53 protein-coding genes and 2 riboswitches (2 of these 55 cut by a window edge) are annotated in these 57,671 nt (G+C 63.0%); of the genes, 15 read left to right on the top strand and 38 right to left on the bottom strand.

Features of this window, described 5'->3' with window-relative positions:
• The 11 genes from atpD to upp form a co-directional block, all read right to left on the bottom strand.
• Positions 1-1,121, bottom strand: partial view of a F0F1 ATP synthase subunit beta gene (atpD, locus tag PQG80_RS17375; RefSeq protein ID WP_271752692.1) — the 5' portion only. The gene continues 286 nt to the left of window position 1, outside the view; the window shows 1,121 of its 1,407 coding nt (coding positions 1-1,121); it begins with the start codon at positions 1,119-1,121; its stop codon lies beyond the left edge, outside the window.
• A gap of 77 nt (positions 1,122-1,198) precedes the next feature.
• On the bottom strand, positions 1,199-2,074 hold the full coding sequence (gene atpG / locus PQG80_RS17370) for an ATP synthase F1 subunit gamma (RefSeq protein ID WP_271752691.1): 876 nt from the start codon (positions 2,072-2,074) through the stop codon (positions 1,199-1,201).
• Between the two features lie 84 nt (positions 2,075-2,158).
• Positions 2,159-3,673 (bottom strand): F0F1 ATP synthase subunit alpha, encoded by a 1,515-nt coding sequence (atpA, locus tag PQG80_RS17365; protein ID WP_271752730.1) that lies wholly within the window; start codon positions 3,671-3,673, stop codon positions 2,159-2,161.
• A 42-nt stretch (positions 3,674-3,715) separates the two neighbouring features.
• Positions 3,716-4,261 carry a F0F1 ATP synthase subunit delta gene (locus PQG80_RS17360; protein WP_271752690.1) on the bottom strand — a complete coding sequence of 182 codons (546 nt, stop codon included), beginning with the start codon at positions 4,259-4,261 and terminating at the stop codon, positions 3,716-3,718.
• Positions 4,258-4,743 (bottom strand): F0F1 ATP synthase subunit B, encoded by a 486-nt coding sequence (atpF, locus tag PQG80_RS17355; protein WP_271752689.1) that lies wholly within the window; start codon positions 4,741-4,743, stop codon positions 4,258-4,260. Before atpF ends, PQG80_RS17360 begins: the two co-directional genes overlap by 4 nt.
• Positions 4,744-4,857: 114 nt before the next feature.
• Entirely contained in the window at positions 4,858-5,079 is a 222-nt protein-coding gene (gene atpE / locus PQG80_RS17350) for a F0F1 ATP synthase subunit C (protein WP_217593072.1), read from the bottom strand.
• A gap of 35 nt (positions 5,080-5,114) precedes the next feature.
• Positions 5,115-5,873, bottom strand: a complete 759-nt coding sequence (gene atpB, locus PQG80_RS17345) for a F0F1 ATP synthase subunit A (RefSeq protein WP_271752688.1) — start codon at positions 5,871-5,873, stop codon at positions 5,115-5,117.
• A 1-nt stretch (position 5,874) separates the two neighbouring features.
• A complete protein-coding gene (locus PQG80_RS17340) occupies positions 5,875-6,261 on the bottom strand; it encodes an ATP synthase subunit I (protein WP_271752729.1) in 387 nt (128 codons plus the stop codon).
• Positions 6,262-6,281: 20 nt separating this feature from the next.
• Positions 6,282-6,533, bottom strand: coding sequence for an AtpZ/AtpI family protein (locus tag PQG80_RS17335; protein ID WP_271752687.1), 252 nt, complete (start codon positions 6,531-6,533; stop codon positions 6,282-6,284).
• A 360-nt stretch (positions 6,534-6,893) separates the two neighbouring features.
• Positions 6,894-8,033, bottom strand: coding sequence for a non-hydrolyzing UDP-N-acetylglucosamine 2-epimerase (gene wecB / locus PQG80_RS17330; protein WP_271752686.1), 1,140 nt, complete (start codon positions 8,031-8,033; stop codon positions 6,894-6,896).
• Positions 8,034-8,065: 32 nt separating this feature from the next.
• A complete protein-coding gene (gene upp / locus PQG80_RS17325) occupies positions 8,066-8,695 on the bottom strand; it encodes a uracil phosphoribosyltransferase (protein WP_271752685.1) in 630 nt (209 codons plus the stop codon).
• 174 nt (positions 8,696-8,869) lie between these two features.
• On the opposite strand from upp, the gene PQG80_RS17320 reads away from it, so the two are divergent.
• The 4 genes from PQG80_RS17320 (at position 8,870) to PQG80_RS17305 (ending at position 12,790) form a co-directional block, all read left to right on the top strand.
• A complete protein-coding gene (locus PQG80_RS17320; RefSeq protein ID WP_271752684.1) occupies positions 8,870-9,553 on the top strand; it encodes an S-layer homology domain-containing protein in 684 nt (227 codons plus the stop codon).
• 110 nt (positions 9,554-9,663) lie between these two features.
• Positions 9,664-9,972, top strand: coding sequence for an LSm family protein (locus PQG80_RS17315; protein WP_271752683.1), 309 nt, complete (start codon positions 9,664-9,666; stop codon positions 9,970-9,972).
• A gap of 132 nt (positions 9,973-10,104) precedes the next feature.
• Complete coding sequence (locus PQG80_RS17310) at positions 10,105-11,436, top strand: MFS transporter (protein ID WP_271752681.1); 1,332 nt, start codon at positions 10,105-10,107, stop codon at positions 11,434-11,436.
• A 319-nt stretch (positions 11,437-11,755) separates the two neighbouring features.
• Positions 11,756-12,790, top strand: a complete 1,035-nt coding sequence (locus PQG80_RS17305) for an oxidoreductase (RefSeq protein ID WP_271752680.1) — start codon at positions 11,756-11,758, stop codon at positions 12,788-12,790.
• A gap of 724 nt (positions 12,791-13,514) precedes the next feature.
• Here the strand turns inward: PQG80_RS17305 and PQG80_RS17300 are convergent.
• The 11 genes from PQG80_RS17300 to rpiB form a co-directional block, all read right to left on the bottom strand.
• Entirely contained in the window at positions 13,515-14,234 is a 720-nt protein-coding gene (locus PQG80_RS17300; RefSeq protein ID WP_271752679.1) for an HTH domain-containing protein, read from the bottom strand.
• Positions 14,235-14,567: 333 nt separating this feature from the next.
• A complete protein-coding gene (locus tag PQG80_RS17295; protein WP_271752678.1) occupies positions 14,568-15,710 on the bottom strand; it encodes a HupE/UreJ family protein in 1,143 nt (380 codons plus the stop codon).
• Positions 15,711-15,833: 123 nt separating this feature from the next.
• A complete protein-coding gene (locus tag PQG80_RS17290; protein ID WP_271752677.1) occupies positions 15,834-22,406 on the bottom strand; it encodes a lamin tail domain-containing protein in 6,573 nt (2,190 codons plus the stop codon).
• A 209-nt stretch (positions 22,407-22,615) separates the two neighbouring features.
• Entirely contained in the window at positions 22,616-23,395 is a 780-nt protein-coding gene (locus PQG80_RS17285) for a DUF4247 domain-containing protein (protein ID WP_271752676.1), read from the bottom strand.
• Entirely contained in the window at positions 23,392-23,907 is a 516-nt protein-coding gene (locus PQG80_RS17280) for a DUF4178 domain-containing protein (protein WP_271752675.1), read from the bottom strand. The genes PQG80_RS17285 and PQG80_RS17280 overlap by 4 nt, the downstream gene beginning before the upstream one ends.
• A 24-nt stretch (positions 23,908-23,931) precedes the next feature.
• Positions 23,932-24,336, bottom strand: a complete 405-nt coding sequence (locus tag PQG80_RS17275; RefSeq protein ID WP_271752674.1) for a DUF350 domain-containing protein — start codon at positions 24,334-24,336, stop codon at positions 23,932-23,934.
• 129 nt (positions 24,337-24,465) lie between these two features.
• Positions 24,466-25,134 (bottom strand): PspA/IM30 family protein, encoded by a 669-nt coding sequence (locus PQG80_RS17270; RefSeq protein WP_271752673.1) that lies wholly within the window; start codon positions 25,132-25,134, stop codon positions 24,466-24,468.
• 172 nt (positions 25,135-25,306) lie between these two features.
• Complete coding sequence (locus PQG80_RS17265; protein WP_432432766.1) at positions 25,307-26,380, bottom strand: KamA family radical SAM protein; 1,074 nt, start codon at positions 26,378-26,380, stop codon at positions 25,307-25,309.
• A gap of 163 nt (positions 26,381-26,543) precedes the next feature.
• Positions 26,544-26,685, bottom strand: a riboswitch (cyclic di-AMP (ydaO/yuaA leader).
• Positions 26,686-26,792: 107 nt separating this feature from the next.
• Positions 26,793-28,043, bottom strand: a complete 1,251-nt coding sequence (glyA, locus tag PQG80_RS17260; protein WP_271752671.1) for a serine hydroxymethyltransferase — start codon at positions 28,041-28,043, stop codon at positions 26,793-26,795.
• A 93-nt stretch (positions 28,044-28,136) separates the two neighbouring features.
• The gene (locus PQG80_RS17255; RefSeq protein WP_271752670.1) at positions 28,137-28,730 is read right to left on the bottom strand and encodes a TIGR01440 family protein; all 594 of its coding nucleotides are present in this window, start codon (positions 28,728-28,730) and stop codon (positions 28,137-28,139) included.
• 25 nt (positions 28,731-28,755) lie between these two features.
• A complete protein-coding gene (rpiB, locus tag PQG80_RS17250; RefSeq protein ID WP_271752669.1) occupies positions 28,756-29,214 on the bottom strand; it encodes a ribose 5-phosphate isomerase B in 459 nt (152 codons plus the stop codon).
• Positions 29,215-29,302: 88 nt separating this feature from the next.
• Positions 29,303-29,384, bottom strand: a riboswitch (ZMP/ZTP riboswitch).
• Between the two features lie 93 nt (positions 29,385-29,477).
• Between rpiB and PQG80_RS17245 the strand changes: the two genes are divergently transcribed.
• Positions 29,478-30,092, top strand: a complete 615-nt coding sequence (locus tag PQG80_RS17245; RefSeq protein ID WP_271752668.1) for an SLOG family protein — start codon at positions 29,478-29,480, stop codon at positions 30,090-30,092.
• A gap of 126 nt (positions 30,093-30,218) precedes the next feature.
• Here PQG80_RS17245 and PQG80_RS17240 read toward each other — a convergent pair whose 3' ends face one another.
• From PQG80_RS17240 to PQG80_RS17215, 6 genes are all read right to left on the bottom strand, one after another.
• Positions 30,219-30,800, bottom strand: coding sequence for a low molecular weight protein arginine phosphatase (locus tag PQG80_RS17240; protein WP_271752667.1), 582 nt, complete (start codon positions 30,798-30,800; stop codon positions 30,219-30,221).
• Positions 30,801-30,859: 59 nt separating this feature from the next.
• Positions 30,860-31,417, bottom strand: coding sequence for a manganese efflux pump MntP (locus PQG80_RS17235; RefSeq protein ID WP_271752666.1), 558 nt, complete (start codon positions 31,415-31,417; stop codon positions 30,860-30,862).
• Positions 31,418-32,404: 987 nt separating this feature from the next.
• On the bottom strand, positions 32,405-33,616 hold the full coding sequence (locus tag PQG80_RS17230; protein ID WP_271752665.1) for an L-threonylcarbamoyladenylate synthase: 1,212 nt from the start codon (positions 33,614-33,616) through the stop codon (positions 32,405-32,407).
• Positions 33,617-33,666: 50 nt separating this feature from the next.
• A complete protein-coding gene (spoIIR, locus tag PQG80_RS17225) occupies positions 33,667-34,473 on the bottom strand; it encodes a stage II sporulation protein R (RefSeq protein WP_271752664.1) in 807 nt (268 codons plus the stop codon).
• Between the two features lie 99 nt (positions 34,474-34,572).
• The gene (gene prmC, locus PQG80_RS17220) at positions 34,573-35,565 is read right to left on the bottom strand and encodes a peptide chain release factor N(5)-glutamine methyltransferase (RefSeq protein ID WP_271752663.1); all 993 of its coding nucleotides are present in this window, start codon (positions 35,563-35,565) and stop codon (positions 34,573-34,575) included.
• Positions 35,566-35,646: 81 nt separating this feature from the next.
• Complete coding sequence (locus tag PQG80_RS17215; protein ID WP_271752662.1) at positions 35,647-37,065, bottom strand: MFS transporter; 1,419 nt, start codon at positions 37,063-37,065, stop codon at positions 35,647-35,649.
• Between the two features lie 141 nt (positions 37,066-37,206).
• Between PQG80_RS17215 and PQG80_RS17210 the strand changes: the two genes are divergently transcribed.
• Entirely contained in the window at positions 37,207-38,070 is an 864-nt protein-coding gene (locus tag PQG80_RS17210; RefSeq protein ID WP_432432764.1) for a helix-turn-helix transcriptional regulator, read from the top strand.
• A 58-nt stretch (positions 38,071-38,128) separates the two neighbouring features.
• Here the strand turns inward: PQG80_RS17210 and prfA are convergent, their stop codons facing one another.
• Both prfA and PQG80_RS17200 read right to left on the bottom strand, forming a co-directional pair.
• Positions 38,129-39,202, bottom strand: a complete 1,074-nt coding sequence (gene prfA / locus PQG80_RS17205) for a peptide chain release factor 1 (protein WP_271752661.1) — start codon at positions 39,200-39,202, stop codon at positions 38,129-38,131.
• Between the two features lie 106 nt (positions 39,203-39,308).
• Positions 39,309-40,190, bottom strand: coding sequence for a DMT family transporter (locus tag PQG80_RS17200; RefSeq protein ID WP_271752660.1), 882 nt, complete (start codon positions 40,188-40,190; stop codon positions 39,309-39,311).
• A 137-nt stretch (positions 40,191-40,327) separates the two neighbouring features.
• Between PQG80_RS17200 and PQG80_RS17195 the strand changes: the two genes are divergently transcribed.
• The 3 genes from PQG80_RS17195 to PQG80_RS17185 all read left to right on the top strand — a co-directional run bounded on the left by PQG80_RS17195 (position 40,328) and on the right by PQG80_RS17185 (position 42,900).
• The gene (locus PQG80_RS17195) at positions 40,328-41,326 is read left to right on the top strand and encodes a LysR family transcriptional regulator (RefSeq protein ID WP_271752659.1); all 999 of its coding nucleotides are present in this window, start codon (positions 40,328-40,330) and stop codon (positions 41,324-41,326) included.
• Entirely contained in the window at positions 41,323-42,303 is a 981-nt protein-coding gene (locus tag PQG80_RS17190) for a helix-turn-helix transcriptional regulator (RefSeq protein ID WP_271752658.1), read from the top strand. The genes PQG80_RS17195 and PQG80_RS17190 overlap by 4 nt, the downstream gene beginning before the upstream one ends.
• Before the next feature lie 93 nt (positions 42,304-42,396).
• Positions 42,397-42,900, top strand: coding sequence for a DinB family protein (locus PQG80_RS17185; protein WP_271752657.1), 504 nt, complete (start codon positions 42,397-42,399; stop codon positions 42,898-42,900).
• 142 nt (positions 42,901-43,042) lie between these two features.
• On the opposite strand, the gene PQG80_RS17180 is transcribed toward PQG80_RS17185, so the two are convergent.
• The 4 genes from PQG80_RS17180 to PQG80_RS17165 form a co-directional block, all read right to left on the bottom strand.
• Positions 43,043-44,848 carry an ABC transporter ATP-binding protein gene (locus PQG80_RS17180; RefSeq protein WP_271752656.1) on the bottom strand — a complete coding sequence of 602 codons (1,806 nt, stop codon included), beginning with the start codon at positions 44,846-44,848 and terminating at the stop codon, positions 43,043-43,045.
• 184 nt (positions 44,849-45,032) lie between these two features.
• Positions 45,033-45,872: a stalk domain-containing protein gene (locus PQG80_RS17175; protein ID WP_271752655.1), complete on the bottom strand. Its 840-nt coding sequence runs from the start codon at positions 45,870-45,872 to the stop codon at positions 45,033-45,035.
• A gap of 174 nt (positions 45,873-46,046) precedes the next feature.
• A complete protein-coding gene (locus PQG80_RS17170) occupies positions 46,047-47,291 on the bottom strand; it encodes an MFS transporter (RefSeq protein WP_271752654.1) in 1,245 nt (414 codons plus the stop codon).
• Between the two features lie 55 nt (positions 47,292-47,346).
• On the bottom strand, positions 47,347-47,802 hold the full coding sequence (locus PQG80_RS17165) for a CBS domain-containing protein (RefSeq protein WP_271752652.1): 456 nt from the start codon (positions 47,800-47,802) through the stop codon (positions 47,347-47,349).
• Between the two features lie 156 nt (positions 47,803-47,958).
• Between PQG80_RS17165 and PQG80_RS17160 the strand changes: the two genes are divergently transcribed.
• Positions 47,959-48,381, top strand: coding sequence for a MarR family winged helix-turn-helix transcriptional regulator (locus tag PQG80_RS17160; protein ID WP_334219828.1), 423 nt, complete (start codon positions 47,959-47,961; stop codon positions 48,379-48,381).
• Positions 48,382-48,982: 601 nt separating this feature from the next.
• Here the strand turns inward: PQG80_RS17160 and ychF are convergent.
• Together ychF and PQG80_RS17150 are read right to left on the bottom strand one after the other, a co-directional pair.
• Complete coding sequence (ychF, locus tag PQG80_RS17155) at positions 48,983-50,083, bottom strand: redox-regulated ATPase YchF (protein WP_271752651.1); 1,101 nt, start codon at positions 50,081-50,083, stop codon at positions 48,983-48,985.
• A 133-nt stretch (positions 50,084-50,216) separates the two neighbouring features.
• On the bottom strand, positions 50,217-51,191 hold the full coding sequence (locus PQG80_RS17150) for a DUF6612 family protein (protein WP_271752650.1): 975 nt from the start codon (positions 51,189-51,191) through the stop codon (positions 50,217-50,219).
• A 109-nt stretch (positions 51,192-51,300) separates the two neighbouring features.
• Here PQG80_RS17150 and PQG80_RS17145 point away from each other — a divergent pair, with 109 nt between their 5' ends.
• From PQG80_RS17145 to PQG80_RS17130, 4 genes are all read left to right on the top strand, one after another.
• Positions 51,301-51,444, top strand: a complete 144-nt coding sequence (locus PQG80_RS17145; protein WP_271752649.1) for a hypothetical protein — start codon at positions 51,301-51,303, stop codon at positions 51,442-51,444.
• A gap of 358 nt (positions 51,445-51,802) precedes the next feature.
• Positions 51,803-52,372 (top strand): RNA polymerase sigma factor, encoded by a 570-nt coding sequence (locus PQG80_RS17140; RefSeq protein WP_334219827.1) that lies wholly within the window; start codon positions 51,803-51,805, stop codon positions 52,370-52,372.
• A complete protein-coding gene (locus PQG80_RS17135; protein ID WP_271752648.1) occupies positions 52,369-53,928 on the top strand; it encodes an ABC transporter substrate-binding protein in 1,560 nt (519 codons plus the stop codon). The genes PQG80_RS17140 and PQG80_RS17135 overlap by 4 nt, the downstream gene beginning before the upstream one ends.
• Positions 53,925-55,319 (top strand): extracellular solute-binding protein, encoded by a 1,395-nt coding sequence (locus tag PQG80_RS17130; RefSeq protein WP_271752647.1) that lies wholly within the window; start codon positions 53,925-53,927, stop codon positions 55,317-55,319. Before PQG80_RS17135 ends, PQG80_RS17130 begins: the two co-directional genes overlap by 4 nt.
• 38 nt (positions 55,320-55,357) lie before the next feature.
• Here the strand turns inward: PQG80_RS17130 and PQG80_RS17125 are convergent, their stop codons facing one another.
• Positions 55,358-56,641 carry a molybdopterin-dependent oxidoreductase gene (locus PQG80_RS17125; protein WP_271752646.1) on the bottom strand — a complete coding sequence of 428 codons (1,284 nt, stop codon included), beginning with the start codon at positions 56,639-56,641 and terminating at the stop codon, positions 55,358-55,360.
• Between the two features lie 132 nt (positions 56,642-56,773).
• On the opposite strand from PQG80_RS17125, the gene PQG80_RS17120 reads away from it, so the two are divergent.
• Complete coding sequence (locus PQG80_RS17120) at positions 56,774-57,496, top strand: hypothetical protein (RefSeq protein ID WP_271752645.1); 723 nt, start codon at positions 56,774-56,776, stop codon at positions 57,494-57,496.
• 79 nt (positions 57,497-57,575) lie between these two features.
• Here the strand turns inward: PQG80_RS17120 and trxA are convergent, their stop codons facing one another.
• Positions 57,576-57,671: the 3' portion of a thioredoxin gene (gene trxA / locus PQG80_RS17115; RefSeq protein ID WP_271752644.1), read on the bottom strand. Its footprint extends 216 nt past the window's final position; 96 of the gene's 312 nt are visible here — the last part of the coding sequence; its start codon lies off the right edge, out of view; the stop codon is at positions 57,576-57,578.

Below are 57,671 nucleotides of genomic sequence, written 5' to 3'. Positions count from 1 at the left end.
TCCTTGTAGCGCTGGAGCAGCTTCTTGACGCCTTGCGCGACGGCGTAGTGCTCTTCGCCGACGACTTCCGGCGCCAGGACGCGGGAGGACGATGCCAGCGGGTCGACGGCAGGGAAGATACCCATCGCCGCGATGTTCCGCTCGAGGTTCGTCGTCGAGTCCAAGTGGGCGAACGCCGTTGCCGGAGCCGGGTCGGTGTAATCGTCGGCCGGTACGTAGATCGCTTGGATCGAGGTGACGGAGCCCTTCTTGGTCGAAGTGATCCGCTCCTGCAGTTGACCCATCTCGGTAGCCAGCGTCGGCTGGTAACCTACCGCGGACGGCATCCGGCCGAGGAGGGCGGATACTTCGGAGCCGGCTTGCGTGAAGCGGAAGATGTTATCGACGAACAACAGAACGTCGCGTCCTTCTTCGTCGCGGAAGTACTCGGCCATCGTGAGGCCCGTCAGCGCGACGCGCAGACGCGCGCCAGGAGGCTCGTTCATCTGGCCGAACACCATCGCGGTCTTCGCGATAACGCCGGAGTCGCTCATTTCATGGTACAAGTCGTTGCCTTCGCGCGTACGCTCGCCTACGCCGGCGAATACGGAGATACCGCCGTGCTCCTGGGCGATGTTGTGGATCAGCTCTTGCATCGTGACGGTCTTGCCTACGCCGGCGCCGCCGAAGAGGCCGACCTTACCGCCCTTGGCGTAAGGCGCCATCAGGTCGATGACCTTGATGCCGGTTTCCAGGATCTCCTGCGAAGTCGAGAGCTCGTCGAAAGGAGGTGCCTGGCGGTGAATCGGATTCGCGACGGAACGGTCGACCGCTCCGTTGTTGTCGATCGGATCGCCCAGCACGTTAAATACGCGGCCGAGCGTAGCCGGACCGACAGGCACCGTGATCGGCGCGCCGGTATCGACGGCTTCGGTGCCGCGGATGAGGCCGTCCGTCGAGGACATGGCGACCGTGCGGACCATGTTGTCGCCCAGATGCTGCGCGACTTCGACCGTCAGCTTGACTTCGCGTTCGCCGGTCTGATGAATCTGGATTGCGTTGAGGATGTCCGGCAGATGGCCGTTATCGAACTCGATGTCGACGACCGGACCCGTGACCTGGACAATGCGCCCCTTGCTCATTCGTGTCCCTCCTGTAACTTCAGTCTATATCCGTATCCTTCGCTTCGCGCGGCGGACGGACCGCCGCGGGCGAAAGCTTAGCTCAGTGCGTTCGCGCCGCCGACGATCTCGGCGATCTCCTGCGTAATGGCCGCTTGACGCGCGCGGTTGTACGTCAGGGTCAGCTCGTTGATCCGTTTGGTGGCGTTCTTGGTCGCGTTGCTCATCGCGGTCATCCGCGAACCGAACTCGCTCGCCTTGTTCTCCAGCAGCGCGCTGTACACCAAGGTCTCCGCGTACTTCGGGAGCAGGACGTTCAGCACCGCTTCCGGAGACGGCTCGTACTCGTAGCCGGCGCTAGGTCCCGCTTGCTTGGTCGCGCCGATCGCCGCAGCGTCGAGCGGCAGCAATTGCTTGACCGTCGGCAGCTGCGTGAGCGCGTTGATGAACCGGTTGTAGACGAGATAGACCTCGTCGTACGTCCCCTGCTCGAACCCGCCTACGGCCGCCGAAGCGATCGCTTTGACGTCGGCGAACTTCGGAGAATCCGGTACGCCGATGACGTCCTGGACGACCGCATAATCGCGGCGTTTCAGATAGTCGCGGCCCTTGCGTCCGATCACGAACAGATCGTACTCCGCCTTGGACTTGTGCTTGCTCTTCAGCGTGTCCACGAACTTCTTCAGCAGACCGCTGTTGAGACCGCCCGCCAGACCGCGGTCGGAAGTAAAGACGATATAAGCCGTCTTTTTCACCTCGCGGGATTGGAGCATCGGGTGCTTGACGCTGCCTCCGCCGCCGGCGATGCTCGAGACGACTTCCTTGAGCTTGTCGGCATACGGCCTGCCCGCGAGCGCCGCGTTCTGCGCGCGCTTGAGGTTCGCCGCAGCGACGAGCTCCATCGCCTTGGTGATCTGCTTCATGTTCTGCGTGCTCTTGATCTGACGCTTAATCTCGCGCATCCCTTTAGCCATTCATGTCACCACCTTATTGTCCGCGCCGGGCGACCTCGCGGTCGCGCGACGGCGCGGAAGCTTCTATGGCCGAAGCCTTCGCTCTTAAGCGGTCGTAGCGAAGCTCTTCTTGAAGGCGCCGATCGCTTCGACGAGCGCCTTGTCGTTGTCGGGCAAAATGTCCTTCGTATCGCGGATGGACGCCAGGATCTCGGGGCGCTGCGCATCCAGATAGCTCAGGAACTCGGATTCGAAGCGGCGGATGTCCTGCACCGGCACGGTGTCGGCGTGGCCCTTGGTGACCAGGTAAAGGGAAACGACCTGGCGCTCCAGCGGCATCGGTACGTTGATGCCTTGCTTCAGAATCTCGAGGGTACGGATACCGCGGTCGAGACGGGCTTGCGTAACCTTGTCGAGGTCGGAGCCGAACGCTGCGAACGCAGCCAGCTCGCGGTATTGGGCGAGGTCGGTCTTGAGCGTGCCCGCGACCTTCTTCATCGCCTTGGTCTGCGCGGACGAGCCTACGCGGGATACCGAGTTACCGACGTTGACCGCCGGACGCTGACCGGAGTAGAACAGGTCCGCCTCGAGGAAGATCTGGCCGTCGGTGATCGAGATGACGTTCGTCGGGATGTAAGCCGAGATGTCGCCGGCTTGGGTCTCGATGAACGGCAGCGCGGTGAGGGAACCGCCGCCGAGCTCGTCGTTCAGCTTGGCCGCGCGCTCCAGCAGACGGGAGTGCAGATAGAATACGTCGCCCGGATAGGCTTCGCGGCCCGGAGGACGGCGGAGCAACAGGGACAACTCGCGATATGCTGCGGCTTGCTTGGTCAAGTCATCATAGATGATCAGGACGTGCTTGCCGTTGTACATGAATTCTTCGCCCATAGCGCAGCCGGTGTACGGCGCGATGTAGAGCAGCGGGGACGGCTCGGACGCGCTCGCCGTGACGACGATCGTATAGTCCAGCGCGCCTTGGCGGCGGAGGGACTCGACGACGGTACGGACGGTCGATTGCTTCTGGCCGATGGCGACGTAGATACAGATGACGCCATTGCCCTTTTGGTTGACGATCGTGTCGATCGCGATCGTCGTCTTGCCGGTCTGGCGGTCGCCGATGATGAGTTCCCGCTGGCCGCGGCCGATCGGGATCATGGCGTCGATCGCCTTGATGCCGGTCTGCATCGGCTCGAATACGGACTTACGGGCCATGACGCCCGGAGCCGGGGATTCGATCGGACGGAACTTCGTCGTGGCGATCGGACCGTTGCCGTCGACCGGCTGGCCCAGCGCGTTAACGACGCGGCCGAGCATGGCTTCGCCGACCGGCACTTCCATGATGCGGCCCGTGCGCTTGACTTGGTCGCCTTCGCGGATGCCGGTGTACGGGCCCAAGATGACGACGCCGACGTTGTCTTCTTCGAGGTTGAGGGCCATGCCCACGACGCCGTTCGAGAATTCAAGCAGCTCGCCGGCCATCGCTTTTTCCAATCCGTGGACGCGAGCTACGCCGTCGCCGACCGTGATGACGGTACCGACGTCAACGACTTGGATATCGGATTGATAGTTCTGAATCTGCTGCTTGATCAGCGTGCTGATTTCTTCAGGACGGATACTCAATTCGTTCACCCCTGTCTCCTACTTACGTGATACATGCGTATATTACAGACTGGCTTGAAGTTCTTTGGACAGACGGCTCAGCTTGCCGCGCAGGCTGCCGTCGTAGAGCGTGTCGCCGATGCGGACGGTAATGCCGCCGAGCAGCGACTCGTCGACTTCGCCGATGACGCGCACGTTTTTGCCGATGACCGCGGCGAAGCGCGTCGCGATCTCTTCGGATTGCTCGGGCGTGAGCGGCTTGGCCGAGGTGACCACGGCGTCGGCGCGTCCGAGGACGCCGCCGGCGACGGACATATAAGCGTCCAGCACCGCTGGAATCTCGGTCTCGCGGCCGCGCTCGATCAGCAGGCAGACCGTGTTCAGCACGATCTGCGACACCTTGTCGCCGAACGTGCCGCGCAGCAGCGCGATTTTCTTGTCCAGCGTGATGTTAGGGGCCGACAGGAAGGCGCGCAAGTCAGCGTTCGCTTCGATCGCGTCCGCGACCAGCTTCAGCTCGTTCTCCGTGTTGGCTACGGCGTCTTGCTCGCGCGCCAGATCGAAGAGCGCCCTGGCGTATCGTTTGGCTACGACCGTGCCGCGGCTCATGACGACTTACCTACGTCTTTGAGATACTGATCGACCAGTTCGCCTTGAGCGCTTGCGTCGACTTGTTTCTCGAGGATCTTGCTGGCGATCTGTACGGACAGGCCGCCGACTTCGGATTTGAGCGACGCGATCGCCTTGTTCTTCTCGGCTTCGATGTCGCGTACGGCCTCTTCCTTCAGGCGGCTGGATTCGCCGCGAGCCGCGGAGATGATATCGTCCGCCTGCTTGGAGCCGGTCGACTTCGCTTGCTCGATAATATCATAGGCTTCCTTGCGCGCTTGCTGCAGCGATTGCTTCTGCTCTTCGAGGAAACGCTCGCTCTCGGTGCGGTTGCGCTCGGCCGTGTCGATCTGTTCCTTGACGAGCTGACGGCGCTTCTCCATGATGCCGAACAGCGGACCGAAGGCGTACTTCGACAGCAGCAGGTACAGAATGCCGAATGCGATGACTTGAATAAAAAAGTTGGTCCATGTGATGGTCAACGATAGCCACTCCTTTCACTCAAAAACTGTCGATCGAATGCGTGTTGGCCCTCTTGCATAAGGAAGGCGTGGAGGCAAGTGGCTCTCCGCGCCTAAACTTATCAATGAAATTGCTTATTGAGCCATGAAGATGAACGCGAGGACGAGGGAGATGATCGGCAGTGCTTCTACCAGACCTACGCCGATGAACGCCGTGGTTTGCAGGGCGCCGCGCAGTTCAGGTTGACGCGAGATGCCTTCGACCGTCTTGGAGAAGATCAGACCGTTACCGATACCTGCGCCGAGCGCGCCAAGGCCGAACACGATTGCAGCTGCCAACAGACCGTAAATTTCCATTTGTGAATATCCTCCTCGAATTGGGTACTTTGGGATTAATGATCTTCTTCGTGAATGCTAGCCTGACCGATATAAACCATGGTCAGCATCGTAAATACGAACGCCTGGATGGCGCCTACGAATATACTGAAGCCCTGCCAGACGAGCAGCGCCGGAATACCGACCCAGCCCATGCCAAGGATAACGCCGATCATGACTTCGCCGGCGTAGATGTTGCCGAATAGCCGGAGACCCAGCGTCAGCGGCTTGGCCACCGTCTCGATCAGGTTGATCGGAAGGAAGAACGGCCACGGCTCGAAGTAATGCTTGAGGTAATGCTTGCGGTTGTGGCGGAATCCCTGGATGTGCGAGATCGCGATGACGGTAAGGGCGAGTGCCATCGTCATAGCGGCGTCTGCCGTAGGAGACTTCCACCATGCGAAGTGGGCCTCTTCTTCTCCGTCCATGAACAGATCCATGCCGAGGAACGTCGCGTGACCGTGATGCGCTTCGGTGATGATGTTGAACGGAAGGCCGAGCATGTTGCCGATGAAAATGTAGATGATCAGCGTAAGACCGAGGCTCAGGTAGACGCGACCCCGCTTGAAGTCTGTCGCCATCCCGATGATGTTGCTGACGAACTCGACGACCCATTCCATGAAGTTCTGCAGCTTGCCGGGATTGTCCACGGACAGGTTGCGTACGGACAGGCGCGCGAGTGCGAATGCGACGATGCTGGTCACGATGACCATGATGATGGCCGCAAGGTCGAACTTCACACCGCCGAGAATGACGATTGGCGCTAAGTGATCCATGTTAGTGCTTTTCACCCCTTTCATCGGTGGCGTTGCCGCCTGTGCGGCGTCTGGACAAGATACCCAGTAGGAGTGTTGCCATCGGCGCCGCGATTAATCCCGCTACGGTAGCCGGGAGGTTGAACTCTAGCAGGCGGACCGATACGTACGCGGCGAGCAGCGCCAGCGCGGCCCGAGAGAGGAAGCCGAACCCCGAACGGGGCCGTCGTCCGCCCGAAGCGGCGTCGCCGATCCGAACGGTCTTCCAAGCCAGATGCCAGGCGACGAGCAAGCTGCCGATCGCACCGATCAGAAATCCTCCGAAGACCGTCTTGTAAGCGGGCAATATCACCCACCCCAGACATCCCATGGACAAAAAAAAGAACGTAATACGGGAAACCTTCTTCATCAAAGCAGGCAAATCGTCCATCATTTGCCCCTTCCCTTGACGGCGTACTTCCGAATGAGGCCTACGGCCGATCCGATGCCGGCGACGAGGCCGACGACAAGTCCGACCAGATACCAAGTTGAGGTGCCGCGGTTGCCGTCAACGACGGATCCGATCCACCATCCCAGGCCGACGCACACGGCCAGTTCGGCCCCGATAGCGGTGACGAGCCCGGCTGCGCGCCACGGATTCTCGTCCGGCGGCAGAGGCGGTTTACGTTCGGATTCGGGCATGGACATCCGCTCCTTTGATCCCATCAACAAGAAAATAGGCCAAAAGTAAGCCCTTTCTTCCTAATGGTTCAGGTAATATTGTATCCTTGGCCGATGGGATTTGTCAATTCGCATAAATTCAAACATTATGTGAACGCAATGCCGCCAAACCCTTGATAAATCTGGATTCTTCGGGGTTCTAAACCGTACAGTTGCGCTGTACGCTGTAGACAATTGCGCGCTTCGGCACTGCGCCGGCCGACCGGATCCGCCAGCATGCGCGGGGCCGGTGTCAGAAATTGGCCGGCGCCCCGAGGCAGAAAAGCGGCCGCGCCGCCCCGGACTATCGAAACCCCGAAGCGGAACCGCCGCCGCGCCCCGTCAACCTTCGAAAGCCGACGGCCGCTCTCCTCTGCCGAAGTGATGCAGGATCGCCTGCGCGATCCGCCGGGAAGCCTGCCCGTCTCCGTATGGATTCGCCGCGCGGCTCATACGGCCGTACAGCTCCGGATCGGTGAGCAGGGCGCTCGCCCTGTCGAAGATCAGATGCTCGTCCGTGCCTACGAGCTCCAGTGTTCCGGCGCCGACGCCCTCCGGACGCTCCGTCGTATCCCGCAGCACCAGCACGGGCACGCCGTAGGACGGCGCCTCTTCCTGAAGCCCGCCCGAGTCGGTCAGAATCAGATGCGTGTGTTTATAGAAGTTATGCAGCTCGACGACGTCGAGCGGATCGATCAGCCGAATGCGCGGATGGTCGCCCAGGAGTTCCTCGGCCGGCCCTTTGACGGCGGGATTCGGATGCACGGGGTAGACGATCGCGACGTCCTCGTGCGCTTCGGCCAGCTTGCGGACCGCGCGGAAGATGTGCTGGTGCGGTTCGCCCAGGTTCTCGCGACGGTGTGCCGTCATGAGGATAAGGCGCTTGCCGTTCGCCCACTCGAGCACCGGGTGCGAAAAGTCGGGCTTCACCGTATATTGGAATACGTCCGTCACCGTGTTGCCCGTGACATAGATCCGGTCCTCCGGCTTGCTCTCCTTGCGCAGGTTGCCCGCCGACCATTGCGTCGGCGCGAAGTGCGCGTCCGCCAGCACGCCGGTCAATTGACGGTTCATCTCCTCCGGGTACGGAGAGAGCTTGTTCCAGGTGCGCAGCCCCGCCTCGACGTGGCCGATCTGGATCTGCTGCAAGAAAGCGGCGTAGCTCGCCAGGAAGCTCGTCAGCGTGTCGCCGTGCACCAGCACCATGTCCGGTTTGGCTTCGGCCAGGATCGGCTCGAGCCCCTGCAGGACGCGGATCGTAATCTCGTTCAGCGTCTGTCCGACCTGCATGACGTTCATATCGTAGTCCGGCCGGATGCGGAAAATGTCCAGCACCTGGTCGAGCATCTGCCGGTGCTGCGCGGTGACGCATACGGTGGATTCGATCAGTCCGGGGTATTTCTGCAGCTCCAGCACGAGGGGCGCCATCTTGATCGCTTCGGGGCGCACGCCGAAGATCGACATAATCTTAATCGGTTTCACAAGTCCGTTCCTCCCACAAGCCTGGCTCGTCTTTATTTGGTTCCGTACAGCCGGTCGCCCGCGTCTCCGAGGCCCGGCACTATGTATCCGTGTTCGTTGAGATGAGTGTCCAGCGCCGCCACGAAGATATCGATCTCCGGATGCGCCTCCTGTACGGCCTTGACCCCTTCCGGGGCCGCGATCAGGCACATCAGCTTGGTCGGCTTGCAGCCGCGCTGCTTCAGGATCGAGATCGCCGCGTTGGCCGATCCGCCCGTCGCGAGCATCGGATCGAGCACGATGAGCTCGCGCTCCGCCACGTCGGTCGGCAAGCTGACGTAGTACTCGACCGGCTGGAGCGTCTCTTCGTCCCGATACAGCCCGATATGGCCCACGCGCGCGGAAGGCAGGAGCTTGAGCACGCCGTCGACCATGCCGAGGCCGGCGCGCAGGATCGGGATCAGACCGACCATTCTGCCCGCGATGATCCGCCCCTCGGCCTCTACGACCGGGGTCTGCACCTTCGCTGTCGTTAACGGAAAGTCGCGCGTCGCCTCGTATGCCATCAGCGTCGAGATCTCGTCCACGAGTTCCCTGAATTGTTTGGTTTCCGTCGTTTTATCTCGCAGGTAAGTCACTTTATGCTGAATCAGCGGGTGGTCGCATACATGCAAGCGCCCCATGGTGTTCCTCTCCTTTGTCCGTTCGGATGCCCGTCCATTATATCATTGTCTCCCCCTCGGCGCATCCATGCCCCGGCGAGGCGATTCCTCCGCTTTTGCATGCGCAGGATCTCTACAAGGGACGCCCTCGCGCGCCGATATATATGTCAGAAACGACAAGGGAGGCGTGTTGAATTGAAAAAGACAAAGAAAGCTTTATCGGCGCTGGCGGCAGGTGCGCTCGTGCTGGCGATGCTCGGCGGAAGCGCGGGCGCGGCTTCATCCGATGCGACGGCCGAAGCCAAACTTAAGGCGCTGATCGAAGCCGGCATCATCGCCGGCGACCAGAAGGGCAACCTCAATCTGAACGACAATATCACGAGAGCCCAGCTCGCCGTCATCATGGTCCGCGCGTTCGGCCTGGAGACCGAGGCCAAACTGCCCGTCAAGACGTCCAGCTTCTCCGATGTCGCGCCGGGCTCCTGGTACAGCGGGTACATCGCCGCCGCCAAGGATCTGATCGAGGACAACGGCTACACCCTAGGAACGGGGGGCGGCAAGTTCAACCCCAACGGCAACGTCACATCGGCGGAAGCGGTCGCGCTGCTGTGCAAATTCCTGGGCGTCGAGCCGAGCTCCGCAACGTCCGATTGGGCCGCCGCCTACGTCAAAGCTGCGTTGGAGAAGGGCATTCTGGACGCCGATACGGCCAAGGGGATCAGCAAGACCAAGCCTGCCACACGCGAGACCGTCTTCTCGTACGCGAATACCGCGTTCGGCGCGGTCAAGGACAAGGACGGCAAGACGGTGTACGATAAATTAAAAGAAGGCGTAGGTAGCGGCGTCTACGATAAAAAGGAGAGCGGCACCGCGCCGTGACGCGGGTTCCCTCCTACTCGATCCTCCCTTTTTCCACTCATTCGGGCATTCGTCACCCCTGGGCCTTCCTCCGCATAGGCTGATGGCATGAAGCCCAGGGAGGAATGAGCATGACCTCGAAAAACAAGGCCGCGGACGCCGCGCATCTCTACGAAGCCGATCAGGATTGGGTCGGCAGCGCGAAGCAGATCCGCCAGAAGCTGTCGGACGTGTGCGGACGCCATCATAATCGCAGCGTTCGCGTGCAGACGATCGACGGCCAGATCTATGAAGGAACCGTACTCGGCGTCGACGGGTGCCATCTTCATCTGGCCGTAACGCCTAGCGCGATGGACGCCCGCTTTTTCGGACCGTTCGCCGCGAACTCGATCCTCACGCTCGTGCTGTACGAACTGCTCGTCATCACGCTGCTCATCTGACCGGCCTGCAGATCCCGCCCCCCGCCGAGGGTGCGGGATTATTTTCATTCATGATTTTCCCTCGCCGCGACCATCCTAATCAGGCTGTGCCGATACCGCACATGGAATTTTAGGACAGCACAGGAGGTCGGCATGCCGGGTTCTTCTTCTAAATCCCCGTTTTCGCTGACGCAAGGCAGCGCGCGCGGAAGGTTCTATTCGGATGCAGACGGCGCCGAGGCCGGTCCCAAGGCGGACAAGTCCGCCAGGCTGGACCGCCAAGCTATGCTGCTGCTCGCCGTGCACGCCCTGTTCACCTGCGGCAATGCGCTATCCGCCACGTTCGTCAACATTTACATTTGGAAAATCAAACAGAACTATGCGCTTCTCGGATGGTTCGCGGTCGTCCATCAGGTCGTGATGTCGCTCACCTTCTGGCTGGCCGGCAAATGGGTCAAGGAAGGCAATAAGATGAACGCGCTTCGGGGCGGCGTCGTAGCGGCCGCGGCGTTTTACGGACTCGTGCTCACGCTCGGGACGCGGGCCGCGGACGCCGTGCCGCTGCTCGGATTCGTACAGGGGATCTCGTCGGGCCTATTCTGGCTGTCGTTCAACGTCGTCTACTTCGAGATCACGGATCCCGGCAACAGAGACCGCTTCAACGGCTGGACGGGCCTGCTCGGCTCCCTCTCCGGCATGCTGGCCCCCTGGCTCTCGGGCATGCTCATCGCGCACAGCGGCGGCAACGCCGGGTACCGCCTCGTCTTTGCGATCTCGCTGGCGATCTTCGTTGCAGGCGCGGCGCTTACCTTCGGTCTGCACAAGCGGAAGCCCGCAGGCAGTTACGATTGGCGGATCGGCCTGGGCGGACTGCTGAGGATCGGCAGTCCATGGCGCTCCATCACCTGGGCGATGGTCGCGCAAGGGCTGCGGGAAGGCATCTTCGGCTTCGTCATCGCGCTTCTTGTCTATACGTCGACGGGCAGCGAGATGAAGCTCGGCAGCTTCTCGCTGTATACGTCCGCCGCGGCGCTGATCAGCTTCTGGATCGCGGGCAGGCTGCTCAAACCGAAAGGGCGCTACTGGGGCATGTTCACGGGGGCGCTCATGCTCATCTTGTTTATCGCGCCGCTATTCTGGGGGACGGGCTATTCGCAGCTGCTGATCTTCGGTTTAGGAACCGCGATTTTCGTGCCCCTATACTCGATTCCGTCCGTGTCCGTGGTGTTCGACCAGATCGGCGGCAACGAGGCGGACGTGAAGCAGCGGGAAGAGCGCATCATCCTGCGGGAGCTGGCGCTGAACGCCGGTCGTTTCCTTGGAACGATCGTATTCATCGTCTGCGTCTCCCGCAGCGCGAACCCGACGCTGATCCGCGTCCTCCTGCTTGTCTTCGGCAGCTCGCCGCTGCTGGTATGGGCGCTGCTGCGCAAGCGCCTGCGCGTCGCCGCGGCCGCGATCGGCGGAGCAAAGGGACAAGCCTAGCGATTGTCGGCGGGGCCCGGATCGGGGGGCGCCGGAACCAAGGGACAGGCGTAAGCATTGTGCGCCCGGGGGCCAGGACCGAGGACGCCGGAACCCAGGGACAGGCGTAAGGATTGTGCGCCCGGGGCCAGGATCGAGACGCCGGAACCCAGGGACAAGCATAGCGATTGCGATCCTAAGGCCCAGGCTGTATCGTGCTGGTTGTGGCCGGGTGCGGGAACCGGATCGGAAGCGGCTTGCATAACTGTGTTCCCCCAAGTTACAATTGCAACTGATACTTACTTGCATACAGTTTAATCGAAGGAGAGTGAGCAGCGCTTTGAGCAGCCTGGGAAAGCCTTATTCGCTGAAGGCACTATCGCTTCGCAACCGCATCGTCATGAGCCCTATGTGTCAATACGCCGTTGACGCGGAGGACGGCACGCCGAACGAATGGCATTTCGTGCATTATGTCTCCCGGGCCGTCGGGGGCGCCGGGCTCATCCTCATCGAGATGACCGACGTCGAGCCGGACGGCCGCATCACGAACCGCGACCTCGGCCTGTGGTCCGACGAGCAGATTCCCGCCTATCGCCGCATCGTGGACGAGGTCCACAAGCACGGCGGCAAGATCGGCATTCAGCTCGCTCACGCCGGCCGCAAGGCGCTGGACGCCGAACCGCCGGTAGGCCCTTGGACCGAGCCGTTCGACGACACGGCCAAGCAGCCCCGCGCGCTTAGCACCGAAGAAGCCTGGGCCCTGATCGGCAGGTTCGCCGACGCCGCCGCCCGCGCGGTCCAAGCCGGCTTCGATACGATCCAGCTGCACGGCGCTCACGGCTACTTGATTCACCAGTTCCATTCACCGGGCATCAACAAGCGCGACGATGAGTTCGGTCGCGATAAGGCCAAGTTCGGCGTCGAGGTCATCAAGGCCGTCAAGGCCGTACTGCCTCCCGACATGCCGCTGCTCATGCGCGTGTCGGCAATCGAGTACGCCGAGTACGCCTACGACCTCGAGCATATGCTGGAGGTCGCTCGCGCCTACCGCGACGCCGGCGTCGACATGTTCGACGTCTCTACCGGCGGCGAGGGCGGCCCGGCAGTGAAGGGTAAGCCCGGCAACTATCCGGGCTACCAGGTGCCGTTCGCGCGCGCCATGAAGGACGCGCTCGACATCCCGGTCAGCGCCGTCGGCATGCTGGACGACGCCGAGCTGGCCGAGCACGTCGTCGCATCCGGCGACGCGGACCTTGCCGTCATCGGTCGCGCCATGCTGCGCAACCCGTACTGGGCGATCGACGCGCTGCGCCGCCTCGACGGCACCGCCGACGTCGCGAAGCCGTACGAACGCGGCTACCACGGACGTCGATAAGACTACATTGCCCCTGCCCGTCGCTTCATAGCACCATATTGGTGTTATGAAGCGACCCTCATGATTTTTGATAGCACTCGAAGCACCAAATTGGTGCTTTTACACCTTAAGTCCTTGACCTAGCACACGCCACATCTGCGTATTAGCACCATTTTGGTGCGTTTACACCCCAGCCATTCACACCTCCCCCTGACACGCTTGCTCGTTAGCACTAAAATGGTGCTTTCAGCCATAGAGTCTTGACCCGGCACACGCCACATCTGCGCATTAGCACCATTTTGGTGCGTTTACACCCCACTCTTCTCGCCTCACCCCTGACACGACTGCTCGTTAGCACTAAAATGGTGCTTTCAGCAATAGGGTCTTGACCCGGCCCACGCCGCATCCGCGCATTAGCACCATTTTGGTGCGTTTACACCTCACTCTTCTCGCCTCACCCCTGACACGCCTGCTCGTTAGCACTAAAATGGTGCTTTCAGCCATAGAGTCTTGACCCGGCCCACGCTGCATCCGCGCATTAGCACCATTTTGGTGCGTTTACACCTCACTCTTCTCGCCTCACCCCTGACTCCTATGCATCTGCACCATTTCGATTCAATCGCACCATACCTTCCAAACCGCGCATACGCTAAACTTTCACACAATCGCATCACATTGATACACGCATACCCACTCCTCACGCATCCGTCATATTTTCGTTCGCAAGTCCCCACACACTCCCGCACTAGTCCATACTTTTCAAGTTAGAGTTCACCAGTCGATAATGGGTATTTCTTTTCCTTGACGTCTTTGCCGCAACGACATGCCCCGATTGGACAAGACGAGCAAGATGTCTCAGGATTGTGTTGCGATGGACATTGAGCGCCTGGCTCATCTCTGCCGGCGACACTGGATTCGCAGCGCGCGATATGTACGCCATAATATTGGAGGATACGAGAGGCAACCTTGTCTCTTCCTCATCCGTCTGCCATTTCCCCAACATCTGCTGAAGCACCTGCTGACACTGCCGCGGCTTGTCGCGAATCGATAGAAACGCCAGTCTGATCACGGACCAGCCGTCGATGACGAGATGATTCTGGCGCATCAGTTCGTCTTCGAATTCCGCCGGCGTGACGTTGAGGCGATGGGAAGCGCGGCCGTCCACCTCAATCGCTACGCGGTGCGCATTCGTGAAGAAAACAAAGTCAATGTAGCGAAACCCGTCCTTATAGTCCTTCACCTCATACTCAGGCACAAGTCCTTTCAGGTTGCCGAATGCGGCGAACCATGTGAAACGCAGAAAATACATGGACGCATACGTCAAGCCGGGCTTGAGCCGCTTCTGCCGGGCCCCCTTAGCTGCCCGTAACGTTGCGGCCCACCAAGTAGCGAACGCTCTTTCGAATTGCAGGTTGACCTCCAGGTCGCCTTGTTTATACAGAGGATCAGCTTTGAATTTCTCCAAACAAAGGACCCGGCATCGCCAATGCCAGGAGGCAACTTAGTTCGGGTGTCTCGGGTGTCTCGGGTGTCTCGGGTGTCTCGGGTATCTCGGGTGTCTGTAGCCTCCAACTGCGCGAACCGGCCGTACCACGCAGCTCTCTTCTCTTCGCCATATTTTGCTGTCGTCATCTTCTTTTACGCTCCTTCCAGGCCCTTCCCAAAAGCAAAACGCCGCCCGCTCCCGTAATCCGAAGATTAAGGAACGGACGGCGCGTGCTTCACGCCCAATATGGTTTCTTCTAACATAACGCATCCCGGCATCATCGGCAATGCGGTTGGAGAACCTTTTCTCGCGCTACATCAGCCGCGTCGCGAACCAGTATAAGCCGATCAGTCCGATGACGAGGGACGCCCCGACACTTAACTGCTTGTAGCTTTTGTATCGTGCCGCCCACAGCAGGAGCGGCAGCAGCACGGCCAGCACCGCCAGCTGTCCGATCTCTACGCCCAGGTTAAACGAGAACAATGTCAGCAGATAGCGGTCGCCGAGGGCGCCTCGCAGAACCTGTGCGAAGCCGAAGCCGTGGATCAAGCCGAAGCCCAGCGCGACTGCCCAGCGCCAGCGGATCTCCTTGAGCCAGATATTCTCGAACGCGACGTAGGCGATACTGAGCGCGATGACAGGCTCGACGAAGGCAGCGGACAGGTTAAAGACGTCCAGCGCCGCCAGCGCGATCGTCACGCTATGCCCGACCGTGAATGCCGTCAGCACCTTGACGTAGCCCCACCTGCGTTGTCTAGCCAACACGAGCGCCGTGATAAACAACAAATGATCGATGCCGGTCCAGATATGCTCGACGCCGAGCTTCGTGTAGTCCCACAACGTCACGATCCACGCAGGCACTTGTACCGAAGCGGACCCATCGTCCGCCGCTTCCCCTTGCGAGTCGAGTTTGCCGTTTGCCTCATGATGATCTTTGGTGAAAATGAGATCGGCAGACCCTCCGCCATCGTAGCGGATCGTCGCGTAATTCTGGTGTCCGGGATCCTCGCCGTAAAAGAATCGGTAATCCACCGTATAATCCTTCGCGCCGCGCGGCAGCGCATAACGCAGGTCCAACCTCAGATACGGAGCCCCCGCGCGCTCTGCCATGCCCATCTGCGCCACCGTCGGATCGAGCTTCTCTCCGCCGCTTCCGACCGCGAGCGATTCCGCCAACAGCGGCGCGAGCTCCTCTTGCGTCCATGGCGACTCGTCGGCCGGTCGGGAAGGGCCAGGCGATGCCCCGCCGCCCAGCACGAACACGCCCGAGGAATGCATATCCATCCACTGCGACACCTCGCGCGGATCCAGGTACAGCGAATAGCGGATCTGGCCCTCGCCCACCTCGATATCGGAATACCCGTACGTATTCAGATGCGCTGAAGCCGTGCCGCACCAGGCGGACCAGCCCGCCAGCAGGATGAGCAAGCCCGCTAGAGGCCTCCACCTTTTCATTGGTCCGCCTAATTCGCGCAATACGATTCCCATTCTCTGCAAGCCGCCTTTGACTTCGTAAATAAAGCGGATGCGCCCCGCCGGCACAAGCCGGAGCGCATCCGTCGAGTTTGCCTTACTGGCTTAGAGCCGCTCCAGAATCATGACGACAACCTTGGCGATCTCCGACCGCGTCGCCGGCTTCAGCGGCGCGAACTTGCCGTCGCCCTGGCCGTTCAGCAGTCCAAGAGCGGCAGCCTGGCCGACCGCTTCCTTCGCCCAGCCGCTGATCGACCCGCCGTCCGCAAAGGAGAGCGCGCCTCCGACCGGCTGCGAGACGCTATGGCGATATTCTAACACCCGCATCATCAGCACGGCCATCTGCTCCCGGGTGATCTCGCTGCCCGGTTCGAATCGCCCGTCGCTGACGCCCGACACGATGCCGGCTTCCGTAGCTGCGGCGACCGCGTCCGCGTACCAGGCGTCCGCCTTCACGTCGGCGAACTTAGCGCCGCCCGCGGTCGGCGCGAGCTCAAGCGCTCTGGCGAGCATCGCCACGAACTCGGCCCTCGTCGTCGGCTTAGCCGCCCCGAACGTCGAAGCATCCAGGCCCTTGACAATCCCCTTCAACGACAGCTCCTGCACGTAGCCGTACGCCCAATGGCTTGCCGTCAGGTCTGCGTAAGGCTTCGCGTATTCTAGCACGACATACTGTCCCGGACCGTCAACCGCGACTTCAAATCCGCCTTCGGCGTACTTGCCGCCGATCCGCTCCGCTCCACCGTCCACAATCCGATACACGCCGGCCAGCTTGGCATTGCGCACGCCGGAGGCCTGGAGCGTCAGCGTCACGGGTTCTGCGAACGCCGCGATGGGCTCAGTCTGTCCCGTCCCGTTCGTCTTGCCGGCTGTCACGTTCAACGACGCTCCGGCTGCGGATAGATTCGCTTCCAGCTTGCGTCCAGCGCCTTCCGTAGCCTGCGCGACAGACGCTGCCGCTACCGGCTGTGCCGTGAGGACCAACGACTCCCCTTGCCGGATGCGGCCCGCAAGTTCGCCGACCGTCTTGGCCGTGAGCGTGACCGCGATCCCTTCCGCAGTTCGCAGCGAGAGCTCCCGCTCGCCAAGCTTGGCTAAGATCTCCGCCGTCAAGCTCACGCCCGATTTGCCTGGCTCGATCGTCAGCGAGACCGGAGCGGTCCCCGCCGGGATCGCGCTCGCCTCGACGACCGTCAAGGACGTCCCCGCGCCGCTGCCATTTCCGTTGCCGTTGCCATTGCCGTTCCCATTGCCGTTCCCGTTCCCGGTCCCGTTCCCATTGCCGTTCCCGTTCCCATTCCCGTTCCCGTTCCCGTTCCCGTTCCCATTCCCGTTGTCGCCCCCGCCGGATTCAACCGTTCCCGTCGTGAAGCGCCAGATCTCCGACAGCGTCCGGTTGCCCGACGGATCGGTGGCCGCGGCATACCAGCCGTAGGCCGTGTTCCCCTTCAGGCCCGTCCATGCCGCCGCAGCCCGATCGCCGCTCTTGACGTTCTTCTGCCCGCCAATGACCGCGCCGCCGTACACGTTCACGCCGACATAGTCGGTTGCCACGCGTTTGGCCGGATCCTGCGCCTTGTACGGCAGGTCGAAGTCGTCCTTGCCCGGCTCGTCGAAGAAATTCCAATCGTCCATGTACGCGGAGTATGTGCTCACGTGAATCTTGCCCTCCGCCACGTTGAAGCTCAGGAACCGCATGTACCCTTGGCCGCCCTGCGGGCCGGATTGATAATCCGCCAGCATCTCGACGACCGTGCGCTCGCCCACGTGCTTCACGTTGTACGCGACGCCGTGCAAGTGACCGCACAGTACCATCTGTACGTTGTCGTTCACGGCGACGATCTTGTTCCAGATCATCTCGCCTTGACCGGAATACGCGCCGCTCGGCGAGATGTATTCGTGCGTGGCGATGATCGCGTAGCGGTTCGGATACCTCTTCAGCACCTCGTTCGCCCATTCGACCGAGCCGTCTTCGATATTCCAGCCGAGATACAGGATGATGAAGTCCTGTCCTTTAACCGACACCAGATCGTAGTGGTCGCGGTTGTTGTTGAGGTCGTCCCCGTACGTCGGCTGCTTCTCGAAGCGGTCGCGGCCGAAATACTTCCAGTACTCGCTATAGTTGCCCGCATCATGGTTGACGTCGTGGTTGCCCGCGACTACGCCGTACGGGATGCCCGCGTCTTCCAGACGCTTCATGCTCGCGCTGGCTACGGCCCACTCGTCCGGACGGTTCCAATCGTCGACCAAGTCGCCCGTATGGATGCCGTACACGATGTTCTTTTCATTCTTCATGTCCGCGATATACTTCATTTCCTTCTCGAAAATCTCCGGGTACGAGTCCGCGTAATATTGCGTATCGCTCGACCAGGCGAACGTGAAGTCGTTGCCGTCCTCCGCCGCGGGCACGAGGTCCTGGATCAGGACGTGAACCGTCTTGTCGCGCACCATGTCGTCCGCCTTGACTCGAGCGGAGAGCCGGAAGTCCGCGTCTCCCCGGCCCGACGCGGCCGCTTCCCACTTGCCGGCATTGAAGTTCCAGACGTACATCGTCACCTGGCGGTCCGGCAGCGAATGCCCTTCCCAGACGACCTCGACCGCCGCCATGCCGGCAGACTCCTGCTCGAGCTTGAAGTCGTACCGTTGGTAAGGGAACAAACCCTCCGCGTCGGTAACGTAATACTGCCCATCCTTCTTGGCCACCTGCTTGACCGCGTCGGTCCCGAACGCCTTCTCTCCTGCCGGGCTCAGCTCCAGCGGAGGCTCGCGGTCCGTTGCGTTCTCATGAGCTTCGATGTCGCTGCCGCCCGCGAAGTCATAGCGGTAGGCCGGCCCGAACGTCACGTCGAGCGCCTCGCCGTCCGGATCGCTGACCTTGACGCTCAGGTTGGCGCTGCCGCCTTCGAGCGCCTTCCCTTCGCCGGGCTCCGGCTCGACAGGCGGATTCGGGCTGCCGTCCTTGGTCGAGAACGTCGCGCTGCGAATGGTCTCGTTGCCCGCCTTGTCCTTCGCGACGACCGCGAACACATGGTTCCCGGCCTGCAGCGCGGAAGCGTTCGCCGAGCCGGGCAGCGTCACCGGCTTGCCGTCCAGCGTCCCGGCCAAGTTTGCCACGCCGCTCGTCGCGTCCTTGGCGGCGGCTTCAAACGCGATTTTGCCGGTATAGGTCTTGCCCTCTTCAATCGAGAAGGACTCGAATGCCGGAGCGGTATTGTCCACGATCGTGCGCAGCGTCGCATCGGCGCCGCCCGGACCCGTCAGACCGAATACATGCTCGCCATCCGTCATCTTCGTCGTATCCACGTTCGCGGACACGCCCTTGAACAGCGATGCAGGCACGTCGACGACGAATTCGACATATTCGAAATATCCGCTGCCGTCGCCGACCTTTTGACGATCCTTAATGTTGATACCGGTAAACTCGTTCGCATCCAGTTTCTTGCCTCTGGCGGATACGATCGTTGCCTCGGAGCCGTCCCCTAGCAGCACGCCGACGCCTTCGATCCGGTAATCGTCGTTGTTGCCTTCGGTCCCTGTCGGCGACGTCGCGGTACCAGCCGTGATCTTAATCGTGTTCGCACCAGGCTCAAGCAGATGCGCCGGAATCGCGATATTCTGCGTATCGAGATTGCTGCCGTTCGGCAGCAGCGCGGCCAACTCTCCGTTCACGAACAGTCCGTTCTTGAAGGAAGACTGCATGTCGTCCGCACGGAAGGTCACATAGGCAGGCTGCGAGATGGCGGGATTGCCGCTCAGCGCCTTGCCGTCCAACGTGAGCGCAGGCTGTCCCGCGGCTCCGCTCCCGATCACCGTCTGCTGGCCGCGCAGCAGAGCGCCTGCATCCAAGTTGAACCAAAAGGCGCTAGTGCCTTCGAATACGACCTTCTGCGGCGCTTTGCCCCCATCCGTCAGCCGCGACACGCCCATGCCGTCCGTCGCTTCAATGTCGTACTCCATGTAGGATGCGCCCAGCAACCGCACTTGCGGGATCGTCGCGGCGAACACGCCCTCGCCTGCCCCGCTAGGCGTCATGCGCAGCTCGCTGTACGCTGCGTCGATGTCCCGCTTAAACCGCAGCGTAACGCGGCGCACCGACTGATCGTCGGTCACTGCGGCCGTCACGTTCACTGCGCCGAACGGCTGGCTGCCCGGTTGCGATCTCAGTTCGATCGTAGGCGCGGACGCATCCTCGCCCAGCGCGACCGGCTGCGACGGCACTTGGTCGGGAATGAGGACGCCCGGCGTCGCCTTCTGCCTCACCGCCCGCTTGAACATACGATTTGTACCGTCTCTCGGATATTCATAGACGACGCTCGTACCGGTATCGTCCACCTCGTCCGCGCCTACGCTGAACCAGGCTTGCGCAATGGCGCCGCGCTGATGGTCGACCGGAGCTGTCGCATCCGCGGCGATCAGCACGCGGCCTTCCGCAGCGTTGTCCATGCCTAGCGCATATAGGCTGGTCACTTGGTTCTCCGGCAGACTCGCGCCCCAGTGCGCGTTGAAATCCGCAAAGGTCTTGTCCTTGCTCAAATTCGATTGAACCCAGATTACTGCGGTCCCTCCGGAGGGAAGAGTCAGGTCTTGGGTCAGATCCCAGCTCGACGTCGCGCCGTGATACAGCTCGTACACGATCTGATAGTCCTTCAAATTCACGGATCTGTCCGTGTTGTTGTAAACCTCGATATATTCGTAGGCGTCGCTGCCCTTGTTGTCCGGGACCAGCTCGGTGATGAGCAGCTCCGGAATATTCTCGCCTTCCGACGCGAACACGCGAATGTCATACGGATCGGCGGACGCGGACGGATTGCGCACGCTGTTCGATCCGTCGGTCGCCTCGAAGTAATAGTACAGATGCTCCGCGCCTTCCAGCGCCGACTTAGGCACGTCCGCTTGATACGTGTCGCCCGCAGCCTTCGTCATATCGACAGCCGTATATTCGGCTGCCTTGTCGGACTTATAATGCAGCTTCGCGCTCTGGACGCCCTGATCGTCCGTAATCTGGGCGGCGATCGTCAGATCCTTGGCGACCGTGGATCCGACGGACGGATTGTGGACGATGATCGGCTTCAGGAAATCGTCCGGCAGCGCGACCGGCGCTTCGGGCACTTGCTCGGGGATCAGCGCCCCCGGCGTAGCCGGCACCTTGCTGCCCAGCTTCGTCATGAGCGGTCCGCCGTCCGTCGGCGCCGCGTACGCGACGGAGGTGCCGTTCAGGTTGTCCGAGCCGGTTCCTTCCAAGTTGTATGAGGCGGATACGATCGTATCGCCGGACTGCGTGACGATCGACACCATACGCGCCGGGTCGTTCACCAGATTGCCGGAACCGACGAATTGCGTAGCCTGATCTTCCGTCAGTCCGGGAGAGAGCTTGTAGGCTGCGTTAAACTTAGCCAGCGTACCGTTATCTCCCGCGGTCTCGCCCCGTACGACGATTGTGGCGCCAGGCTGCAGCACCTTGTCCTCTTTGAACGTCCAATTGGACACCGGCGCCCCGTACGGATCGGTATAGGCGATCCGATACTGACTCAGATGCAGGGGCTTGTCGCTGTTGTTGTACAGCTCGAAGTACTCCCATGCGGTGACGTCGGCTCCGTCTACATTCGGACTGTTGTACACGATCTCCGTAATGAGCAGATAAGGACCCGCGCCCGTCGTCGGCGCCGGCAGCACGTTCAGCTCATAGGCGGCGTCCGCCGTCTCCGGGCTGCGCGCCGCGCCCGCCGCGCTCGCGGCCTCCAGATAGTAATACACCTTGTCCGCTCCCTCGAGCGCGGACTTCGGCAGCGTACCCGTCAACGCCGACACGTTGTATACGGCCGTTCCGACGCTCATCGCGGCCGACGTATAGGTGGTTTCTCCGTTTTTCTTGTAGTGCAGCGTAGCCGAGGTCACCGGCGCGGCGCTGTAGACCGACGCGCTTATGCTGATCGGCCTAGGGGCCGAGCTCGTCAGGGCCGGCGCATAGGTCAGCGACGGCTTCCCCGGCGCCGGCGCCAGCGGCTGTCCCGCGATCAGCGAGCCGGGCGTCGGCGTCGCCTTGGCGGCCAGCTTCGTCATCGTGTTGCCGTACATGCCGTTGTAAGCATAGACGACGCTTTTGCCGTTAGCATCGTCGCCGTTTTCCGACCCGTTGACCGCTGCGTCGTTATAGCGCGCCGATACGATCGTTTCATCGCCTGCGCTCCGTTTTACAGACAGCGTATAGGTACCCGTATTCGGGATATTCCCGCCGCCCGACTGGTCCATGAACGCGACCTGGCTATCCGACAGCGAAGTCTTATATGCCGTATTAAAAGCCGGCAGCTCGCCGTCGGCGCCCGCCGTCCGACCGCGAACGACGATGGTCGCGCCGGGCTGCAGCGTCTTGCCGCTCTCGATCGGCCATTTATAGTTGGTACCGCTGTTATAGTTCTCGCGGTAGATATAGTAATTCGATAAATCGATCGCTTCGGCGCCATTGTTGTAGAGCTCGACGTATTCCCATGCGTTGATATCCCCCGAACCGACGTTCGGCGAATTGAATACGATCTCCGTAATCAGCAGCTCGGGCCCTGCGCTCTCGGCCTCTGCCTTCGCGGCGCCCGTCGTCCAATCGGCCAGGATACCGCTCCCCGCGATCAGGACGGCCAGCAGCCCGCTTAGCATCCGTTTCCCCGTACCCGTCTTGCTCTTCATTCGTTCCTCTCATCTCCCCGGTCACGAATTCGGCTTTACGCAGCCATAAGAACAAGCTTACAAGCCGTGTGTGCGGTACCGATTAGAGGAATGTCAGAGGAATATTAAGGAATCGCCGATTTACGTTTGGTTTATCAAGTCCGGTTCTCGAGATGGCCGCAAAATAAACAAAGCCCAGCGCACATTTGCGCTGGGCCAACCCTTTGCCGTCATCGTCGCCTGATCCGTCCCGAGCCGCCGAAGCTCGTTCGCGGCTTTGTCGTCTTGCGGGGCTTGAAGCTCGATCCCGACTTGCTGCCGGAGCTGCTCGAGCCGTCGCGGGTGATGCTCCCGCTCGTTGTTTTTTTCTTGCCGAACAGACCGCCCGAGCCCACGCTGCTGCCGGAGTCGGACGTCTTGCCGCGCTTGAAGATCGAGCCCTTCTTGTCCACCGTGAGGGGCGGCGCGACCTTCTGGTCGCTCACCGTCGGAACGCGGTAAGTGCCGGTAGTCGGCGGATACGCCTTCTGGCTGCCGTAGCCGCGATAGCCTCCGTAATACCCGCCTCGCGACGAGTCGAACAGATTGCCGATCAGGCTTGCGAGCAGGTACCCCTCGAGGAACGAGGGGCTGTAGTTCTGCCGGACGTACTCCTTGGAGTCGACCTCGACCAGGCTGTCCTCCGCGTTGTTCGGATCCTTCTGCACATGGATGATCTGATCCGAATACACGAGGAACATATGCTCGGGATCTTCCTTCGACACCTGCTCCGGCTTCTTCTTGGCCGTGAGCGCTGCCGCGACCTCCTGGACCGTCTCCCCTGCCGCGCGGTATACGTACGAGGTCTGGCTGCCGCTGCCGCTGACCGACTCGAGCGGATAGGTCTCCTGCACGTTCACGCTCGGGCCGCACGCGGACAGCAACGTCACGACGAGCGCCAGCATCACGGTCAGGTGAATGGACGAACGCAGCCATCCGCGGCCGGCTCCCCGGCGCGAAGGCCGGCTCATCGTACGCTTCCTCTCAGCCATTCCACGTCCCCGGGCAGCACGCTCTCGCCTTCATACAGCATGAAGCGTCCGTCCTGCCACTCGATCCGCAGCAGCTTGCGCCCGTCGGATTGGAAGCGCCATACGTAAAGCTCGCCCCCCGCCGCAGCGAACGGCGTGCTGCCCGCTTCGACGATGCGCGTGCTGTACTGATCCTCCAAGTGGTAGTCGATGCCGTCCAGCTCGATATGCGCCGGCACCTCGTCCATTGAATCCAGTCGGCCGTCGATCGAGTTGAACAGCGCATAGGACGTGTCGAGACGCTGCTCGATATTCAGATAGCGGACGTCGGCGCCGTCCCGCAGCGTGAGCCACACCTCGTTGCGCGAGGTCGGCTTCGTGCGGCCGGTCACCTGATAGGTAACGAGCGATACTTCGCACACGTCGCCCGGACCCATCGTCAGCACGCTCCGCTCCACCGGAAGCGGCTCGGCCTTTTTCAATATATTCTTAACCCGCTTGAACAGGCTCATCCTCGTGTCCTCCTCCCCGCTGCCTTACAGGCACGAGCCGATAATCAGCGCCCCGACCAGATGCAGGGAACCGGCGATCAGTCCGTGTCCCACGACGCCGTCCCGCACGCCCTCGTCCAAGCGCAGATCTCCGATCTTCCGGAACGCGAGCTCGACGATCCATTCCAGCACGAACAGGATCACGAACGAGATGAACGAGACGAGCAGCGCCTCGCCGAGATCGTCGGACGTCACGATCGATCGCGACAGAATATAGCCCTGCGCCAAGAGCTTCAGCACGAAGCGGATGGCGACCGCCGTATTGCCCCGCTTCATCTCGGCCAGATCCTTGTACTTGGTAAAGTAAGCGTCGATGCCCATGAGTATGAACAGGAGCACCGCGCCTGCCGCCGTCCACAGCAGCGTGCCGATCACGTTTTCAATCGTCAATGAACGTCTCTCCTCCAACTGAATGTGTTACCTTATTTTAGCTTAGTTTGAATTCATGCCGCAACGGCCTTGCGGCCCCCAAGCGTTTAAAAAAAGGACCCCCGCGGGGGGAGTCCTCTTGGCGCCGCCTTAGCTCTCGTACTTTTTCATCAGGGCGGCCAGTTCGTCTTCGACCGCTTTGTCCTTGCCGAGCGCCGCGAATTCGTCGTCCAGCGACTTGCCCTTGGACTGGCTGAGCTCTTCGGTCGCCTCCGCATGGGCTTCCATCTGCCGGACCTTCTCTTCCATCCGGCTGAGACCGGACATCGCGGTGTCGGAGCCGAAGCCCGCCATCGCCTTGTTGATGCCGGCCTGCGCCTTCGCCGCGTTGGCTCTGGCGACCAGCGTCTCGCGCCGGTTCTTCAGCTCGGTGAACTGCTTGCGCATCTCGTCGAGCTTCAGGCGCAGATTGTCCGCCGCCTGCTTGTTCTGCTCGTAGCTGGCTTTGTACTCGCCAACCTTGATCTCTGCAGCCTTCTTTTCTTCGAGCGCGCGGCGGGCCAGGTCGATGTTCTTGGCCTGCGCGGCCATGTTCGCTTGCTCCTCGCGCTTGGCGACGAGCGCCGACTGCTCTTCGTACAGCTGCTTGAAGCGCTTCTCGATCGCGATCTGGGCGGCGACCGCCTTCTCCGCATCCTCGAGATCCTCCGCCATGTCGCGCAGATATTGATCGGTCATCTTGACCGGGTCTTCCGCTTTTTCAATCAGGGAATATACGTTCGACAGCGTGAGATCGCGCAATCGTTTGAAAATAGACATTTACACGAATCCTCCTCTTGTCCGCTTGTTCGCGGCTATGTAGGGTAATACGAAGACGCGGGCCGACCGTTTCAACATATCCCCGATGGCCTCCGAGTATCCGTCCATATAAATATACATCCGGCCCGCCCGCAAAGGCAAAACCGGATGTATGGCGCCTCTGCGCGATCCGTCAGTCCCCGATCTGGTACGGGCGCTTGACGTAGGAAGTATGAAGGCCGTAATCCTCGGAGTCCGTCCAATCGATCTGCACCGATCCGATCCGGGATTCGCTGCCCGGCAGATCGTTCAGCCACAGCGCATCCTCGGGGCAATCCGCCGTGATGAACTTGCCCGCCTCGTCGTCGGGCGACGCATGGAACTTCAGGTACGCCTTGCCGCTCTCAACGGCCAGCACCTCGATGAAGCCCGCATCGTGATTCACCGCAAGACGCGCGCGGCGGCCCAACCCCGCGGTCGTCAGCTTGGCTTGCTCGACGAGTCTGTAAGCCTTGGCCAGCGGTACCGCGAACTGGCAATCGTCGTCGCGGGGACGATCGACGAAAAAGTAATACGGCGTCACGCCTGCCAGCTCCAGCAGCTCCAGCAGCTCTCCGAGCAGTTCGGGCGCGTCGTTGATACCGCCCAGGATCGGCGTGCGGTTCACGATCACGGCTCCGGCGTCGCGGAGGGAGCGCAGCGACCGGGTCGCCTCGGCCGTCATCTCCCTGGGATGATGGACGTGAACCATCAGGTAGATCGGCTTGGCAGGGGTCGAATACTCACGGATGAGCCGCAGCAGTCCCCGATCCTCGGATATGCGTACGGGGTCCATCACCGGCGTGCGCGTGCTGAGACGGATAATGCCCACGTGCGGGATCGCCCGCAGGCTCTCGATCAGCTTGCGCAGCTTCGCCGTAGGGAGACTGAAGCAGTCCCCGCCGGCCAGGATGACCTGCCGGATCTCCGGGTGGGAAGCGATGTATTCGAGCGCGGGCGTCACGCCTTCCTCGGCCTCCGTCTCGGGAAGCATCAGAAAAGCGGATGCCCGGAACTTGTGGCGGTACCCTTGGGCGAGATACTCGGCCTCTTCGTCCGAGGCGCCCCATACCCCCTTGCCGCCGGTCTTCGGCAGCGCAGGGGACAACAGCTTGCGGAGCGGGTCGTCCGCATTGTCCCAGTCGATCAGTTTATGGTAGTACGTATTCGTATTCGTGCAAATCGGAGCGGCAGCGTCATGGTCCACGTTTCTGGCGAATTCCGGCATGGCCAACGTGAATTCCTCCTTCTCCGGTCTAGTGTCGACACGCCCGGAAGGACAGAAAAGACCCTTCTGCAGGAGGCGCGCGCGGTACGCTTAGCCAGACAGAGGGGTCTTGTAGAGACGCCAAAAGACCCGGCGAGGGTCATTCAAGCTTCAATAAATTAGATGGACCCATCCACTGCCTACGAGGTTAGCTGACGGACTCGGGTAAGATGGTACCCTATGATGCCTGACGGCATCAATTCGCCCCGTGAAGATTCGGTTCCCCCGTTTCCCGGCCGATGCCGGGAATTAAGCGTACACTTAGTTTATACCGATTGTCTCGAATCGTCAAACAATCGGCGCCCCATTCGGCCATCAAGGCACAAAATTGGGCGCCGATACCTGTATATGGCACGTGCTGCAAGTCTAATTCTTAGTATTCAAGTCCTTGGTACAGCGGGTATTGGGCGGACAGCTCGCGCACGAGCTTGCGGGCCTCGTCCAGCTTGGATTCGTCCTTGGCATTCTTCAGCGTCAGCGCGATCGCTTGGCCGATCTTCCGCATCGCCGCAGCGTCCATGCCGCGCGAGGTGACGGCCGGGGTGCCGATACGGACGCCGCTCGTGATGAACGGGCTCGTCGGATCGAACGGAATCGCGTTCTTGTTGACGGTGATGCCGACGGAATCCAGAACGTGCTCGGCGTCTTTGCCCGTGATGTTCAGGTTGCGCGTGTCGACGAGCATGAGATGGTTGTCGGTGCCGCCGGAGACGAGGTTAATGCCCTCGGCGGTCAGCGTCTCGGCCAGCGCCTTGGCGTTGGTCACGACGTTCGCCGCGTAGTCCTTGAACGACGGCTGCAGCGCTTCGCCGAGCGCGACGGCCTTGGCCGCGATCGTGTGCATGAGCGGTCCGCCCTGCGTGCCCGGGAAGACGGCCTTGTCGATCGCGGCCGCCCAAGGCTTGGTGCAGAGAATCAGGCCGCCGCGCGGACCGCGCAGCGTCTTGTGCGTGGTCGTCGTGACGAAGTGCGCATGCGGCACCGGGCTCGGATGCTGGCCGCCCGCCACGAGGCCGGCGATGTGAGCCATGTCGACCATGAACAAGGCGCCTACGTCGTTCGCGATCTGACCGAGCACCTCGAAGTCGATGATGCGCGGATAAGCGCTCGCGCCGGCGACGATCATGCGCGGACGGTGCTTGAACGCAGCCTTGCGGACTTCGTCGTAGTTAATGGTGAACGTCTGCTCGTCCACGCCATAGGCAACGAAGTTGTAAAGAATGCCCGATGCGTTGACGGGGCTGCCGTGCGTCAGGTGACCGCCGTGCGCCAGGTTCATGCCGAGCACGGTGTCGCCCGGCTTCAGCGCCGCCAGATAGACGGCGAGGTTGGCCTGCGCGCCGGAGTGCGGCTGGACGTTGGCGTGCTCGGCGCCGAACAGCTCCTTGGCGCGGTTGCGCGCGATTTCTTCAGGAATGTCGACGTACTCGCAGCCGCCGTAGTAACGCTTGCCCGGGTAGCCTTCGGCATACTTGTTGGTCAGCACGGTGCCCATCGCTTCGAGCACGGCCTCGCTGACGATGTTCTCGGAAGCGATCAGCTCCAGGTTGTCGCGTTGGCGGCCGAGCTCCAGGTTAAGGGCTTTGACGATCTCGGGGTCTTGTTTGCGCAGGTTGGCGGTCATGGGTAGTCCTCCTTAGGATTATAGGCATTAGATTTATTATTAAAGGTTCGGTAATTGGCCCGCCTAGCGGCAGATTAACGGCAACGGCCAGCCTCAGTCGCAAGTGCCGGACGGCGGCGCCGCTTCGGGCTGCCGCGCGTATACCGCCCGCTCGCCGCCGATCAGCTTGGGCCGCGAATAGGCCATCGCCACCCGCGCCTCGCCGATCCAGCGGCTGGACGGCCTCACGGGCACGGCAACCGGGCGCAGATGCATGCCGATCAGCGTCTCGCCGATATCCAGGCCCGCGTCGACGGATACCGCCTCGACGAGGCACGGATCGGCCAGCTGGCCGTATGCGTACGCCGCCATGGAGCCTCCGGCCTTGGGGACCGGCACGGCCGATACGATCGTCCAGCCCTTGGCGGCGGCCAGGGCGCGCTCCGTCACGAGCGCGCGGTTCAGATGCTCGCAGCACTGCCACACGGTCTCGAAGCCATGCCGCGCGCGAACGCGGCGGACGCCCTCATAGATCTCCCGGGCGACGGCAGGCGCGCCGGACGTGCCGATGCGGCGTCCCTGCACCTCGCTCGTGCTGACGCCCAGCACGACGATCTGTCCCGCGCCCAGAAGGGCGGCTTCGGCCAGCTCGGACAGCGCCCGCTCGACTTGGCCCGCGACGGGCATCGCTTGGTCTTGGTCAGTCATCGTCGCCTCGCGCCTCCCGGTCCGCTCATGGGTGAAGAGCCTGCTGCTCCTCGAGCGCCTTGACCTTGTTCAGCCGGCCGATATGGCGCGGCCCCTCGGAGAAGGGCGTATCGAGCCAGACGCGGACGATCTCTTCGGCGACGCCCGGACCGACGACGCGCTCTCCCATCGCCAGCACGTTGGTGTCGTTGTGCTCGCGCGTCGCCTTGGCCGAGAACAGATCGTGCACGAGCGCGCAGCGGATGCCCGGCGTCTTGTTGGCCGCGATCGACATGCCGATCCCGGTCCCGCAGATCAGGATTCCCCTGTCCGCTTCGCCGCGGACGACCTTGTCGCATACGGGCACGGCATAATCCGGATAATCCACCGAATCCCCGCAATGGCATCCGAGATCGATAATCTGGTGACCCTGCGCTTCCAGGAACGGGACGATGACGTCCTTGAGACGATAGCCCGCGTGGTCGGCGCCGATAGCGATGATCATGACTGTACCTACCTCCCTTGATTGTCAGATGTATTATACCGAATTTGCCGCAAAAAGACGAAAAAGAGCACGCGTGCTAAAGCACGCTGCTCTCTGCCCAGGCGACCGGCCGACATTCCGGTGCTCCACTGTGGTTAATCCCACTTGTGTCGCCAGTTACACCGGAACTGCAACTTGTAGCTCCATCATATCGAAGGAAAATGCCGAAGTCAATCGCAAAATAGACTATAATAATCCTTAATACGGCTAAGTAAGGAGCTTGCATGAACAATCTGCTGATTACCGGGTACCGCGCGCACGAGCTCGGCATTTTCGGACAAAAACACAAGGGCATTCCTTATATAAGAAAAGCGATCGAGGCCAAGCTCATCCCCTTGATCGAAGAAGGACTCGAGTGGGTCATCACCCCGGGACAGTACGGCGTGGATCTGTGGGCGTGCGAGTCGGTCGTCGCGCTCAAACGGGATTATCCGCATCTGCGGCTGTCGATTCTGACGGCGTTCGAAGGGCAAGAGGAGAAGTGGAGCGAGGACAAGCAGGAGTATTACCGCGGCATTCTGAAGGACGTGGACTATTACGGCGCCGTGAGCAAGCAGCCCTACAGCGGCCCCTGGCAATTCGCCGCGCGGGACGATCTGCTCCTGCGCAAGACGGAGGGCATCATCCTAGTCTACGACGAGGAGGCCGGGGATGCCAGCCCGAAGTTCATGAAGGAGAAGGCGCTCCGCAAGAGCCGCGAGGACGGATATGTCTATCTCTCCGTCAGCTCCGAGGACATCCAGAGCGCCGCGAACGAGGAACAAATCGAGATGGCGGACGGATATGGCGAGGCAGAAAACGACGGGGAAAAGGGTTCCGATTGGAACGAGGAGATTTGAGGCGCGGACAGCGGCGGTCTTCGCATGGCTGATCTGAGCATTCTCATGAATAAAAAGCGCCGCTTGCTCCATGACGGAGCAAGCGGCGCTTTTATTCATGAGAAGAGCAACGACGGCTGGATTCAATCAATCCAAAGCTTGGCGCCCGCCGAACGCCCGCTCGATCGCCTCGCGGATCTCTCTGGCGCAGGCCTCGTACACCGCAAGCGGTCCGCCGTAGGGGTCGGCGATATCCAGGTCCGGCGCGCGGCGCGACAGCTCGGCCAACCGGCGCTTGTCCGCCTCCGGGAACGGCCGGCCCAGCGCCAGCGCCACCTGCCATTCGGCATGCAGGCGGTCCATCTCCCGCAAGTCCGGCAGCAGCGCCTCGCTCTGGCGCGCGTACTCCTTCAAGGTATATGTCTTCCCGGCCGCATGCGGGTAACGCTCCGTGATCGCTCGCTTGTGGGAGGTCGTCATCGTCAGAATGAGATCCGCCCACTCCACGTGCTCCCGGTCGAGCCGCGTCGACGCGCCGGGCAGCCCCACGTTCCCGCGCCTCAGCGTCTCCGCCGCGTTCGCCGAGATCGGCATGCCCGATTGGGCCGACACGCCCGCGGATCTAATCTCCATCGCCGCGCCGGTCCTGGCCGCCCAATCGCGCAGCAGCGCTTCGGCCATCGGACTCCGGCATGTATTCCCGGTGCACACCATCAATATACGCCGCATGATCCTTAGCCTCCTCGTTTGGACGGACGAACGTCCTTCATCTATTTATAGTGAAATAGTTATATCAAAAAAAGCAGGCCGAATGCAAACAAAATAACGCCTCCGAATGCCTCCCCGTACCCGCCGAGCGACTGGCTCACCCTCCGCCCGAGCAGCAGCCCGAGCACGCTCATCGCTCCGCCCACGAAACCGAACATGAGTACTGTGATCATTATATGCGCCGAAAACATGCCGAGCGATACCCCGACCGAAAAAGCGTCGATGCTCACGCTGAGCGCGAACACGAGCATGCCCCAGAACGTCCGGTGGTCGAACGAGGCTACGGATTCCCCCCGTATCGCGCTGTATATCATATGTCCGCCCAGCAGCAGCAACAGCGCGCCGGCCGCCGATGTAGCGACCCCGCCCAGCAGTCCGCTGACATAATGCCCCGTCAGTATGCCGCCGAGAGGCATCAGCACGTGGAACAAGGCGATCAACGCGCTCAGCTTGAGCACGTCCAACTTGCGGACTCCCTTCAGCCCGATGCCGATGCCCAGCGAGAAGGCGTCCATCCCGAGCGCTATCGCCATAATCCCGATCGTAATCAAATGTCCTGCCGCCGCAGACCATTCCATGCTTCAGCCCCCTTGTCCCGCTTGCCCGATATGTGAGCATATGCGGACAAGGCCGCGATCATGACCTGGCAGGGAGGTGGAGCGTCCCGGCTAGAAGCAAGGCAGGCGTCGTAAAGGCGGTGCGAGCGGGAACGACAGTATGAGGACGTCGGGCGATGCGTGTTGCAGGAGCCGGGCTCGGCGATGCGGCGAGCTCGGTGCGGAGACGAGCGAGGGGCGGAGGCGAGCGAGGGGCGGAGGCGAGCGAGGGGCGGAGGCGAGCGAGGGGCGCTGTATGCACAATTATTGTGCATCTGCGGGCGGGGAGGTGAGTTGGTGCCGGGCGAGGTATGCTGTATGCACAATTATTGTGCATCTGCGGGCGGGGAGGTGAGTTGGTGCCGGGCGAGGAGCGCTCCATGCACAATTATTGTGCATCTGCGGGCGGGGAGGTGAGTTGGTGCCGGGCGAGGTATGCTGTATGCACAATAATTGTGCATCTGCGGGCGGGGAGGTGAGTTGGTGCCGGGCGAGGTATGCTGTATGCACAATTATTGTGCATCTACGGACGGGGAGGTGAGTTGGTGGAGAGCTCGGGGTGCTGTATGCACCATTATGGTGCAACTGCGGGCGGTGAGGCGCGTTGATGGATAGATCGGGACGCTGTATGCACCATAATGGTGCAACTGCTGGCGGTGAAACGCGCTGATGGGGGACTCGGGGCGCTGTATGCACTATTATGGTGCATCTGCGGGCGGTGAGGTGCGTTGATGGAGAGCTCGGGGTGCTGTATGCACCATTACGGTGCAACTGCGGGCGGTGAGGCGCGTTGATGGAAAGATCGGGACGCTGTATGCACCATTATGGTGCATCTGGCGTGTGGTCAGGCGCATTGGAGGCGCGCTCGGGGCGCTGTATGCACTATTATGGTGCATCTGCGCGCGGCGAGGCGCGTTGGTGCTGGGCCAAGCGCCGAATGCCGCAGCGGCTAGATGCGCGACGGAGCGGTCAGACCGGCAAGGCGCGGCCGCCGGCCGCCTTGCGCATGCGGTTCATGAGCGCAGCCCCGATGCCTTCCTCCGGGAAGGCCTCGGCCGCGATGAACCGCAGGCCGCGCGCGTCGCATTCGCGCAGCGCCGCGTACAGCGCCTGCGCGGCGGCCTCCGGCGCCGCGCGCGGGCCCAGCGCGATGACGGCGTCCGCGCTGTAAGTCCCGGCGTGCTCGTCGCAGCACAGCACGCCGGCAGGCTCTCCCCGCCGTCGCGCCGCGTCGACGGCGGCCTGCACGGCGGCGCGCACCGCTTCCGGCGCGCCGGAGGCGATCGCCATTACGCCCATAGGCGCGTAATGCGCGTACTTCACGCCGGGCGAGCGCGGCGCGCCCGCGGCATCCGCTGCCGCCGAGCCGTTCCCGGCGGCGGCCCCTTCAACAGCGCCGTCGCCAGCGGCGCTGCCCTCCACCCGCGCACCCTCGGCGCCCGTGGCACCGGCACTCCTCTCCACCGGCGCACCCTCGGTGCTCGCGGCACCGGCGCTGCCTCCCGTCGGCTCGCCCTCGGCGCCGGCGGCCAAGATGCGCGCGGCCCCGCCGACCGCCGCCCGCAGCTGCTCGGCCGTCACGCCGCCCGGCCGCAGGATATGCACGTCGCCCCCGAGCACGCGGACGACCGTAGACTCCACGCCGACGCCGGTAGGACCGCCGTCCAGCACGCCGTCGATGCGCCCGTCGAGGTCGTCGCGCACATGGCTGGCCAGCGTCGGGCTCGGCCGCCCCGAGCGGTTCGCGCTGGGAGCGGCGACCGGACAGCCGGCGGCCGCGATCAGCCGCCGCGCCGTCTCATGCGCCGGCACGCGCACCGCCACCGTGTCGAGCCCCGCGGTGACGCGGGATGCGACTGCGCCCTCGCGCACGGGAAGCACCAGCGTCAGCGGCCCCGGCCAGAAGGCCGCCATCAGCTCCCGCTCGAGCGGCGACACCCGGGCAGCCAGCGCCTCCACATCCGACGCGTCTGCCAGATGCACGATCAGCGGGTTGTCCGACGGCCTTCCCTTGGCCGCGAAGATCCGCTCCGCTGCCGCTTCGCTGCGCGCGTCCGCCCCGAGACCGTACACGGTCTCGGTCGGAAACGCCACGACGCCGCCGGCGGCGAGCGCCGCGGCGGCTTCGTTCAAGCCGGCATCCCCGTCCGCCGGCGTCCAATATCTCGTATTCGTCGTCATGTCTGTCCGTCCCTCGCGTTCCTCAAGTTAGGACGATTATATCACAGCGCTCAAGCGAACAACGATCCGATGAAGCTGAACAGCTTCTCGAGCAGCACCCAGAGGAAGAACTCGGCCTTCGGTTTCTCGGCGGGCGCGGACGCCATGATGACGTCCTTATCATCCGCCGCGCCTTGCGATACAGCCTGGACCGCGGTTGCCTTGCCTTTCACGGAAGCTGCCTTATCCTGATCTTTCGTGACTTTGTCCTGCGCAGCCTTGTCTCGGCCCTGCGCTCCTTCGTCCTTACCTTGCGCAGCCTTCGCCTTCTCTGTCGCGGCGGCCTTGGCCGGCTCCTTCGCCGAGGCGTCGTCCGTCTTCGTCGAGGCCGCGAGGCACAACGGCGGGAACAAGACGCACCACCAGTTCGCGCCGCCGCCCTTTCCGAGCGTGATGCGAAGCGCTTCGTACTCGCCCGCGGGATATTCGCTGCCCTCGAACGTTTTCGCGGGGAAGTCCACGACGGCCAGCTCCGTCTTTTCGCCGTAACCCGCCTTGGAACGTTTCAGCGAAGCTTCCGCCGCCTGCTCGACTTCGGACAACCTCGAACGGATCAGCGCGCGCGCTTCTTCAATCTTCGGGGGCATCTCGCCCCAAGACTCGATCACGGCGGCGACGTCGTCCCGCACCTGGCGCTTGACGGCTTGATCTCGTTCGCTGTCGGAGTTCGCGATGATTCGGATGCGGATCGCTTGGTTCGGTATCGTATCGTCGCCTTCGGCATCCGCCGAGGCACGGTTCACTGCCAACGTAGAAAATCCCGACAGACCGATAAGAAGAAGAAAAAGAAAAGGACCATAATGACGAATACCGCGCATCGTTCTCGCTCCTTGTGCGCACCCGTCGGTGCGGCCGATGCGTTCCGGAACGGCTTAGTCCTCATTATGTCCTTCTCCCGAATCTGTAAACCTAGCAATCTATATTTTTCGCAAACCCCGAATCGCGAGCACATGACGGTCGATGCCGGCGTAGTCGCGCACGATCCGCACCTCGTCCCAGGCATTCGCCTGCCGCAAGAGCTCGGCCGCCTGCTCCGCCTGATGGATGCCGACCTCCCAGGCCACCATCTTCGGCATCTCGTCCAGCCCTGCGAGCTGCGCGGCCATCCGGCGGTACGGAGCGAGGCCGTCCGGTCCGCCGTCCAGCGCCAGCCTCGGCTCGTGCTCCCGAACCTCGGGCTGCAGCCCGGCCAAGTCGCCGGAGGGAATATACGGAGGGTTGGAGACGAGGATATCGATCCGTTCCCCCGCATGATCGCCGCCCGGCAAGAAGGGCGCCAACAGGTCTCCCTGCACGAACCGGATCTGCGCGCCGAGCGCGGCGGCATTGCCGGCAGCCACGGTCAGCGCATCCGGCGACAGGTCGCTGGCGGTAACGCGCCACTGCGGACGCTCCAGCTTCAGCGTGACGGCTAGCGCGCCGCTGCCGGTCCCGACGTCGAGCAAGCGCAGCGCGCCGGCACCGGAGGCACCTTGCTCCGCGAGCTCGCCCGCCGCGAGCGCCCCCTTCGCGACGCGTTCTGCCGAACCGGCACCGCCGCCAAGCGCCTGCGCCGCGACGATCTCCGCCGCGCCTGCGAGCACCGCCTCGGCGAGCAGCTCCGTCTCCGGCCGCGGGATGAGCACGGCCGGCGTCACCGCGAACCGGCGCCCGTAGAAATATTGCTCGCCGGTCACGTATTGGGCGGGCTCGCCCGCCGCCCTGCGCGCCAGCATCGCCTCCCAAGCCGGTCGCTTGTCCTCCGGGAACGGCTCCCGCAGGTCGCGCAGCAGCTCGGCCTTGCCGGTCCCCAGCGCATGCAGGAACAGCAGCTCGGCGCCGGCCTCCGCCTCGGCGCCGTCGATGCCCGCCTCGGCCAACCGCCGAGCTCCGGCCTTCCATACTTCCCCGTACGTCCGACCTCGCTCCATGCCTTCTTCCCCCTACCGTTTAGATCCTTGCTCCGCGCTTGGATACATCGCCATATGGTACCACAAGCGGCGTTCCGGATACTAGGACGCGGACCGGGGAGCCTCGTCGCTGCGAGCCGCGGCGTCGCGCCCGATCTTGAACCAGGAGAGCAGACCGCCGGCGGCCAGCACGCCCCCGAGAGCCAGGAAGCCGATCCGAGTCCCTTCCGCCGCGGAGCCGGCATGGCCGAGGAGCGCGCCCATCAGCACGACGCCCAGCGTCGCCCCGAGCTGCCGCGCGGCGTTCAGCGCGCCGGAGGCGGTACCGGCCGATTCCCGCGGCACGGCGGCCATCACGGCGGCCATCAGGGAAGGGACGGCGAACGACGTGCCGAAGCCGACGAGCAGCAGGCCGATCATCGGATAAAAGTAGCCGGGCGCTGCGGACGCGTACGCCGTCGTCAACACGCCCGCCGCGCACAGCGCGAAGCCCCCGGTCAACGGCTTCCGCGCGCCGGCGCGTCCGACGAGGCGCCCCGTCCATATCGGGTTGAACGCGAGCGGGATCGTCATCGGCAGCATGGCGAGGCCCGCCGCATGCGCGGAATAGCCCCGCGCTTCCTGAAAAAAGAGCGGAACCGCGAACAGGACGCCGGACAGGCCTACATTGACCAGCAGGCCGGACACCATGCCGGCCGACACGGCGGGGATCGCGAGCATGCGCAGCGGCAGGAGCGGCGCCTTGCTTCTGGATTCGGCGAAGATGAAGCCGGCTGCGGCCAGCGCGAATATGCCGAACGCGACGAGCACGATAGTCGACGTCCAACCGCGCGTCTGGCCTTCCGTCAAGGCGTAAGCGAGCGAGGCGATCGCCGCGATGCCGGTCAACTGCCCCGCGGGATCGAGACCGCGCCGGCGGCGTTCGGCTCCAGCGCCGGCGAGTTTAGTAACGGCAACCAGGCTGACGACGGCGAGCGGTACGTTGATTAAGAAGATGAATCTCCAGCCCGGTCCGTCCGCGAGCAAGCCGCCGGCGACCGGACCGATCGCCATCGCGGCGCCGGTGGTCGCCGCCCAGATGCCCAGCGCGCGAGCGCGGGCGGCGGGCTCGGGATACGCTTGCGTCAGCAGCGCGAGCGAGGCGGGCAGCAGCGCCGCCCCGCCGACGCCGAGCAAGGCGCGCAGTCCGATCAGCGCGCCGAGCGAGGGCGCCGCTGCGCACAAGCCCGATGCCGCGAGGAACACGGCCAGCCCCGCTGTATAGACCCGCTTCGCTCCCAGCCTGTCGGCGAGCGCGCCCATAGACAGCAGCAATCCCGCGAATACGATCGTATACGCGTTGGACACCCATTGCATGCCGGACAGGCCCCCGCCCAGCTCCTCGCGGATGGCGGGCAGCGCCACGCCGAGCACCGTCGTGTCCATCAGCACCATAAAGTAGCCAAGCGACAGCCCGAGCAGCAGCGCGGCTCTTGCCGCCCCGCTGTTGCGCCGCGGGCGAATTTGCGCGATTGTTTCCATTTCAACATTCTCCTTCCTTCTGCCGGAGCGGCGCGTTCGCCTTCCGTATCCCGGTCAGTTTATAATGAGGCTGACGCTGGCGTAAGCGGAGCGTTTATCCCGGGAGAGACGCTCCCCGGGTAGAGGCGAACGGAAGGGAAAGTGAACGAAGCGATGGAACCTGCGAACGATCAGCGACAGCGGCAGCGGGAGCTCGCGCTGTTCTTGAAGACGCGGCGCGAACGGCTCGGGCCCGAGCAAGTCGGCTTGCCCCGCGGGGGGAGACGGCGCACGCCGGGCCTGCGTCGAGAGGAAGTCGCGATGCTGGCCGGCGTCAGCGCGGATTGGTACACCTGGCTGGAGCAGGCGCGAGACATCCAGGTCTCGGCCCAGGTGCTCGACGGCATCGCCGCCGCGCTGCGCCTCGACGCGGTCGAACGCAGGCACCTGTATCTCCTCGCGCTGCGGCAGCTGCCGGCCGATCCGCAGCCGACGGACGGCGCGGTGCCGCGGACGCTGCGGCTGTTCCTCGAGCGGCAGATGCCTTGCCCGGCCATCGCGACCGATCAACGGATGGACGTCGTCGCCTGGAACCGGATGGCTGGCTTGATCTATGGGGACTACGACGCGATGTCGCCACGGGAGCGCAATACCGTGTGGCGGACGTTCACCTCGCAGGCGATGCGCGAACTGCTCCGGGACGGTTGGGAACGGCATGCCCGGCATCGGCTCGCCCAGTTCCGCGCGGGCTACGCCAGATTCGCCGGCGACCCGTGGTGGATGGCGATGATCGAGGATCTGGCGCTAGAGAGTCCGGAGTTCGGGGCCTGGTGGCCGGCGCACGACGTGCTCGACGGACCCGAAGGCACGAAGCGCAACTATCATCCCGAAGCGGGACTGCTCGTCTTCGAGCAGGTCTCCCTGATCGTATCCGACGCGCCGCATCTGACGGTAACCGTCAATATGCCGTCCGCGGAAGGGGATACCTCCGCCAAGCTCGCGCAATTGCTGCGGGACGCAAAATAAGCCCATTGCGCCCCGAAGGGACGAATGGGCTTGAAGCCGATACGCATGAGAAAAACTTTTAAGCCATGCCTTCCTTCTCCAGCAGATCCGCTTGCTCCGCGATCGACAGCGCATGCACGATGTCGTTCATCTCGCCGTTCAGCACGGAGTCGAGCTTGTGCAGCGTGAGGCCGATGCGGTGATCGGTGACGCGGCTCTGCGGGAAGTTGTACGTGCGGATGCGCTCGCTGCGGTCGCCGGTGCCGACCTTCTCGCGGCGCTCGCCCGCATACTTGGCCGTCTCCTCCTGGATCCTGATATCCATGATCCGGGTGCGCAGCACCTGGAGGGCCTTGGCCTTGTTGTCGTTCTGGGACTTGCCGTCCTGGCAGGTCGCGATGATGCCGGTCGGGATATGCGTCACGCGCACGGCGGACTTGGTCGTGTTGACCGACTGGCCGCCCGCGCCGCTCGAGCAGAACGTGTCGACGCGAATGTCTTTATCCGAGATCTCGATGTCCACCTCTTCGGCCTCCGGCATGACGACGACGGTCGAGGTCGACGTATGAATGCGACCGCCGGACTCCGTCTCGGGCACGCGCTGCACGCGGTGGGCGCCGCTCTCGAACTTCATCTTGCTGTAAGCGCCCTGGCCGTTGATCGTAAAGATGACTTCCTTGAAGCCGCCGAGGTCGCTCACGCTCGCCTCGAGCAGCTCGGTGCGCCAGCCCTGGCTGTCGGCGTACTTCGCGTACATGCGGTACAGCTCGGCGGCGAACAAGTTCGCCTCCTCGCCGCCGGCCGCGCCGCGGATCTCGACGATGACGTTCTTGTCGTCGTTGGGATCCTTCGGCAGCAGCAGGACGCGCACGCGTTCCTCCAGTTCCTCTTTGCGGGCGGCGAGCTCCTCGATCTCCATTTTGACCATGGCCTTCATCTCGTCGTCCAGCTTGTCCTCGAGCATCGCCTTGGCGTCGGACAGCTGCTCCGATACTTGCTTATATTCCACATAGGCCTCAAAAGGCTCCTGCAGGTCCGATTGTTCCTTCGCATACGCGCGCAGACGGGCGGAGTCGTTCACCACGTCAGGGTCGCACAATAACTCGCTCAGCTTCTCGTATCGGTCCGCCAGTGCCTGCAATCGATCCAGCACTTTAACCAACCTCCGGTAATCATAATCGTTGTCACTCCATTATATCATACCGTTGCAAGTGCCGGCGCGTAACGGCGTCCAACCGATAAGCCTGCAGTCAGCTCCTTCATGCGCCTCCGGCCGCGGATACGGCCTTGGGCGCTGCAGCCCGCCAATTGACGAGGAAGATGCCCGCGCAGATCATCGCGCCGCCGGCGGCCACGTAGCCGTGAAGAGGCTCGCCGAGCAGCACCGCCCCGCCGATGACGCCGAAGAACGGCGCCAGGAACAGGAAGGCGTTGGTCTTGGCCGGATCGCCCCGCTGCAGCAGAAATGACCAGCCGGTGAACTGGAGGATGGAATTGATCAGCACGAGCCAAACGAGGGAGAACACGAACGGCCCCGCGAAGTTCGCATGCGGATGCTCGAAAAGAACGCTCAGGAGACCGAGGACGAGGCCGCCTGACAGCATCTGGTAACCCGTCAGCACCCAGGTATCGATCCCCTGTCCCCAACGCTTGACCAACAGCGACGCGGCCGCGAAGCAGCAGGCGCCGAGCAGCGAGATGAGCGTGCCGGGATTCATCGACAGATGCGCGCCCATCGTGCAGAAAACGCCGGCAAACCCGAGCGCGACCCCCGCCCACTGGGCGGCGCGGTACCTGGCCTTCATGAACAAGGCCCCGAACAGTATGACGAGCAGCGGGTTCACGAATATAAGGATCGCGGACTCGCCGGACGTGATCCACTTCATGCTGTAATAGCTGCAGCCCATGACGCCTGCGGAATTGAGCGCGCCGATCAGCGCGATGCGGAGCCAGGGCGCAGCCCCCGAGGGCTTGGGCCGGCGCGCCGCGAACGCGGCCATCAGCAGGCCGGCGGCAACGAAGCGCAGGCTCATCGTCAGAAAGGGCGGCGCATAATCGATGCTGATCCGGCCGACGGGAAACGCCAGTCCCATGGATAGCGTGGTGACGAAAATCAGCAGGGCATAGACTCTGGGATTCATCGGGCGATCACTCCTTCTCGGACATTCGCGGATTCGTATCGATAAAAATGATTGTAACGGCCGTTCGCGATCAAATAAAATAGAAATAAATCATGACGACCATCACTAATAACGATATCCGAGACGGAGGGGTCTACATGGAAAGCGGAGATCTGCGCATATTCCGGACGGTGGCGCTCGAGGGCACGGTGACGGCGGCGGCAGCCAAGCTCGGCTACGTGCAGTCGAACGTGACGGCGCGCATCCGCCAGCTGGAGACCGACCTGGGCAAGCCGTTGTTCCACCGGCACAATCGGGGCATGACGCTGACCGCGGACGGCAAGCTGCTGCTCGATTATGCCGGACGGATCGTCGGCCTGCTGGACGAAGCGGCCAAGGCCGTATCTTCGCCGGAAGGGCCGCTGGGCCCGCTCGCGATCGCCTCGACGCAGAGCTGCGCGGCTGTGCGGCTGCCCTCGCTGCTGGCCGGCTACCATCGCAGCTATCCCGACGTCGAGCTGTCGCTCTCGACCGGAAACTCGGCGGCGGTGCTAGAGAAGGTGCTTCGCTACGAGGCGGACGGCGGCTTCCTCGCCGGGCCTTGGCCCGAGGCGGAGATCTCGGCGGTGCCCGCGTTCGACGAGGAGATCGTCCTCGTCTCTTCGCCGGAACGCGGCCCTGCCGGCGAGCTGGGCAGCGAACCGATGCTCGTGTTCACGGACGGCTGCTATTACCGGTCCGTCCTGGAGCGCTGGACCAAGGAGCATGCCTGGGCGCAGCCGCGGATCATGGAGTTCGGCACGCTGGAGGCGATCATCGGCGGCGTGTCGGCGGGACTCGGCATCTCGCTGATGCCGCGAAGCGTCGTGGCCAAGGCCGAGGCGGACGGGACGGTGCGCGTGCATCCGCTGCCCGATCCGTACAACCGGATCCGGACGTACTTCGTCATGCGCCGGGACGCTTATGTGAGCCGGCCGCTCGCGTTGTTTCTTGAAGAGCTCGCCGCGGTACGGGAGACCATGCCGGAGATCGCGGCAGACGCCTCCGGGGGGATGCTGCCGGAGCCGGACGCGTCGCTGAGCTTGGGCCTCGGGCCGCCGCACTCCCATCCGCATCCGCCGCGCCGGGGTCACCGCAAAGGAGGGGTCACCGCATGAAGCTCGACCGGCTGCTCGCCATAACGATGCTGATGCTGGGCAGGCGCCGGATCGGCGCCAAGGAGCTCGCCGACCGGTTCGAGGTGTCGCTGCGGACGGTCTACCGCGATATGGAGACGCTGGGCCAGGCGGGCATCCCCATCGTGTCGTACGCCGGAGAAGGCGGCGGCTACGAGATCATGGAGCGGTACCGGCTCGAGCGGCAGTTTCTGACGCTGGAGGAGCTGCAGGCGATGGTCATCGCCCTGAAGGGCGTCCGCGAGGCGATGGAGGAACGGGAGATCGGCAGACTGCTGGACAAGGTGGGGGCGATGCTGTCGGGGACGGAGCAGAGCAGCCTCGAGGACGCGTCCGGGCAGTTGATCATCGACATCAATCCCTGGAGCGGGGCCTCTCAGGACAAGATCAAGGTCGCCCTGCTCCGCGAGTCGATACGCGACAGAAAAATCGTGCGCTTCTCCTACACGGACATGGCCGGCGAACGGTCGGAGCGCCGCTGCGAGCCGGTGCGGCTGGTCCTCAAGGGGCTGATCTGGTATATGTACGGCTATTGTCTGAAAAGGGAAGACTTCCGGCTGTTCAGACTGTCCCGCGTCCGGGATCTGGTTCGGACGGACGAAGCCTTCGAGCCGCGCGAGGAGCCGGAAGCGCGGCCGCTTACGTGGGAGAGTATGCCGCCGGCGGGGCATGGGAACATGAAGGAGATTGTCCTGCGGTTCGCGCCCGTCGCCCGGACGCGTGCGGAGGATTACTTCGGCTCGCTCGACGGCGCGCTGTTCGAGGACCGGCCGGATGGCACGCTGCTCGTCAGGAGCAGGCAGCCCGACGAGCCATGGCTGCACTGGTGGCTGCTCGGGTTCGGGACAGGCGTGTACGTGGAGTCGCCGCCCGAGCTGGCGGAGGCGGTGCAGGCTTGCGCGGACGACGTGCTGCGGATGTATCGCACCGCTGACACGCTGTTGTCAGCGAAGGCGTGATAAGCTGTCCGAGTATGCAGCATCGGCGGACGGCGAACGGCGGACTATGGCCGCTAGTCGCAGCCGCTTCATTTGAAGGAGGAGACGATATACATGTTCACGAGCATCGATAGCTTTGTTCAGGAGTGGGAAAACGAATCCGCCGGCACGCGCCGGCTGCTGGAGTCGCTCACGGACGCTTCCCTGTCGCAGCGCGTGGCCGACGGCTACCGCACGATCGGACGGCTCGCCTGGCACTTGACCTGCAGCCCGCACGAGATGCTGGTCCGCACGGGGCTCGAGCTACCCGCTCCCGGCGACGAGCACGTCGTGCCGTCCGCCGCTGCGGAGATCGCGGCCGCGTATGCGCGGACCGCGCGCGAGGTGGCCGAGGCCGTGCGCGGCCAGTGGCAGGACGCGGATCTCGCCCGCATGAGCGACATGTACGGCGAGCAGTGGCCGGGCGGCGTCACGCTCCGCGTCGTGATCCAGCACGAGGTGCATCACCGCGGCCAGTTGACCGTTCTGATGCGCCAGGCGGGACTTCGCGTACCCGGCCTCTATGGGCCCGCGCGCGAGGAATGGACGGATATAGGCATGGAACCGCCTGTCGTCTGAGTCAAGGAAGCGCCTGCGGGGCGAGGCTAGCCGTCATTCTCGGCTAGCCTCGCCCCGCTCTGTCACTGCCACTTCACTTCCACTGCCATTGCGCTTGCGGCCCCGTTCAACGATATTTTCGTCCGATATGCCTCGCACGATCCTATTCGCTACGGTCTCCGGCGTCCGCCGGCACCTCCGCGAACTGCGTCCGGTACAGCATGGCGTAGAGCCCGCCTCGGGCCAACAGCTCGTCATGGCCGCCCAGCTCGACGATACGGCCGCGGTCCAGCACGGCGATCGCGTCCGCAGCCCGCACGGTGGACAGGCGGTGCGCGATGGCGATCGTCGTGCGGCCGGCCATGAGTCCCTCCAGCGCCTCCTGCACGTACGCCTCCGAGCGCGAGTCCAGATGCGAGGTCGCTTCGTCCAGCACGAGGATGCGGGGATCCTTCAGGATCGCCCGGGCGATGGCGATCCGCTGACGCTCGCCGCCCGAGAGCCTATGGCCCCGCTCCCCTACCTTCGTATCGTAGCCTTGCGGCAGCCCCGCGATCACGTCGTGGATGTAGGCCTGCCTGCAGGCAGCCTCCATCTCCGCCGCCGTGGCGTCCTCCTTCGCGAAGCGGAGGTTGTCGGCGATCGTGCCGAAAAATAAGAAAGGCTCCTGCGTCACGTAAGCGATCTGTTCGCGCAGCGAACGCACCGTCACGCCGCGAACGTCGCGCCCGTCGATCCGCACCGAGCCTCGCGTCGGATCGTACAGCCTGCCGACCAGCCCCGCGAGCGTCGTCTTGCCGGCCCCGCTCGGGCCGACCAGCGCCAGCAGCTGCCCCGGCCTCGCGGTCAGGTCGATCCCCCGCAGCACGGCTGCCCCGCCCGGCGCGTACGCGAACTCGACGCCGTCGAATTCCACCAGCCCGCTCCCTCTCTCCAGCGGCTTCGCCTGCGGCGCGTCCGCGACCTCCGGCTTCAGGTCCAGATACTCGAAAATGCGCTGAAAGATGCCCATCGCCGCGGACAGATCCAGGTGTACGCCGAGGAGTCCGGATACGGGTTCGTACATCCGGCCCGTCAAGGCGGCGAAGGCGATCACCGAGCCGATGGACATATCGCCCTGGACGACGAGCCAGCCGCCGTACAGATAGATAATCGCCGTGGCCAGCGGGTTGGATACCCCTGCGGCCATCCCGTACCATCTGCCGATGAGACCGAGCCGCAATTCCATGCTCTTCACCGTGTCGTTCATCTCGCCGAACTTGCGGACCTGCGTCTCTTCCCTCCCGTATATGCGAGTGAGCAGCGCGCCGGACACGCCGAACGTCTCCGACAGATGCGAGGACATCTCGCCCCGCAGCGTCTGGACGCGCAGCCGCAGCGATTTGCGCAGCGCCGCGATCCGCCTGGCGGGCAGGAGCAGCGCGGGAATGACGGCCATCGATACGAGCGCCATCCGCCAGTCTAGCCGCAGCAGGATGACGACGGTCGCGATCAAGGTAACCGTCTGGGTGATCGCCGTGACGATCGTGCCGGTAATGGCGCCTTGCACGGCCTGGACGTCCCCGGAGATGCGCTGGACGATCTCTCCCGTTCTCGATCGCGTGAAAAACGACATCGACTGGCGCTGCAGATTGCGGAACAGGCGGTTGTTCAGATCGCGCATGACGCTCTGGCCGACTTTGTTGTTCAAGTGGGTCTGCCAGACGTTCAGCACGCCCTTGACGAGCGGGCTTGCCGCCATCAATCCGGCGAACAGCAGGAGCAGTCCCGTATCCTTGCGCGGGATGGCCTGGTCTACGAGCTCCTTGGTCGCGAGCGGGGCGGCCAGTCCCGCCAGCGTAGCCGCGAGCGACAGCAGCAGGATAAATCCCAGCTGTCCGGCATACGGCTTGAAAAGCAGAAGAACGCGGGACAGCTTGACGTCCGACAGACCGGCCCCCGCTTCATGATTTTCGCTTAGTCTTCTCATGTGTCGATGCTTCCTTCTGATGATTGGATGGATTGCGTTTATTGCGGTTATCCCGATTATATCAAGTTCCGTTCGCGCCCACACCCGACACAGCTTTCGAACGAGACCGCTCGCGAGCGGCAGCATCTTGACGCAAAAAAGAGCGATCCCTCCCGGGACCGCTCCGCTCAAGCATTCGGTTGTATTATTGCGCGTCGGCCGGCAGGACGACGATCGTATCCGCCGCGCTCTGCGCCGGGATGCTCTTGGTGGTCGAGGGGCCATAGAACGCCCGGACCTTCGCGCCGGCCTTGATGTCCTCTGCCTTGATCGGCTCGCCGGCCGAAGTGACGATCAGCGCGTCCGGGCCGACGTTCAGCACGAGATTGGAAATGGCCGCGTCGCCGGTGCCCGTACCGAGTTGGATCTGCCAGCCGCTCTCCGTCTTGTTGACGGCGCCGACTTTATCTTCCTTAATGAGGCGTTCGCCCAGCAGCGTCACCTTGGCCGCATGCGACTGGCCCGGGAAGCTCAGCGCCACGATCGGTCCGTACTCGACGGCGACGCGCGAGCCTGCCTTGAGATCGGCCGCCGTCTTGGCCGCGCCGGATGCGTCCACGATGACCGTGTCCTTGTCCACCTTGGCGACGATCCAGTCGAAGGTGCCGGCCGAGCCTTTACCCATTACGTTCAAGCTCGTGAGACCGTTCGCGGTCTGCGCCTCCGTCACGACGCCGGTGTTCAGAATGTACGGGTCCACGGGGGCTTGCTCCTCCTTCTTGGGGGTCAGGTCGAACTGCTTGGCCTGCGGATTCCAGGCGATCTCGTAGCCCATGGCGCCTGCGGTGTCGCGCAGCGGCACGTACGCCTTCCCATCGATATAAACGGGTTGGATCGAGCCGTAAGCGACCCCGTTGACGGATACGTGAATATCGGAGCGCAGGAGGCCGCTAACCTTCTGCGTGAGGCCGGATGCCCCGGCGACCGCGGTGGCTCCGAGGATGCCGGCGGCGGTCAACAATAGGATCGTTTTTGATTTTAGCATGGTAATGTTGCTCCTCTCTAAGTTGCAATGGGGTCCCCGCGCTTATGATGCGACACGGCCGTTCCCGGCAAATCTTGCATCCCCTCAGACGCGCGCCGCGGAAAAAAGGTTGCGGCTTGTCCGGACGCCGAACGGCCGTCCGCCGGATGCCGGGGACGGCCGTTAAACTATATATTAGTGCGCGCCGGCCTTGTCCACGTGCTGCAGATGACGCTGGTTCAGCATAATAACGACGACGGCCGCCAGCACGAACGCGCCTCCGACGACGAACGGCACGTGAGGATTGTACCACTCGGCGAGCTTCCCGGCGAAGAAAGGCGCGATCGCGCCGCCGATGAAACGCAGGAAGCTATAAGCCGCGGATGCCGTCGAGCGCTCGACCGGCGCGGCGTTCATGACGGCCGTCGTGATAAGCGTATTGTTGTTGCCGAGCAGGGCGCCCGCGAACACGATCGCGCCTACGACGACCCACTCGGTCGTCGTCCAGATGCCCATCGCGAACAGTACGAGACCAAACAAAGTCAGCATGGCGTACATCGACTTGAGCGTGCCGAACTTGCGCTGGAGCACCGGCGCCATGAATACGGAGGTGACGGCGAGCAGGATGCCCCAGCCGAGGAAGATATAGCCGAGACCGTGCGCGTCGTAGCCGAAATACTCGTCGAGGACGAGCGGCGCGTAGGCGAGCAAAGTGAAGAAGCCGAAGTTATACAGGCAGGCCCCCAGGCCGAAGACGAGGAGCGAACGATGCTTCAGCGCGCGGAACGGGTCGGCCAGCGAGGCCTTGCGGCGACCGGCGGATGCGGCCGGCTTTTGGGCCTTCGGCATCGTTATCGCGAGGGACAAGAACGCGATGACCATGAGCGCGGCGACGCCATAGAACGGCCCCCTCCACGAGATGGAGCCCAGCTCGCCGCCGATCAGCGGGCCGACCGAGATGCCGAGGCCGATCGCGGCCTCGTACAGAATGATCGCCCGGGCGACGCTGCCCGTCGACAGCGTGACGATCGCCGTGAGCGAGGTGGCGACGAACAGCGAGTTGCCGAGGCCCCAGCCGCCTCGCAGCCCGATGAGCGCCCAGATGCCGTCGGAGGCCCCGCCGAGCGCCGCGAAGACGGCGATGATGACGATGCCGGCCAGCAGCGTTCCCTTCATGCCGATGCGGGATTGAATGACGCCGGTGATGAGCATCATGACCGCCATGACCGCATTGTAGCTGGTGAAGAGCAAGGAGACTTCGCTCGGCGAGGCCCGCAGCTCCTTGGCGATAGCCGGCAGGATCGGATCGACGAGGCCGATGCCCATGAACGCGATGACGCAAGCGAAGCCGACCGCCCATACGGCGCGCGGCTGCTTGAGCAAGCTCCCTTCCGGCGTCAATGGGGAAGCGGCGGGAGCGGCTTTTGATGTGGATGACATGCGATGATTAGCTCCTTTTAAATATGGGATGTGAATGCTGGCGCGAATCGTGGTCTCACAGTAAATTCCCGAATGCGTGGCGAACGACGTTGCCGCGGCTGATAATGCCGACCAACACGCCGTCCCGCTCGACGGGCAGCTTCTTGATCTGCTTTTTGCCGAGCACGGCTGCGATGTTCTCTACCTCGTCGTCCCAGGCCGCCTTGATCACTTTGGTCTTGGCGATCGACATGACGCCGAGATCCAGGAGCCTGCGGGCTCTTTCCTCGAATTGCTCGTTATCCCCTTGGATCAGGACGGACGCATAGAAGAAGTCGACGTACCGGTCCGCATGCTTGCCGATATAACGCATGATGTCGCCGTCGCTCACGTACCCGACGATCTCGTTGCGATCGTTGACGACGGGCAAGCCGCTAATGCCGTGCTCGATGAACCTCTCGATCACTTGGCGTACCGTATCGTTCTGTTTGACCTTGTACACCGGCTTGCTCATGATCTCGTGCGCTTGCATGCGAGCCCCTCCAGTTAGTTGTATTGCAAAAGTAAACATATAAATGTATTATACAACTACATAAATAAATGTCAATCGTTCTAGCCGCGAATCTCGCTTGAAATGCACGTTTCGTATGGTACGATGATGAACAAGATGCAGCAAGGTGGTGGGATCGTGAATAAGGAAATAAGCACTATCGAGCTCGAGCTCGCCCTCTTGATCCGTCGCCTCACCTCGATCTCGACGCGCAAATTCGGGACGCTCGACCGCTCCGCTTATCTGCTGCTTGGCCAGATCCAGGCGCACGGCTCCGCCGGCGTCAAGGCGCTCGCGGAGGAGTTTCGCCTCGATATATCCACCGTCAGCCGTCAGACGACCGCGCTTGAGCAGAAGGGTTACGTGATCAAGACGCCCGATCCCGAGGACGGCCGGGCTTATTTCTACCAGTTGACCGACGAGGGACAGCGCGCGCTCGAGGAGACGCAGGCGCAGCGTACCGAACGCATAGGACTGCTGCTCAAGGACTGGACGGACGAGGAGCGCGCGCGGCTCGGCGAACTGCTCGCCAAGTTCAATCGGACCTACTTGGACGATTAGCGCTTCCCTCTATTGTATTCAATTGCCGCGGAAGTTATTGGGCGGCGGTCCGGGCGGCGGGTCCGGGCGGCAGGCTAGGGGGCTGCTGGCGCGGAGGTGCTTGGAGGCGGGAGTTACCTCGAATAGCAGCGTAACTGCGGGCGAGGAGGCGCTTGGAGGCGGGAGTTACCTCGAATAGCAGCGTAACTTCGGGGGCAGAGCCGCTTGGAAGCGGAATTACCTCGAATAGCAGCGTAACTGCGGGCGCGGAGGCGCTTGGAGGCGGGAGTTACCTCGAATAGCAGCGTAACTGCTGGCGCGGAGGCGCTTGGAGGCGGGAATTACCTCGAAAAGCAGCGTAACTGCGGAGGCTGAGGCGCTTGGAAGCAGAGTTACCTCGAATAGCAGCGTAACTGCGGGCGCGGAGGCGCTTGGAAGCGGAGTTACCTCGAAAAGCAGCGTAACTTCGGGCGCGGAGGCGCTTGGAGACGGGAGTTACCTCGATAAGCAGCGTAACTGCAGGAACGGAGGCGTTTGGAGGCGGGAGTTGCCTCGAAAAGCAGCGTAAAAAGCCCCGGGCATCCCACCCGGGGCTATCCTTGCGCCATGCGGCGGCTGTTCGTTATACGTTGAAGCGGAAGTGCATGACGTCGCCGTCGGCGACGACGTATTCCTTGCCTTCGAGGCGGAGCTGGCCTTTTTCCTTGGCGGCGTTCATGGAACCGGCGTTCACCAGGTCCTCGTAAGACACGACTTCGGCTCGGATGAAGCCGCGTTCGAAATCGGTGTGGATGACGGCGGCCGCCTGGGGCGCCTTGGTGCCCTTGCGGATCGTCCATGCGCGCACTTCCTGCACGCCGGCCGTGAAGTACGTGTACAGGCCGAGCAGCTTGTACGCGGCACGGATCAGACGGTCGAGGCCGGACTCGGACAGACCCAGCTCCTCGAGGAACATCTCGCGGTCCTCGCCCTCCAACTCGGCGATCTCGGACTCGACGCGCGCGCTGATCGGCACGACCTCGGAGCCTTCGGCCGCCGCGAATTCGCGGACGCGCTGCACGTACTCGTTGCCGTCGGCGTTGGCCGCCTCGCCCTCGCTGACGTTGGCCGCGTACAACACGGGCTTGATCGTCAGCAGATGCAGATCGCGCACGAGCAGGCGCTCTTCTTCAGTCAGCTCGACGCTGCGGACCGGTTTCTCGTCGAGCAGCGCGGCGTGGATACGCTCCAGCACCTCGACCTCCTGCGCGTACTTCTTGTCCCCGCCCTTCATGTTCTTGCGGGAGCGGTCCATGCGCTTCTCCACGGAGTCGATGTCCGCCAGGATCAGCTCCAGGTTGATGACCTCGATATCGTTGATCGGATCGATCTTGCCCGATACGTGGGTGATATTCTCGTCGACGAAGCAGCGGACGACGTGCACGATCGCGTCCACCTCGCGGATGTTGGCAAGGAACTTGTTGCCGAGGCCTTCGCCCCGGCTCGCGCCCTTGACCAGGCCCGCGATGTCGACGAATTCAAAAGCGGTCGGCACGATCCGGTTCGGCGTGACGATGTCGGCGAGCTTCTGCAGGCGCTCGTCCGGCACCTCGACGACGCCGACGTTCGGATCGATCGTGCAGAACGGATAGTTGGCCATCTCGGCCCCCGCTTGGGTGATGGCATTAAATAAAGTCGACTTGCCGACATTGGGCAGGCCGACGATACCACAGGACAGTGGCATTCGCTATACACTCCTGACTTCGTGCGGCCCTCAGGCGGCGCGGAGCGCGCCGGACGGCCGTCAACGGTTCAATTATACTCCAGCCATTATACCGGAAGGCCGGGACCTGCGTCCACCCAACGTGCGGCGACGCTTAGTACGAATCCAGCCCTTCCCATCCGCCGAGATCGTCCAGCGTCCCGATATCGCCCTCGGTCGCCGCCGGATCGTCGATCGGCGGGTCGAGTTCAGGCGCTTCGAGCGCGGCTGCCGGCACCGAGATCGCCTCGGTCGCATCGTGCTTGGCGTACGTGCCCTCGAACACCTGATGCAGCTCGGAAGGCGATCCCGGCTCGTACGCGATCGTCATGTCCGACTCGATGCGATAGGCGAGCGGCAGATGCGTACCGGCATCCAGCGCGAAGCGAACCGACAGCGACTTCAGCGCGATGCTGCGCTGCACCTCGTCGTCGAGGCTCTCGAGATCGAGCGTCCCTTTCAATATAAGTTTCAGAAAAGCGAGCGCCTCTGGGCCCGTCCCTTCGTACCGCACGACGTCCCGTTCACCCTCGCGGCCATGCGCGAGTCCTTGGCCGAGCGAGAGCGCCGAAGCCAGCGCCGCGGAAGGGTCGGTCTGATAGTCGGACAACGTGCGCGCGATATCCGCCGCCTGGTCGCTGGACAGCTTGCCCCATTCCTCAAAGGAAGGGTCGTATACGTAGTAGGCGTCCGGCACGAGGATCGCGCGCAGCGAGGACTTCTCCCCGTCCTGGACGCTCTCGACCGTCTGGTCCAGCTTGAGCGGGGAACGCTCGACCTTGCCTGCGTTCTTCACCTCGAAGGCCGAGGCCGCCGCGGCCCCGCCGCTCAGTTCCTGGACCAGGCGAAGCGTGAACGCATATCGCCCGACATCCGCCATCGCCGCCCGAGCCTGTTCCAGCAGCGCCGCAGCTTCACGCGCCGTGCCGTACGACGCCGCGCCCGATGTCTCTCCCCCTGTCGCCCGAAACGCTGCCTCGGACGAAGAAGCACGCTCCGGAGCGGCCGGAGACGCGCTGCATGCGGTGAACGAGAACGCCGCCGCGACGAAGAGGATGGATAGCGACCGGCGCCTGGATGTGCGTGACATGATGGATAACAGCCCCTTTAACTCGGTTAACCTATATTGAGCGAATCGCCGCTGTGCTTCCTATGATGCCAGCCTCTCGCCGACTCTCGCAGCGAAGGAGGAATACCGCATGGAGAACGACAGCCACAAGGGCAATTACAAGGGAACGACCAAGATGGAAGCCAAGAACCAGGACATGGCGTTCGTGAACGACACGCTGGAGGACACCAAGTCCGTCGCCCCTGTACCGCAGAAAAAGAAAAAGACCGACTGACCCGCGGCCGCGGCGCCCGCCGCAGCTGCCCGACCGGGTCGCCTCGCAAGCCTTCCGATATGGATTCCTCAGAGCGGCGCCCTCGCCGCTCTGTTGCCGTTCCCCCGCCGATCTTCCCCATAAACGTCCCTCTACCCTACCATACCCTGGATGCCATCACAATCGGTCCCCGCATTCAAAAAAGTCGGTGAATAGGGAACTTTCCGCCGCATCATTCGTTCCTTAGATGTGCCGGCCGCACAAAGAATCGGGCCATAGGGCCGCCGTCTTCCCCGTACGGCGCCGGAAGGCTACTATAAAACTATGAAAGTCGGGGAACGCCCGGACAGATTGTCCGTTTGCGGATGCGAGGTGGCTTTTGTTGGATCACGACTATTTGAAGCATATGACCGGGGGCATCGACCGCGACGCCGTGCTGGAGGAGCTCATGCTCACTTACGGACGGGACGTATGGAACTATGCCTTCTTCATGACCGGCAAGCGGGAGACGGCAGAGGACATTGCCCAGGACGTATTTGTCAAAGCCTATCAGAACCTGCACGCGCTGCGGGGCGAATCGGGCGCCCGCGCCTGGCTGCTCAAGATTACGCGCAATACCGCGCTGGATTACTTCAAGTCCGCCTGGTATCGCCGCATACGCCTGCCCGCCGTCCTGCCGCTGCGCGAGTCCCAGATGTCCGCCGAGAACGAGTGGCTCGGCTCCCAGCGTCAGCGCGAGATCTGGCGCACGGTCATGGAGCTGCCCCGCAAGCTCCGCGAGAGCCTGCTGCTCCAGGCGCATCACGGTCTGAGCATGGCCGAGATCGCCGACCTGCTGCAGGTGTCCGAAGGGACGGTCAAATCGCGCATTCACAGGGCGCGGGCCGCGATGAACAAGACATTCGAACGCGAGCGCGAAGACGACGCGGAAAGGGGCGGGAGAACATGAGGGACCATCGCGACCGCTGGGAAGATAGGTTGTCCGATCTGCCGCTCGGCTCCGGCGGCTTCGGCACCGCTACGATGAAAAAAGTGAAGGAGCGCATTAAGATGCTTGAACGACGCGCCAAACGAAGAAGACGCGCCGCCGCCGCTTCTGTCGCCGCGCTGCTGATTGCGGGAGCGGTCGTCTTCCGGAGCGAGCTGGCGGGACTGCTGACGCCCGAAGAGGCGGCCAAGCCCGTCATCAGCGAGACGGAGCCGACGACGATTAACGTCATGTATTGGGACAATAGCGGCTTCATGTCCGCGTTCGGCCAACCTTTTGTCATTCGGCATCCGTCGGTGAGATTCGAATACGCCGATTATCCCGGAAAAACCGCCAACCTGTTCAATCTGACGCCAGGCATAGAGCCGTTTAAAGAACAGCTGCTCAAAAGCCATGCCGATCTGGTGCAGGTCCCGCTGGCTTACTTGCCCGAGCTGTCGTCCGCCGGATTGCTGAAGCCGTTGGATACGTGGATGAAGCGGGACGGGCTGAAGGACGGGAACTGGCAGCCGACCGTCCGGGCGACGGTACGCGAAGCGGGCGGCGGACAGCTGTATGGCTATGCGCCCGAGTTTTCAGGATATGCGCTTTTTTATAATCGCAAGCTATTTCAGGAAAACGGCGTTCCGGAGCCGACGGACGGCATGAGCTGGGACGAGGCGATGGATCTGGCCGCAAGGTTCCAGGGGATCGAAAAGGGCGGAAAACCCGTCAACGGTCTCAGCTTCGGCTATAATTCGACGATCTGGTTCGAGGCCAGCATCATCGGCAAGAGCCAGGGCCTGCGGCTCGCCGACGCCAAGCTCGGACAGGCGACGGTCGACACGCCTGCCTGGACGGACCTGTGGACCAAGCTGGCAGCCGGCCGTCGGGCGGGCTGGATCAACAACGATCCGGTTTTCAAATGGGAGGGCAATATTTCAATGAAGGAGCTGTACGCGCACGACCCGTTCCTGAACGGACGCTCGGCGATGACGTACGCCTCCAGCGCATATCTCGACACCCTCTCGGACGCCGGATCCGGTCTAGGACTCGCCCAGGAGGACTGGGGCATCCTGGCGCCGCCCGGGGACAAAGCGTCGCGCGGCATGGACGCCGCCTTCGAGATCCCCTTCGTATTCGCCATTCCGGCGCAAGCGGCCCATGCCGACGCGGCATGGGAATTGCTAAAATATATCATGAGTCCTTCGCAGGCCAACCGGTACGTGCGCTTCCCGCACGGCGACGCCTTGCCGACCGTAGCCGCGGACGCAGCGGCGAGCGATACCCGGTCTGCCTTGTTCTATCGCGCCGATGCCGATCCTTCGCAGGTCCTCGACAGAACCAAGCGGGATGCGAATCCCGTGTATGGCAGCGTCTCCAGCGCCGTCTGGACCGAAGCCAGCAATCGGACGCAGAACGCCGGCGGAGACGAGCTCGACGTGTCCGAGCTGCTCCAGGCGCTGCAGGCGAAGGCGGAGCAGGCGCTCCAAGCGGCTTCTGCCGCCGGCCAAGCGGCAGCGGGAGGACAGCCATGAAGCGGCTGGCGCCGCTCCTGGCGCTGTCCCTGCTGCTTGCGCTCGTATCCGGATGCACGAAGAGCGCGCACACCGCGACCGAGCCGAAGACGCTCACGGTCGCCTGCTGCCAGCCCTATACGTACGACATGCAATTCAGAGATTTCATCGAAGCCGGATTCCCCGACTGGGACGTCAAATTCGTGCCGCTGCAGGCCGACAACGACTACAAAGCCTACGACGAGAAGACGATCGCCGAATTCATGGACCGGGAAAAGCCCGATCTGCTAATTCTGAACAGTTCGGACTTCGGGCTGCTGCGCAAGGCGGACCGGCTGCAGAATCTGGACGAGCTTATCGCACGCGAGAAAAGCAAGCTGACCGACACCGTGACGCCCGGCGTGCTGGACTTCCTCCGCGGCGAAGACGGCGGCCCGCTCTATGGGATCGGTCCGGCCTTCCATGCGAACGCCATGTACTTCAACAAGGATATCTTCGACCGGCTCGGCACCCCCTATCCGACGGACGGCATGAACTGGGAACAGACCATCGAGCTGGCCGACCGAATCATGCAGGACAAGCGCCGGGAAAAGGACGAGATCGGTCTGCACATCCCGTGGCTCCGCGGTCCCTTCGACCTGCTGCAGCGGATCGCGGGCACCGAAGGCCTGAAGTACACCAACGCCGATACCGGCGCGGTCACCTTCGATACGCCCGGCTGGGAGCGGCTGTTCAAGCAAGTCGCCTCCGCTTACAAGCGCGGCACGTTCGTCGCCTCCTGGCCCGAGGGACGCGAGGAAGACGGTACGACCTACTACGATCAGGCCGCTATGGAGTCGGCGGACCTGTTCAAGAAGGGCAAGGCCGCGATCGCCGTAGACGACGACTTTCTGCTCGCGAATCTCAAGTCCGCCCAGAAGCCGAAGTTCGGCTGGGGCGTCGTCGAGCCGCCCGCCCGCTCCTCCGATCCCGGCGTCGGCGGAGAGATTCGGTTGTACGAAGTATTCGCCATCCCGACGTCCGCTGCGCATGCCGAGGAGGCCTGGCAGGTGCTCTCCTACTTCATGTCGGAGCACGTCGGCAAGGCCAAAGCGGGACTCGGGAGCGCGATCGGCGCCATGGACTTGTCCGTCCAGCGGGATTATCCCGAATGGAAGCAGGACCCGGATTACGAGCCGTTCTACGCGCTGCGGCCGACTAATTCGATAGACAAGTTCTATTATGGCGCGGAGCAGGGACCCGCGGGCTTCGACGAAGCCTTCGCGGAACTTGTGAACGGGCATATCCGCAGCGCGGTGGAAGACAAAGAGACGTTGGACGAAGCGTACGCGGCGATCCAACCCGAGGCGGAAGCGCTCATGAAAAAAGCGCTGTCGGACCAAAAGGCCGACGGCGCCGACGAGTCAAAGTAACGTTGTCGATTAAAAAAATCCGGACAGGGTGAGGGCGTTCAAGCCTTCACCCATGCGTCGTTGTCGTAGCCGCGCGCCTCCCAATAGCCGGTATGCGGCCGGTCGATCAGCTCGATCCGGTCCAGCCACTTCACCGACTTGTACGCGTACATCCCCGGTACGATCAGACGCACGGGGCCGCCGTAGTCCCGGTGAATCGGCTGCCCGTCGTGAAGCACGGCGACCAGCACGTCTTCCATCCGCGCCTGCTCAAGCGACAGGGCGTCGGTATATTCTCCGTCCCCGGAATAGAACTTCACGTACTTCGCGCCCGCACGCACGCCAGCCGCGTCCAGCAGCTGGGTCAGCGGGATACCCTCCCACGTATTGTCGTATACCGACCAGCCCGTGACGCAGTGGAAGTCGCTAACCTGTACTCTGCGCTTAATCTCGAGGAATTGCTCCCACGTCCAGGTCGCGGGCCGGTCTACCAATCCGTCCAGCCTGAAGCGCCACGTGTCCGAATCGAAATGGGGCAGCGGCGTCACCGTATAGAGGCGAAAGTTCCCTCTCGCCCCGCCGCCGACCACATTGGCCGAGTCCGGCAGCGGCTGCGGCGCGGGAAGCATGCGATTGGCATCCGTATCGCCCGCGGCGATATTCCCGGAGCCGGAGGCCGGGATCAGGCTGCCGCCCATCCACTTGAAAAAGGAAGGCAGCACCGCGGCGGCCAGCGCCACGCCCACGGCGCCCCGGATAAACTGACGGCGCGTCAACAATGTGGGCGGGCTGGCAGCCGGGTGCAAGCCGCCGCCATACGGACTCGTGGCACCTGCGCCGCGAGCCTCGTCGCCGTCCGCCGCGGCAAAATCGTCCGTGCGCACAGCGCGACGATGCGGCTTTTTGACCCAACGCATGCGGGTGACCGAGTGGTAGGCGGCGTAGGGCAGCCCCACCCAGGTCAGCAGATCGTGCACCGCCAGTGCGGCCGTCGCCCACCGGGGCGGCAGATGGCGGAGCTGCCAGAGCACGATGCCCGACAGCAGCCAGCCGAGCAGCAGGAAGACGACGAACGCCAGGTTGCCCCGCTGCGCCGGCCGGCCCCGCAGCTGCTTCAGATGCCGCCTCAGCAGCGGCGCGTACAGGACCAGGACGATCCCGGTGATCAATCCGACGTAGATATGCAGCTGCTTCACCCACACGCGGCCCTCGCCGAGCCAGCCTCTGGCCGCGCCCCAGGATAAGAGCAGCCCGCTCGCGGCCAACGCGACGACCAGCCATGCGTTCCAACGGTGCAGCTCCGCGAGCTGTTTGCCGAAGCCTTGCTTTCTCCGATCCGCCATCCTCCCGCCCTCCCTCGTAAAATCAGTATAACATCTCGAAACTTCACCGGAACATCCGGCGCTTTTTTGCGTCTAAGTTATACGAAAATTAAAAAAGAGCTAAATTCCGTACACCTCAGGAGGTTATGCATCATGATCCGCAGGATGCTCCCGTACTTGACCGTATTGCTCGCCGCCGCGCTGCTGGCCGGCTGCGGCGCGGACAAGAACGATGATACGAACGGCGCTCCGCCCGCCGCTTCCGCTGCTGCTTCAGCTTCAAACTCGGCTTCGAATTCCGCCTCGGATTCCGCCGCTCCGTCCGCTACCGATCCCGCCGCCTCGCCGTCGGCCTCGGCTCCCGCACCTTCGCCCGACGCCGAAGCGGCGCTGTCAGCCGCGGCCAAGGACGTCGTCGAGGCGCTGCGCGACCGCGACCTGAAACGACTCTCTTCGTGGATCGATCCGAAGCTGGGCTTGCGCTTCTCTCCTTACGCCGCGATGACCGCGGAGGACCGGATCTTCATGCCGGACGGCCTGCCGTCCTTCAAGAGCGCCGACAAGATCAAGTGGGGCACGGCCGACGGCAGCGGCGAGCCGATCGAGCTTTCCTTCCGCGATTACTACGACAAGTTCGTCTACGACAAAGACTTCGATACCGCGCCTTCCATCACGACCAACAAGCTCGTCGGCCAGGGCAACACCGTCTACAACGGTCAGGATATGTATCCCGGCTCCTCCTTCGCGGAGTTTCACTTCCCGGGCTTCGACGATTCGGCCGACAGCATGGATTGGGAGAGTCTTATTCTCACGTTCACGCAGAACGACGGCGAATGGCGGCTGGTTGCCTTGACGCACGCGCAGTGGACGATATGAGTCTGTGCCCGCCTACTCGTCGGCAAAAAAACAAGCACCCCGTCCTCATGGGCGGGGTGCTTGTTCGTCGTGCGAGATCTTACAGTTGGTTCTGGATCTTCGCCTTAAGCGAATCCTTGCTTTGCAGACCGACCAGCTTGTCGACCGGTTGGCCGTCCTTGAACAGGATCAGGGT

This window comes from Cohnella rhizoplanae (assembly GCF_948329515.1).
Lineage (GTDB): Bacteria > Bacillota > Bacilli > Paenibacillales > Paenibacillaceae > Cohnella > Cohnella rhizoplanae.
The sequence above is the reverse complement of the archived record's forward strand: the minus strand, read 5'-3'. Positions and strand labels throughout refer to the sequence as shown.

Excerpts from the sequence above, each read along its gene's own strand:
- glyA (WP_271752671.1), bottom strand. The coding sequence starts at position 28,043 with ATGACCGCCAACCTGCGCAAACAAGACCCCGAGATCGTCAAAGCCCTT.
- PQG80_RS17135 (WP_271752648.1), top strand. The coding sequence starts at position 52,369 with ATGAGGGACCATCGCGACCGCTGGGAAGATAGGTTGTCCGATCTGCCG.
- PQG80_RS17360 (WP_271752690.1), bottom strand. The coding sequence starts at position 4,261 with ATGAGCCGCGGCACGGTCGTAGCCAAACGATACGCCAGGGCGCTCTTC.
- PQG80_RS17270 (WP_271752673.1), bottom strand. The coding sequence starts at position 25,134 with ATGTCTATTTTCAAACGATTGCGCGATCTCACGCTGTCGAACGTATAT.
- PQG80_RS17185 (WP_271752657.1), top strand. The coding sequence starts at position 42,397 with ATGTTCACGAGCATCGATAGCTTTGTTCAGGAGTGGGAAAACGAATCC.
- PQG80_RS17295 (WP_271752678.1), bottom strand. The coding sequence starts at position 15,710 with ATGAAAAGGTGGAGGCCTCTAGCGGGCTTGCTCATCCTGCTGGCGGGC.
- PQG80_RS17180 (WP_271752656.1), bottom strand. The coding sequence starts at position 44,848 with ATGAGAAGACTAAGCGAAAATCATGAAGCGGGGGCCGGTCTGTCGGAC.
- rpiB (WP_271752669.1), bottom strand. The coding sequence starts at position 29,214 with ATGATCATCGCTATCGGCGCCGACCACGCGGGCTATCGTCTCAAGGAC.
- PQG80_RS17310 (WP_271752681.1), top strand. The coding sequence starts at position 10,105 with ATGCCGGGTTCTTCTTCTAAATCCCCGTTTTCGCTGACGCAAGGCAGC.
- PQG80_RS17340 (WP_271752729.1), bottom strand. The coding sequence starts at position 6,261 with ATGAAGAAGGTTTCCCGTATTACGTTCTTTTTTTTGTCCATGGGATGT.
- PQG80_RS17190 (WP_271752658.1), top strand. The coding sequence starts at position 41,323 with ATGAAGCTCGACCGGCTGCTCGCCATAACGATGCTGATGCTGGGCAGG.
- PQG80_RS17230 (WP_271752665.1), bottom strand. The coding sequence starts at position 33,616 with ATGACGACGAATACGAGATATTGGACGCCGGCGGACGGGGATGCCGGC.
- PQG80_RS17120 (WP_271752645.1), top strand. The coding sequence starts at position 56,774 with ATGATCCGCAGGATGCTCCCGTACTTGACCGTATTGCTCGCCGCCGCG.
- PQG80_RS17125 (WP_271752646.1), bottom strand. The coding sequence starts at position 56,641 with ATGGCGGATCGGAGAAAGCAAGGCTTCGGCAAACAGCTCGCGGAGCTG.
- PQG80_RS17255 (WP_271752670.1), bottom strand. The coding sequence starts at position 28,730 with ATGACTGACCAAGACCAAGCGATGCCCGTCGCGGGCCAAGTCGAGCGG.
- PQG80_RS17280 (WP_271752675.1), bottom strand. The coding sequence starts at position 23,907 with ATGAGCCTGTTCAAGCGGGTTAAGAATATATTGAAAAAGGCCGAGCCG.
- PQG80_RS17315 (WP_271752683.1), top strand. The coding sequence starts at position 9,664 with ATGACCTCGAAAAACAAGGCCGCGGACGCCGCGCATCTCTACGAAGCC.
- upp (WP_271752685.1), bottom strand. The coding sequence starts at position 8,695 with ATGGGGCGCTTGCATGTATGCGACCACCCGCTGATTCAGCATAAAGTG.
- PQG80_RS17285 (WP_271752676.1), bottom strand. The coding sequence starts at position 23,395 with ATGAGCCGGCCTTCGCGCCGGGGAGCCGGCCGCGGATGGCTGCGTTCG.
- PQG80_RS17240 (WP_271752667.1), bottom strand. The coding sequence starts at position 30,800 with ATGCGGCGTATATTGATGGTGTGCACCGGGAATACATGCCGGAGTCCG.
- spoIIR (WP_271752664.1), bottom strand. The coding sequence starts at position 34,473 with ATGCGCGGTATTCGTCATTATGGTCCTTTTCTTTTTCTTCTTCTTATC.
- PQG80_RS17195 (WP_271752659.1), top strand. The coding sequence starts at position 40,328 with ATGGAAAGCGGAGATCTGCGCATATTCCGGACGGTGGCGCTCGAGGGC.
- PQG80_RS17145 (WP_271752649.1), top strand. The coding sequence starts at position 51,301 with ATGGAGAACGACAGCCACAAGGGCAATTACAAGGGAACGACCAAGATG.
- atpB (WP_271752688.1), bottom strand. The coding sequence starts at position 5,873 with ATGGATCACTTAGCGCCAATCGTCATTCTCGGCGGTGTGAAGTTCGAC.
- prmC (WP_271752663.1), bottom strand. The coding sequence starts at position 35,565 with ATGGAGCGAGGTCGGACGTACGGGGAAGTATGGAAGGCCGGAGCTCGG.
- PQG80_RS17235 (WP_271752666.1), bottom strand. The coding sequence starts at position 31,417 with ATGGAATGGTCTGCGGCGGCAGGACATTTGATTACGATCGGGATTATG.
- PQG80_RS17335 (WP_271752687.1), bottom strand. The coding sequence starts at position 6,533 with ATGCCCGAATCCGAACGTAAACCGCCTCTGCCGCCGGACGAGAATCCG.
- ychF (WP_271752651.1), bottom strand. The coding sequence starts at position 50,083 with ATGCCACTGTCCTGTGGTATCGTCGGCCTGCCCAATGTCGGCAAGTCG.
- PQG80_RS17170 (WP_271752654.1), bottom strand. The coding sequence starts at position 47,291 with ATGTCATCCACATCAAAAGCCGCTCCCGCCGCTTCCCCATTGACGCCG.
- PQG80_RS17175 (WP_271752655.1), bottom strand. The coding sequence starts at position 45,872 with ATGCTAAAATCAAAAACGATCCTATTGTTGACCGCCGCCGGCATCCTC.
- PQG80_RS17245 (WP_271752668.1), top strand. The coding sequence starts at position 29,478 with ATGAACAATCTGCTGATTACCGGGTACCGCGCGCACGAGCTCGGCATT.
- PQG80_RS17130 (WP_271752647.1), top strand. The coding sequence starts at position 53,925 with ATGAAGCGGCTGGCGCCGCTCCTGGCGCTGTCCCTGCTGCTTGCGCTC.
- PQG80_RS17150 (WP_271752650.1), bottom strand. The coding sequence starts at position 51,191 with ATGTCACGCACATCCAGGCGCCGGTCGCTATCCATCCTCTTCGTCGCG.
- PQG80_RS17165 (WP_271752652.1), bottom strand. The coding sequence starts at position 47,802 with ATGCAAGCGCACGAGATCATGAGCAAGCCGGTGTACAAGGTCAAACAG.
- PQG80_RS17215 (WP_271752662.1), bottom strand. The coding sequence starts at position 37,065 with ATGGAAACAATCGCGCAAATTCGCCCGCGGCGCAACAGCGGGGCGGCA.
- PQG80_RS17265 (WP_432432766.1), bottom strand. The coding sequence starts at position 26,380 with ATGCCGGAATTCGCCAGAAACGTGGACCATGACGCTGCCGCTCCGATT.
- PQG80_RS17290 (WP_271752677.1), bottom strand. The coding sequence starts at position 22,406 with ATGAAGAGCAAGACGGGTACGGGGAAACGGATGCTAAGCGGGCTGCTG.
- PQG80_RS17200 (WP_271752660.1), bottom strand. The coding sequence starts at position 40,190 with ATGAATCCCAGAGTCTATGCCCTGCTGATTTTCGTCACCACGCTATCC.
- atpG (WP_271752691.1), bottom strand. The coding sequence starts at position 2,074 with ATGGCTAAAGGGATGCGCGAGATTAAGCGTCAGATCAAGAGCACGCAG.
- atpE (WP_217593072.1), bottom strand. The coding sequence starts at position 5,079 with ATGGAAATTTACGGTCTGTTGGCAGCTGCAATCGTGTTCGGCCTTGGC.